Origin of the sequence: Methylobrevis pamukkalensis (assembly GCF_001720135.1) — a bacterium.
Lineage (GTDB): Bacteria > Pseudomonadota > Alphaproteobacteria > Rhizobiales > Pleomorphomonadaceae > Methylobrevis > Methylobrevis pamukkalensis.
In genome coordinates this window covers 1-53,182 of sequence record NZ_MCRJ01000009.1, presented here as the reverse complement: position 1 = coordinate 53,182, position 53,182 = coordinate 1, and the positions used below count along the sequence as shown (strand labels likewise).

At 68.1% G+C, this 53,182-nt stretch carries 46 protein-coding genes and 9 pseudogenes; 40 read left to right on the top strand and 15 right to left on the bottom strand.

Translation table 11 applies throughout. The features are described 5' to 3' along the window. The 3 genes from A6302_RS23410 to A6302_RS02935 form a co-directional block, all read right to left on the bottom strand. Positions 1-1,370: CAP domain-containing protein (locus A6302_RS23410; protein ID WP_069305794.1), on the bottom strand; the 1,370-nt coding region annotated here is incomplete at its 3' end. 258 nt (positions 1,371-1,628) lie between these two features. Beyond that, complete coding sequence (locus A6302_RS02940) at positions 1,629-2,447, bottom strand: lytic murein transglycosylase (protein ID WP_069305793.1); 819 nt, start codon at positions 2,445-2,447, stop codon at positions 1,629-1,631. Between the two features lie 121 nt (positions 2,448-2,568). Then, the gene (locus tag A6302_RS02935; RefSeq protein WP_069305792.1) at positions 2,569-3,219 is read right to left on the bottom strand and encodes a TetR family transcriptional regulator C-terminal domain-containing protein; all 651 of its coding nucleotides are present in this window, start codon (positions 3,217-3,219) and stop codon (positions 2,569-2,571) included. A 387-nt stretch (positions 3,220-3,606) separates the two neighbouring features. Here A6302_RS02935 and aptA point away from each other — a divergent pair, with 387 nt between their 5' ends. The 7 genes and pseudogenes from aptA to A6302_RS02905 all read left to right on the top strand — a co-directional run bounded on the left by aptA (position 3,607) and on the right by A6302_RS02905 (position 11,868). Further along, a complete protein-coding gene (gene aptA / locus A6302_RS02930) occupies positions 3,607-4,962 on the top strand; it encodes an omega-aminotransferase AptA (RefSeq protein WP_069305791.1) in 1,356 nt (451 codons plus the stop codon). Positions 4,963-5,384: 422 nt separating this feature from the next. Continuing rightward, a pseudogene (locus A6302_RS20955) lies at positions 5,385-6,877 on the top strand (CoA-acylating methylmalonate-semialdehyde dehydrogenase). A gap of 274 nt (positions 6,878-7,151) precedes the next feature. Beyond that, positions 7,152-8,402 carry a Zn-dependent hydrolase gene (locus tag A6302_RS02925; RefSeq protein WP_069305798.1) on the top strand — a complete coding sequence of 417 codons (1,251 nt, stop codon included), beginning with the start codon at positions 7,152-7,154 and terminating at the stop codon, positions 8,400-8,402. Beyond that, the gene (locus tag A6302_RS02920; RefSeq protein ID WP_141703373.1) at positions 8,399-8,716 is read left to right on the top strand and encodes a hypothetical protein; all 318 of its coding nucleotides are present in this window, start codon (positions 8,399-8,401) and stop codon (positions 8,714-8,716) included. The genes A6302_RS02925 and A6302_RS02920 overlap by 4 nt, the downstream gene beginning before the upstream one ends. A 124-nt stretch (positions 8,717-8,840) precedes the next feature. Continuing rightward, positions 8,841-9,416: an endonuclease domain-containing protein gene (locus A6302_RS02915; RefSeq protein WP_245293883.1), complete on the top strand. Its 576-nt coding sequence runs from the start codon at positions 8,841-8,843 to the stop codon at positions 9,414-9,416. Beyond that, positions 9,413-10,866, top strand: a pseudogene (hydA, locus tag A6302_RS02910) (dihydropyrimidinase). The gene A6302_RS02915 and the pseudogene hydA overlap by 4 nt, the downstream one beginning before the upstream one ends. Before the next feature lie 213 nt (positions 10,867-11,079). Then, positions 11,080-11,868: an ABC transporter ATP-binding protein gene (locus A6302_RS02905; RefSeq protein ID WP_069305788.1), complete on the top strand. Its 789-nt coding sequence runs from the start codon at positions 11,080-11,082 to the stop codon at positions 11,866-11,868. A 283-nt stretch (positions 11,869-12,151) separates the two neighbouring features. Here the strand turns inward: A6302_RS02905 and A6302_RS02900 are convergent, their stop codons facing one another. Further along, a complete protein-coding gene (locus A6302_RS02900; RefSeq protein ID WP_069305787.1) occupies positions 12,152-12,553 on the bottom strand; it encodes a cupin domain-containing protein in 402 nt (133 codons plus the stop codon). A 59-nt stretch (positions 12,554-12,612) separates the two neighbouring features. Here A6302_RS02900 and A6302_RS02895 point away from each other — a divergent pair. The 4 genes and pseudogenes from A6302_RS02895 to thrS all read left to right on the top strand — a co-directional run bounded on the left by A6302_RS02895 (position 12,613) and on the right by thrS (position 17,540). Then, positions 12,613-13,532: pseudogene (locus A6302_RS02895) on the top strand (ABC transporter permease). Continuing rightward, positions 13,529-14,386, top strand: a complete 858-nt coding sequence (locus A6302_RS02890) for an ABC transporter permease (RefSeq protein ID WP_069305786.1) — start codon at positions 13,529-13,531, stop codon at positions 14,384-14,386. Before A6302_RS02895 ends, A6302_RS02890 begins: the two are co-directional and overlap by 4 nt. A 40-nt stretch (positions 14,387-14,426) precedes the next feature. Next, positions 14,427-15,408 (top strand): annotated as a pseudogene (locus A6302_RS20950) (ABC transporter substrate-binding protein). Positions 15,409-15,581: 173 nt separating this feature from the next. Then, a complete protein-coding gene (gene thrS / locus A6302_RS02885) occupies positions 15,582-17,540 on the top strand; it encodes a threonine--tRNA ligase (RefSeq protein ID WP_069305797.1) in 1,959 nt (652 codons plus the stop codon). 279 nt (positions 17,541-17,819) lie between these two features. On the opposite strand, the gene A6302_RS02880 is transcribed toward thrS, so the two are convergent. Next, positions 17,820-18,989: a hypothetical protein gene (locus tag A6302_RS02880; RefSeq protein ID WP_069305785.1), complete on the bottom strand. Its 1,170-nt coding sequence runs from the start codon at positions 18,987-18,989 to the stop codon at positions 17,820-17,822. Between the two features lie 247 nt (positions 18,990-19,236). On the opposite strand from A6302_RS02880, the gene A6302_RS02875 reads away from it, so the two are divergent. The 4 genes from A6302_RS02875 (at position 19,237) to A6302_RS02860 (ending at position 23,158) form a co-directional block, all read left to right on the top strand. Beyond that, on the top strand, positions 19,237-19,809 hold the full coding sequence (locus A6302_RS02875) for a nitroreductase family protein (protein WP_069305784.1): 573 nt from the start codon (positions 19,237-19,239) through the stop codon (positions 19,807-19,809). Then, the gene (locus A6302_RS02870; protein ID WP_069305783.1) at positions 19,809-20,411 is read left to right on the top strand and encodes a flavin reductase family protein; all 603 of its coding nucleotides are present in this window, start codon (positions 19,809-19,811) and stop codon (positions 20,409-20,411) included. The genes A6302_RS02875 and A6302_RS02870 overlap by 1 nt, the downstream gene beginning before the upstream one ends. Before the next feature lie 177 nt (positions 20,412-20,588). Beyond that, entirely contained in the window at positions 20,589-21,698 is a 1,110-nt protein-coding gene (locus tag A6302_RS25115) for a transglycosylase SLT domain-containing protein (RefSeq protein ID WP_069305782.1), read from the top strand. 137 nt (positions 21,699-21,835) lie between these two features. After that, on the top strand, positions 21,836-23,158 hold the full coding sequence (locus tag A6302_RS02860; protein ID WP_169833481.1) for a DUF2336 domain-containing protein: 1,323 nt from the start codon (positions 21,836-21,838) through the stop codon (positions 23,156-23,158). A gap of 55 nt (positions 23,159-23,213) precedes the next feature. Here A6302_RS02860 and A6302_RS02855 read toward each other — a convergent pair whose 3' ends face one another. Together A6302_RS02855 and A6302_RS02850 are read right to left on the bottom strand one after the other, a co-directional pair. Beyond that, positions 23,214-23,738 (bottom strand): Hpt domain-containing protein, encoded by a 525-nt coding sequence (locus tag A6302_RS02855; protein ID WP_069305780.1) that lies wholly within the window; start codon positions 23,736-23,738, stop codon positions 23,214-23,216. 109 nt (positions 23,739-23,847) lie between these two features. Continuing rightward, positions 23,848-24,633, bottom strand: coding sequence for an NAD kinase (locus A6302_RS02850; protein ID WP_069305779.1), 786 nt, complete (start codon positions 24,631-24,633; stop codon positions 23,848-23,850). A gap of 406 nt (positions 24,634-25,039) precedes the next feature. Between A6302_RS02850 and A6302_RS02845 the strand changes: the two genes are divergently transcribed. Continuing rightward, the gene (locus A6302_RS02845; RefSeq protein WP_069305796.1) at positions 25,040-26,455 is read left to right on the top strand and encodes a DegQ family serine endoprotease; all 1,416 of its coding nucleotides are present in this window, start codon (positions 25,040-25,042) and stop codon (positions 26,453-26,455) included. Next, positions 26,452-27,812 (top strand): annotated as a pseudogene (locus tag A6302_RS02840) (replication-associated recombination protein A). The gene A6302_RS02845 and the pseudogene A6302_RS02840 overlap by 4 nt, the downstream one beginning before the upstream one ends. Positions 27,813-27,821: 9 nt before the next feature. Here A6302_RS02840 and A6302_RS02835 read toward each other — a convergent pair. Continuing rightward, on the bottom strand, positions 27,822-28,046 hold the full coding sequence (locus tag A6302_RS02835) for a DUF4287 domain-containing protein (RefSeq protein ID WP_069305778.1): 225 nt from the start codon (positions 28,044-28,046) through the stop codon (positions 27,822-27,824). Continuing rightward, positions 28,043-28,600 carry a MarR family winged helix-turn-helix transcriptional regulator gene (locus tag A6302_RS02830; protein WP_069305777.1) on the bottom strand — a complete coding sequence of 186 codons (558 nt, stop codon included), beginning with the start codon at positions 28,598-28,600 and terminating at the stop codon, positions 28,043-28,045. The genes A6302_RS02835 and A6302_RS02830 overlap by 4 nt, the downstream gene beginning before the upstream one ends. Positions 28,601-28,722: 122 nt before the next feature. Here A6302_RS02830 and A6302_RS02825 point away from each other — a divergent pair, with 122 nt between their 5' ends. Continuing rightward, complete coding sequence (locus A6302_RS02825) at positions 28,723-29,529, top strand: SDR family NAD(P)-dependent oxidoreductase (protein ID WP_069305776.1); 807 nt, start codon at positions 28,723-28,725, stop codon at positions 29,527-29,529. An 83-nt stretch (positions 29,530-29,612) separates the two neighbouring features. On the opposite strand, the gene A6302_RS02820 is transcribed toward A6302_RS02825, so the two are convergent. Further along, entirely contained in the window at positions 29,613-29,966 is a 354-nt protein-coding gene (locus A6302_RS02820) for a DUF1428 domain-containing protein (protein WP_069305775.1), read from the bottom strand. Positions 29,967-30,064: 98 nt separating this feature from the next. Here A6302_RS02820 and A6302_RS02815 point away from each other — a divergent pair, with 98 nt between their 5' ends. Both A6302_RS02815 and A6302_RS20940 read left to right on the top strand, forming a co-directional pair. Further along, positions 30,065-30,511 carry a MarR family winged helix-turn-helix transcriptional regulator gene (locus A6302_RS02815; protein ID WP_069305774.1) on the top strand — a complete coding sequence of 149 codons (447 nt, stop codon included), beginning with the start codon at positions 30,065-30,067 and terminating at the stop codon, positions 30,509-30,511. Positions 30,512-30,662: 151 nt separating this feature from the next. Then, on the top strand, positions 30,663-30,992 hold the full coding sequence (locus A6302_RS20940) for a VOC family protein (RefSeq protein WP_342586201.1): 330 nt from the start codon (positions 30,663-30,665) through the stop codon (positions 30,990-30,992). Positions 30,993-31,008: 16 nt separating this feature from the next. On the opposite strand, the pseudogene A6302_RS02805 reads toward A6302_RS20940, so the two are convergent. Then, positions 31,009-32,456 (bottom strand): annotated as a pseudogene (locus A6302_RS02805) (NAD-dependent succinate-semialdehyde dehydrogenase). A 163-nt stretch (positions 32,457-32,619) separates the two neighbouring features. Here A6302_RS02805 and A6302_RS02800 point away from each other — a divergent pair. From A6302_RS02800 to A6302_RS02755, 10 genes are all read left to right on the top strand, one after another. After that, positions 32,620-32,904, top strand: a complete 285-nt coding sequence (locus A6302_RS02800; RefSeq protein WP_069305772.1) for a type II toxin-antitoxin system TacA family antitoxin — start codon at positions 32,620-32,622, stop codon at positions 32,902-32,904. A gap of 2 nt (positions 32,905-32,906) precedes the next feature. Then, complete coding sequence (locus A6302_RS02795; RefSeq protein WP_245293882.1) at positions 32,907-33,401, top strand: GNAT family N-acetyltransferase; 495 nt, start codon at positions 32,907-32,909, stop codon at positions 33,399-33,401. A gap of 147 nt (positions 33,402-33,548) precedes the next feature. After that, on the top strand, positions 33,549-33,932 hold the full coding sequence (crcB, locus tag A6302_RS02790; protein ID WP_245293881.1) for a fluoride efflux transporter CrcB: 384 nt from the start codon (positions 33,549-33,551) through the stop codon (positions 33,930-33,932). Next, on the top strand, positions 33,929-34,969 hold the full coding sequence (locus A6302_RS02785; RefSeq protein ID WP_069305769.1) for an RluA family pseudouridine synthase: 1,041 nt from the start codon (positions 33,929-33,931) through the stop codon (positions 34,967-34,969). Before crcB ends, A6302_RS02785 begins: the two co-directional genes overlap by 4 nt. A 204-nt stretch (positions 34,970-35,173) precedes the next feature. Then, entirely contained in the window at positions 35,174-35,707 is a 534-nt protein-coding gene (locus tag A6302_RS02780; protein WP_069305768.1) for an SRPBCC family protein, read from the top strand. Positions 35,708-35,748: 41 nt separating this feature from the next. Then, the gene (locus tag A6302_RS02775; RefSeq protein ID WP_245293880.1) at positions 35,749-36,672 is read left to right on the top strand and encodes a YVTN family beta-propeller repeat protein; all 924 of its coding nucleotides are present in this window, start codon (positions 35,749-35,751) and stop codon (positions 36,670-36,672) included. Positions 36,673-36,789: 117 nt separating this feature from the next. After that, entirely contained in the window at positions 36,790-37,416 is a 627-nt protein-coding gene (locus A6302_RS02770; RefSeq protein ID WP_069305766.1) for a LysE/ArgO family amino acid transporter, read from the top strand. 82 nt (positions 37,417-37,498) lie between these two features. Continuing rightward, complete coding sequence (locus tag A6302_RS02765; RefSeq protein ID WP_069305765.1) at positions 37,499-38,170, top strand: HAD-IA family hydrolase; 672 nt, start codon at positions 37,499-37,501, stop codon at positions 38,168-38,170. Then, on the top strand, positions 38,167-38,952 hold the full coding sequence (locus A6302_RS02760) for an ATP12 family chaperone protein (protein ID WP_069305764.1): 786 nt from the start codon (positions 38,167-38,169) through the stop codon (positions 38,950-38,952). Before A6302_RS02765 ends, A6302_RS02760 begins: the two co-directional genes overlap by 4 nt. 94 nt (positions 38,953-39,046) lie before the next feature. Next, positions 39,047-40,579, top strand: a complete 1,533-nt coding sequence (locus tag A6302_RS02755) for an acyl-CoA carboxylase subunit beta (RefSeq protein WP_069305763.1) — start codon at positions 39,047-39,049, stop codon at positions 40,577-40,579. A gap of 146 nt (positions 40,580-40,725) precedes the next feature. Here the strand turns inward: A6302_RS02755 and A6302_RS02750 are convergent, their stop codons facing one another. Then, the gene (locus A6302_RS02750) at positions 40,726-41,655 is read right to left on the bottom strand and encodes a LysR substrate-binding domain-containing protein (protein WP_069305762.1); all 930 of its coding nucleotides are present in this window, start codon (positions 41,653-41,655) and stop codon (positions 40,726-40,728) included. A 98-nt stretch (positions 41,656-41,753) separates the two neighbouring features. Here A6302_RS02750 and A6302_RS02745 point away from each other — a divergent pair, with 98 nt between their 5' ends. From A6302_RS02745 to A6302_RS25110, 7 genes are all read left to right on the top strand, one after another. Next, positions 41,754-42,770: a YeiH family protein gene (locus A6302_RS02745; protein WP_069305795.1), complete on the top strand. Its 1,017-nt coding sequence runs from the start codon at positions 41,754-41,756 to the stop codon at positions 42,768-42,770. 227 nt (positions 42,771-42,997) lie between these two features. After that, entirely contained in the window at positions 42,998-44,290 is a 1,293-nt protein-coding gene (locus A6302_RS02740; RefSeq protein WP_245293879.1) for a phospholipase D-like domain-containing protein, read from the top strand. Further along, positions 44,239-44,478 carry a hypothetical protein gene (locus A6302_RS23985; protein ID WP_245293878.1) on the top strand — a complete coding sequence of 80 codons (240 nt, stop codon included), beginning with the start codon at positions 44,239-44,241 and terminating at the stop codon, positions 44,476-44,478. Before A6302_RS02740 ends, A6302_RS23985 begins: the two co-directional genes overlap by 52 nt. A 142-nt stretch (positions 44,479-44,620) precedes the next feature. Further along, positions 44,621-44,797: a CsbD family protein gene (locus A6302_RS20935; protein ID WP_083255446.1), complete on the top strand. Its 177-nt coding sequence runs from the start codon at positions 44,621-44,623 to the stop codon at positions 44,795-44,797. Between the two features lie 9 nt (positions 44,798-44,806). After that, positions 44,807-44,893: a small membrane protein YohP gene (locus A6302_RS26420; RefSeq protein WP_141703374.1), complete on the top strand. Its 87-nt coding sequence runs from the start codon at positions 44,807-44,809 to the stop codon at positions 44,891-44,893. 238 nt (positions 44,894-45,131) lie between these two features. Continuing rightward, positions 45,132-46,076 carry an AI-2E family transporter gene (locus tag A6302_RS02735; RefSeq protein WP_210183249.1) on the top strand — a complete coding sequence of 315 codons (945 nt, stop codon included), beginning with the start codon at positions 45,132-45,134 and terminating at the stop codon, positions 46,074-46,076. Next, a complete protein-coding gene (locus A6302_RS25110; protein WP_280938807.1) occupies positions 46,040-46,285 on the top strand; it encodes an AI-2E family transporter in 246 nt (81 codons plus the stop codon). Before A6302_RS02735 ends, A6302_RS25110 begins: the two co-directional genes overlap by 37 nt. Positions 46,286-46,358: 73 nt before the next feature. Here A6302_RS25110 and A6302_RS02730 read toward each other — a convergent pair. Next, positions 46,359-47,296 (bottom strand): annotated as a pseudogene (locus A6302_RS02730) (LysR family transcriptional regulator). A 91-nt stretch (positions 47,297-47,387) separates the two neighbouring features. On the opposite strand from A6302_RS02730, the pseudogene A6302_RS02725 reads away from it, so the two are divergent. Both A6302_RS02725 and rsgA read left to right on the top strand, forming a co-directional pair. Beyond that, a pseudogene (locus A6302_RS02725) lies at positions 47,388-48,403 on the top strand (NADP-dependent oxidoreductase). A gap of 216 nt (positions 48,404-48,619) precedes the next feature. Then, positions 48,620-49,654, top strand: a complete 1,035-nt coding sequence (gene rsgA / locus A6302_RS02720) for a ribosome small subunit-dependent GTPase A (protein WP_069305761.1) — start codon at positions 48,620-48,622, stop codon at positions 49,652-49,654. Positions 49,655-49,705: 51 nt separating this feature from the next. On the opposite strand, the gene A6302_RS02715 is transcribed toward rsgA, so the two are convergent. Next, positions 49,706-50,104 carry a RidA family protein gene (locus tag A6302_RS02715; RefSeq protein WP_069305760.1) on the bottom strand — a complete coding sequence of 133 codons (399 nt, stop codon included), beginning with the start codon at positions 50,102-50,104 and terminating at the stop codon, positions 49,706-49,708. Positions 50,105-50,296: 192 nt separating this feature from the next. On the opposite strand from A6302_RS02715, the gene A6302_RS02710 reads away from it, so the two are divergent. Further along, positions 50,297-50,881: a TetR/AcrR family transcriptional regulator gene (locus A6302_RS02710; protein WP_069305759.1), complete on the top strand. Its 585-nt coding sequence runs from the start codon at positions 50,297-50,299 to the stop codon at positions 50,879-50,881. Positions 50,882-50,952: 71 nt separating this feature from the next. Here the strand turns inward: A6302_RS02710 and glf are convergent. Further along, positions 50,953-53,182 (bottom strand): annotated as a pseudogene (glf, locus tag A6302_RS25540) (UDP-galactopyranose mutase); the annotation flags it as partial.

Sequence of the window (53,182 nt, the reverse complement as noted above, 5' to 3'; positions counted from 1 at the left end):
AGCTTGAGCGCGGTCGTTGCTGACTTGTAGGAGGCGATGTCTAGGCCGGCGCCGCCGACGAGCGTGTCTGCCCCGCTGCCGCCTTCGAGGATATCGTCGCCGTTCCCGCCATCGAGAACGTCCGCGCCGTCCAGTCCACGCAGGATGTTGGCGGTCTCGTCTCCATAGACCGCGTCATCGAACGACGTGGCGACGATCGTCTCGACATTCACGAACGTGTCGCCGCGGGCCTCGCCTGTGCTTTTCGAGGGGGTGCGCATGGAAATGACGAGACCGGTCTGGACGTGGCCGAACATCGCGGTGTCCGAACCGCCCCCGCCGTTGAAGACATCTGCGCCCGCGCCGCCCATGAGCGTGTCGTTGCCGGTTCCGCCCTCGAGCAGATCGTTCCCGGCGCCTCCGTCGAGCGCATCGTCACCGGTGTCGCCGATCAGCCTGTCGCTGCCGCCTTCGCCGATCAGCACATCGTTCCCGTCGAGACCGGCGATGACATTGTTCCCCGAATTGCCGCGCAGATGATTGTCGTCTGCGTTGCCGGTCAGCCTCAGATCGCCGCTGCCGAGAAGGCCAGCTGCGCTGATGCCGGACAAAAGCCGCATGTGGGCGGAACTGAACAACTCGCCGTTGACGAGGTCGAGCTTGACGTTGCCGTGACTGGCGTCGACCTTCACTACCCGCGTCGCATAGATGTCCGTCACGGTGACGGTCAGGATGTCGGGACGGTTGAAGGCGAGGGCGTAGCTTCCGTTCCACTCATCGGACGTCGCGGACTGATTGCCCACGCTGAACTGTACGTCCCAGGATTCTTCATACGGAGAATAGAAGCCGTCTCCGTCGTGGTCATCATAGGCTACGCCCGTGAGGAAGGTGGCATCCCCGGACCTTGCAAAGTCCGCCGACATCATCACGACGCTGTCGTAACTCTGCCCGTCGTGCTCGTAGGGGCCACCGTAGGCGCCCGCTCCGCACTGCCGAAACTTGTCCCCCATCAGGACGTCGCGTGTCGTGGCGTCGGAGATCATGTCAGCGACGATACGCCTGATCGCTTCCACCGGATCGCCCGACACATCGAAGCCCACCGCAGCGCCCGACACGGCCTTTGCCGCGAAGGTATAGCCCGCCGCCGCCATGCGGTCCCTCGGGCTCGACCCGTTCTCGCCGACAAGTCCGAGGTTGCCGGTCTGCATCAGCCAGATGGCATGGGCCTGCGAGGCGGCCTCCAGTGAGGCGTCGGTGGCGAGCGCCTGCCTCGGAGACGTGTCGACGCCGTCCTCCAGCGTGACACCGAGCCGCGCAGCGGTCCCGGCAAGGTCGAGACGTGCGGCGTTGACCAGTTCCACAAAGAACTGCTCGTAACTGGAGATCGTCATGTGCGGGCAATCCGGATCGGCGCGCGAGGACGCGGCCACAGTGGCAAATGGGATCCGGTGTCATGCGACCATGGGTTCGCGTTCACGACCGAACGCAACCACAATTTCCGCGATTTCGGGTTGTGTCAATCGGCGGAAAACCTGTGCACGAAGAATTCCGTCCATGTCGCCAAGCCGGCTCAGCGTGTCTGCCGCGCCGGATCAGGACGATGTGTCCGCCAGCGCGCCATGCGCCGGCAGACACCGCCGCGGTGCGCCTCAGCCGCCGATCTTCCCCGCATAATACGCGATGGTCTTCTGGTAGACGGTCGAGCGGTTCCATTCGTTGAGAATGGCAAAATTCGGCTCGCCTTCCTGGTAGCCGGCGCCGGGGATCCAGCCGTGGCCGCGCATGTAGTTGGCGGTCGAGTAGAGCACGTCGGGCACCGAGCGCAGCAGGTCGCGGCGGCCGTCGCCGTCGCCGTCCACGGCGAAGGCGAGATACTTGGAGGGCAGGAACTGGGTCTGGCCGAGTTCGCCGTGGCCCGCGCCCTTCATTTCGCCGAGCGACAGGTCGCCCCGGTCGACGATCTTCAGCGCGGCCACCAGCTCCTTGGTGAAGAAGGCCGAGCGGCGGCAGTCGTAGGCGAGGGTGGCGAGCGGCGGGAAGATGCTCTTGTTGCCGGAGAAGTTGCCGAAGCCGGTTTCCAGCCCCCAGATGGCGACGACCAGCTCCGCCGGCACACCGTAGCGCGCCTCGACATTGGCGAGCACCGCCGCGTTGCGCTTCATCGCGCGTTTGCCCAGCGCGATCGCGCCGGCGTTGGCGCGGGTGGCGGCGAATTTCTCGAAGCTCTGCGAAAAGGTCTTCTTCTGGCCGCGGTCCATGCCGATCGTCTTGCGGTCATAGGAGAGTCCGTCGAGCGCCGACGAGACGGTGCGCTGCGAGATGCCGCTGCTGACGGCCTGGACCTTGAAGTCGGCAAGCCAGGCGGGGAAGCCGTCGGAGGTGTTGCCGCAGGGCGCGGCGAGGGCGGGCGCGCCCGCAAGGGCGCCGGCGGAAACGGCTAGGGCGGCAAGACGGGTCAGGAACCACATCGGGCAGAACCTCTCGATGGCGGGTATCGCTGTTGGAGCATCACTGTCCGGCGCACGCGCCTCGCGCAAGCAAGGCGGGTGCGCCGGGGCATCACCGGGGCAGAATGCCCCTGAAAGGAAGTCACCGGGGCAGAATGCCCCGGAACAGGATCTGGGTCACGGCCTGTTCGGCGTCGGCAAAGGTGTCCGGCGAGCCGGAGATGCCCGAGCCGATCACGCTCTGGATCTGGGTGTCGAAGTCGGCGTAGTGCTGGGTCATCGCCCAGATCATGAAGATGAGATGGGCCGGCTCCACCTTGGCGAGCTTTCCGGCGGCGATCCATGCGGCGAGCGCGCCGGCCTTGTCCTCCACGATGGCGCGAAGATCGGTGCGCAACAGGTCCATCATCATCGGCGCGCCCTGGATCACCTCGATCGCGAACAGCCGCGATTCCATGGGCTTGTCGCGCGACATCGCCAGCTTCTGGCCGACATAACGCCCGATCTCGGCCTCCGGTTCGCCGTCGGGGTCGAGGTCGCCGAGCGGGGTCAGCCAGTTCTCCAGCGTCCGGCTGAGAACGGCGATGTAGATGTCCTGCTTGCGGCGGAAATAATAGAGGAGGTTCGGCTTCGACATGCCGGCCGCCTCGGCGATCTGGTCCACCGTGGCGCCGCGAAAGCCGTAGCTGGAGAAGACGTCCAGCGCCGCGTCGAGAATGCGTTCCTCGTTCTCGATCTGGATGCGGGTGCGCTTCTTGCTCTGACTGGCACGCGCGGTGTTCTCGGCTTGCATGGACCGCCGTTACTCCCCTGGCCCCTTGCCGCGGCCCCGCCTCCGGCCCGGACCAGAGGCCGACCCAGGATCGCTCCGGCGCCGGAAAAAAGGACTTGAGGCCGATTTGGGCATCACATAGCCTGATGTTGACCGTTCAGTCAGAAAATTATCAAGAACTTGCGGCCCGCACGGCCGGAAAACGCCCCTGAAGGCGCTCCCGGACCGACCGGGACGGCGGGCAGGGCGCCGATGACGTGGACAGGCGCCTGAAATCCGTGCTGCGACGGGGACGGGCCGGCCGTCAGGGCGGCGGAGACGGCGCCGGTCGGGAGGGTGATTCGGGTCCGTCCGGGATCGGGCGGGCCTTTCTGCTTTTACGGCGCACATGCCTTTACGGAGCACACGATGGCGGACACGCGCATCTCCACCAACAATCTCGATTCCTTCTGGATGCCCTTCACCGCCAACCGGCAGTTCAAGCAGGAGCCGCGGCTGCTCGTCAGCGCGAAGGACATGTATTACACGACGTCCGACGGCCGGAAGGTGCTGGACGGCACCGCGGGCCTCTGGTGCGTCAACGCCGGCCACGGCCGGCCCAAGATCGTCGAGGCGATCGCCAGGCAGGCCGGCGAACTCGACTATGCGCCCGCCTTCCAGATGGGCCATCCGAAGGCCTTCGAGCTGGCCTCCCGCCTCGTCAGCCTGCTGCCCTCGCCGATGGACCACGTGTTCTTCACCAACTCCGGCTCGGAGGCCGTGGAGACGGCGCTGAAGATCGCGCTCGCCTATCACCGGGTGAAGGGCAACGGCTCCAAGTTCCGGCTGATCGGCCGCGAGCGCGGCTATCACGGCGTCAACTTCGGCGGCATCTCGGTCGGCGGCATCGTCACCAACCGCAAGATGTTCGGCACGCTTCTGACCGGCGTCGACCACATCCGCCACACCCACGACCTTGCCCGCAACGCCTTCACCCGCGGCGAGCCGGAGTACGGCGAGGAGCTTGCCGACGATCTGGAGCGCGTGGTGCTGCTGCACGATCCGTCCACGGTGGCGGCGGTGATCGTCGAGCCGGTCGCCGGCTCCACCGGCGTGCTGATCCCGCCGAAGGGCTACCTGCAGAAGCTGCGCGCGATCTGCGACAAGCATGACATCCTGCTGATCTTCGACGAGGTCATCACCGGCTTCGGCCGCCTCGGCACGCCGTTTGCCACCGACTATTTCGGCGTGATGCCGGACATGATCACCACGGCCAAGGGCATTTCCAACGGCACGGTGCCGATGGGGGCGGTCTTCGTCCAGTCGAAGATCCACGACGCCTTCATGACCGGGCCGGAGCACCTGATCGAGTTCTTCCACGGCTACACCTACTCGGCCCACCCGCTCGCCTGCGCCGCCGCGCTCGCCACCCTCGACACCTATGCCGAGGAGGGCCTGCTGACCGCGGGCGCGATGGACAAGGACGAGCCGGGCGACGGCAAGGGCCTCGGCACCTACTGGCAGACGGCGCTGCACACCCTGCGCGGCATGCCGCACGTGATCGACGTGCGCAACATCGGTCTCGTCGGCGCGATCGAGCTGGCACCGATGCCGGGCGAGCCGACCAAACGCGCCTTCACCGCCTTCCTCAAGGCCTACGAGAAGGGCGTGCTGATCCGCACCACCGGCGACATCATCGCCCTGTCGCCGCCGCTGATGTTGCAGGAGCACCACATCGACGAGATCGTGGCGACCCTGGCGATGGTGCTGAAGGATCTGCCCTGAGTCTTTTGTGGTCTTGGTGTCTCGGGAGGCGTCGCGGCGAGGGCTGCGGCGCCTTTGTTTGTTCGAGGGCGGCGAGCCCGAGTTCGCGGCGCCCCCTCATCCGGCCCTTCGGGCCACCTTCTCCCCGTGGGGGAGAAGGGTAACCCGCGGATGGTCACGAACCTCGACCGGTTCATCGGGCACCGAGACAGCTCCGAATTACCCTTCTCCCCATCGGGGCTTCGAAGAAGGCGAGGAGGCAAGTGACTCCGAAGCAGGAAGGTGGCGCGCAGCGCCGGATGAGGGGGCCTCGGCCTCTCCTCCCCGAAAGACCCCCCGTTGTGCATCCCTGCACACCCCCTGTGAGCTCCGCCCCCTACGGCCGCACCCCCCGCCATGCTAGAACCGTCACCGACGAGACGCTTCCAGCCGAGGACACCCCCATGTACCAGATCGAAAACTGCATCAACGGCCGCAAGGTGCTGTCGGCGAGCGACCGCAAGCAGCCGATCTTCAATCCCGCCACCGGCGAGGCGCAGGGCGAGCTGATCCTCTCCACGCTGGACGAGATCAACGCGGCGATCGCGGCCGCCAAGGCCGCAGCGCCTGCCTGGGGCACCACGCCGCCGCTGCGCCGCGCACGGCTGATGTTCAAGTTCAAGGATCTCGTCGAGCAGAATCTCGGCGAGATCGCCGCCGCGATTTCCCGCGAGCATGGCAAGACCCACGCCGACGCCATGGGCGAGGTGCAGCGCGGCCTTGAGGTGATCGAGTTCGCCTGCGGCATTCCGCATCTGCTGAAAGGCGAGTTCTCGCGCAACGTCGGCCCGAACATCGACTCGTGGTCGGATCGCCAGCCGCTCGGCGTCGTCGCCGGCATCACGCCGTTCAATTTCCCGGCGATGGTGCCGATGTGGATGTATCCGGTGGCGATCGCCTGCGGCAACACCTTCGTGCTGAAGCCGTCCGAGCGCGATCCCTCCGCCGTCAATCTCGTCTGGGACCTGTTCCAGGAGGCGGGCTTCCCGGCCGGCGTGCTCAACGTCGTCCACGGCGACAAGCTCGCCGTCGACACGCTCTTGAAGCATCCGGACGTGAAGGCGATCTCCTTCGTCGGCTCCACCGCCATCGCCGAATATGTCTACGCGACCGGCACGGCCCACGGAAAGCGCGTGCAGGCGCTGGGCGGGGCCAAGAACCACGCCATCGTCATGCCCGACGCCGACATGGACAAGACCGTGGACGCGCTGATGGGGGCCGCCTACGGCTCGGCCGGCGAGCGCTGCATGGCGATCTCGGTCGCGGTGCCGGTGGGCGAGGGCACGGCGGACCGCCTCGTCGAGGCGCTGAAGCCCAAGGTGCAGAGCCTCAAGATCGGTCCGTGGACCGACAGCGATGCCGAGATGGGCCCGGTGGTGACCGCCGAGGCCAAGGCGCGCATCTCCGGCTTCATCGACCAGGGCGTGAAGGAAGGCGCCGATCTGGTGGTCGACGGCCGCGGCTTCTCGCTGCAGGGCTACGAGAACGGCTATTTCCTCGGCGGCAGCCTGTTCGACCGCGTGACCCCGGACATGGAGATCTACAAACAGGAGATCTTCGGCCCGGTGCTGGGCGTGGTGCGGGCGCAGAGCTTTGCGGAGGCCGCCAAGCTGATCAACGACCACGAATACGGCAACGGCACCGCGATCTTCACCCGCGACGGCGACGCGGCGCGCTCCTTTGCCGACCAGATCGAGATCGGCATGGTCGGCATCAACGTGCCGCTGCCGGTGCCGGTCGCCTACCATCCTTCGGCGGCTGGAAGCGGTCGATCTTCGGCGATCACGCCATCTACGGGCCGGAAGGCGTGCGCTTCTACACCCGCATCAAGACCGTCACCAGCCGCTGGCCGGAAGGCATCAAGTCGGGCGCCCAGTTCAGCTTCCCGACCATGTGAGGCCTTGATTCCCGGTCTTTCCACTGACGGCCCGGCGGCCCCCGCCGGGCCGTTCTGCGTTGGCCAACTGGCGCTACGCCCAAAAATTGCCCTTGACCGGTTCGGTGGCAGACCGGACTATGCCTTTATCAACTGGTCAATTTTCCGCGGCGTTCAGGAAGGTCTCGGGCGGGGCTGGCAATCGGGTCGCCGTCCGGTCCACACTGTCGCCGCCGACCGTTCGCGTCGGCGCCGGACACGCTCCGGCGACCTCTCCCGCCATGAGGATCCTGCGATGACCGCGTCCGCCTCCAATCTCCGCATCAACGGCGACCGGCTGTGGGACAGCCTGATGGAGATGGCGAAGATCGGGCCCGGGGTTGCCGGCGGCAACAACCGCCAGACGCTGACCGATGCGGATGCGGAGGGCAGGGCGCTGTTCAAGGACTGGTGCGACGCGGCCGGCCTGACCATGGGCGTCGATCGCATGGGCACCATGTTCGCGATGCGCCCCGGCGAGGATCCGGACGCGCTGCCGGTCTATGTCGGCTCGCATCTCGACACCCAGCCGACGGGGGGCAAGTATGACGGCGTGCTCGGCGTGCTCGGCGCGCTGGAAATCGTGCGCACCATGAACGACCTCGGCCTGCGCACGAAGCATCCGATCGTCGTCACCAACTGGACCAACGAGGAGGGCGCCCGCTTTGCCCCCGCGATGATGGCCTCCGGCGTGTTCGCCGGCGCCTTCTCGCTCGATTATGCTTACAGTCGCAAGGATCGGGACGGAAAGTCCTTCGGCGACGAGTTGCAGCGGATCGGCTGGGTGGGCGAGGAGGAGGTCGGCGCGCGCAAGATGCACGCCTATTTCGAGCTCCACATCGAGCAGGGGCCGATCCTCGAGGCCGAGGGCAAGGAGATCGGCGTCGTCACCCACTGCCAGGGTCTCTGGTGGCTGGAGTTCACCCTGACGGGCAAGGAGGCCCACACCGGCTCCACGCCGATGAACCTGCGGGTCAACGCCGGCCTTGCCATGGCGCGCATCCTCGAGATGGTGCAGGCGGTGGCGATGGATCACCAGCCGAACGCCGTCGGCGGCGTCGGCCAGATGGTGTTCTCGCCGAACTCGCGCAATGTGCTGCCCGGCAAGGTCACCTTCACCGTCGACATCCGCAGCCCCTCGCAGGACAAGCTCGACAGCATGCGCGCGCGGATCGAGGCCGAGGCCGCGAAGATCTGCGAGGCGCTCGGCGTCGGCTGCGCCATCGAGCCGGTCGGCCATTTCGACCCGATCACCTTCGATCCCGGCCTCGTCGCCGCCCTGCGCAGCGCCGCCGACGCGCTCGGCTACGGCCATCGCGACATGATCTCCGGCGCCGGCCACGACGCCTGCTGGGCCGCCCAGGTCGCCCCCTCGGTCATGATCTTCTGCCCCTGCGTCGGCGGCCTCAGCCACAACGAGGCGGAGGAGATCTCCAAGGACTGGGCGGTGGCCGGCACGGACGTGCTGCTGCGGGCGGTGGTGGAGACGGCGGGGATCGTGGAGTGAGCGACGATCTTTTCGGACCGATTTCCTTTGGCCATGGCGCGCGCTGGAACCCGCTCACGCGAGCCACGGATGATCCGGATATCCTGCCGATCCATGCAGTGCTTGATGTGATGCTCGTCATTCGCGGAACTCGCCCGAACGTAGCTCTCGGCCTTGCGGACGAGTTTGTCTGGGCCGGCGAATGGGGGCTCGCGATCGAGTCGATCGAGGGGGAACTGGCGGGGCTCGGCCTGCCGCTGACGGAACTGGAACGGGAAGTCCTGCGGCGGGCAAGAGCTCTCATCTTTGGCGGAGTTCCGGACAGTTCAGGATAGCGTTCGCAGGGAAGGCCACGCAGTGTCGCGGGAACGGGATTCCAATCTGGATTGTCAGGGTTATCAGATGCCATCTCGACGCCGCGCCACCCCCTCATCCGGCCCTGCGGGCCACCTTCTCCCCGTGGGGGAGAAGGGTCATTCGTGGCTGCGTTTGGGGGCGGGACGCAATTTTGCTGCACGCGGCGCCTGCCGCTTGTTACCCTTCTCCCCGTCGGGGAGAAGGTGGCGCGAAGCGCCGGATGAGGGGGCTGGGGCGATGGCGACAACCGGTCAGTCCGCGTCGAAACGCCGAGCCGGCGCGACCCTGCGGGCACGCGACCTCCGGCGCAAGCAGACCGAACCCGAACGTATTCTCTGGAACCACCTGCGCGACCGCCGCCTCGAAGGCTTCAAGTTCGCGCGACAGGTTCCGATCGGCCCCTATGTCGCCGATTTCGCCTGCCGCGACCGCCGGCTGATCGTCGAACTCGACGGGTCCGGGCACGCGGACAGCGCACACGACGCGATCCGGACCGCCCGGCTCAATGCCCACGGCTACTCGGTCCTCCGCTTCTGGAATCAGGAGCTTCTGGACAGTCCGCTTGCCGTCCTCGACATGATCCTCGCCGCCCTCCTCGGGACCGTCGCCGACCGCGCGCCCGACATCCGCTTTCATCCATCCAGCCTCCACGATCAGATCCGGGAAACAGCGCCATGACCACCACAGTCATCAAGGGCGGCACGGTCGTCACCGCCGACCTCACGTACAAGGCCGACGTGAAGATCGAGGGCGGGAGGATCACGGAGATCGGGCCGGATCTGGCCGGCGACACGGTGCTGGACGCGGCCGGATGCTACGTGATGCCGGGCGGCATCGATCCGCATGTTCACCTCGAGATGCCCTTCATGGGCACCTATTCGGCCGACAATTTCGAGAGCGGCACCCGCGCGGCCCTGTCCGGCGGCACCACCACCGTGGTGGATTTCTGCCTGCCCGAGCCCGGTCAGTCGCTGATGGATGCGCTGAAGCGCTGGGACAACAAGACCGCCCAGGCCTCCTGCGACTATTCCTTCCACATGGCGGTGACCTGGTGGGGCGAGCAGGTGTTCGACGACATGGCCGCGGTGGTCGGCCGCGGCATCAACAGCTTCAAGCATTTCATGGCCTACAAGGGCGCACTGATGGTGAACGACGACGAGCTGTTCGCCTCGTTCACGCGCTGCGCCGCGCTCGGCGCGCTGCCGCTGGTCCACGCCGAGAACGGCGACGTGGTTGCGGCCCTGCAGGAAAAGCTGATGGCCGAGGGCAACACCGGCCCCGAGGCCCACGCCTATTCGCGCCCGCCGGAGGTGGAGGGCGAGGCGACCAACCGCGCGATCATGATTGCCGACATGGCCGGCGTGCCGCTCTACGTGGTCCATGCCTCGTCCGAGGAGGCGCATGAGGCGATCCGCCGGGCGCGGCAGAAGGGCATGCGCGTCTACGGCGAGCCGCTGATCCAGCATCTCACCCTCGACGAGGGCGAATACGCCAACCCCGACTGGGATCACGCCGCCCGCCGGGTGATGAGCCCGCCGTTCCGCGACCGCAAGCATCAGGACAGCCTGTGGGCGGGCCTTGCGAGCGGCTCGCTGCAGGTGGTGGCGACCGACCACTGCGCCTTCACCACGGCGCAAAAACGCTTCGGCGTCGGCGACTTCCGCAAGATCCCCAACGGCACCGGCGGCCTTGAAGACCGGCTGTCGATGCTCTGGACCTACGGCGTTGCGACCGGCCGGCTGACCATGAACGAATTCGTGGCCGTCACCTCGACCAATATCGCCAAGATCCTCAACATGTACCCGAAGAAGGGCGCGATCCTCGTCGGCAGCGACGCCGACATCGTCGTGCTCGACCCGAAACGCGGCAAGACCATCACGCGGCCGCCCAGCAGTCGGCGATCGACTACAACGTCTTCGAGGGCAAGCAGGTGACTGCGCTGCCGCGCTTCACCCTGACCCGCGGCAAGGTCGCCGTGGAGGAGGGCACCGTGAAGGCCGAACCCGGCCACGGCAAATTCATTGCCCGTCCGCCCAACGCACCGGTGAACACGGCCTTCTCGACTTGGAAGGAACTGGTTGCGCCGCGGGCCGTGGCGCGGTCGGGCATTCCGGCGAGCGGGGTGTGAGGCCTTGATGCCGGGCTTACCCCTCTCCCTGTCCCTCCCCCACAAGGGGGGAGGGGACGCAGGACGCACCCACCGATATGCTTCGAACGCCGCGCCCCGACGCAGCGTTGCGGGAACGATCGCCCGCGCGCCGATCGTTCCCGCCCCCCTTGTGGGGGAGGGACAGGGAGAGGGGTCTGCAGCGTCCGCGTCACGAGAGACACCCGCCGCATCATGACCATCCCCCCCACCGCCATCGCCGTCCGCGATCTCTCCCTCACCTTCCAGACCGGCGACGGCCCGGTCCACGCGCTGTCCCACATCGACCTTACCGTCGAGAAGGGCGACTTCGTGTCCTTCATCGGGCCGTCCGGCTGCGGCAAGACCACGTTGCTGCGGGTGATCGCCGATCTGGAGCGGGCGACGTCCGGGACGATCACCGTCAACGGCACGACGCCGGAACAGGCGCGACTGGCGCGGGCCTATGGCTACGTGTTCCAGGCGGCCGGGCTCTATCCCTGGCGCACGATCGCCGCCAACGTCGCCCTGCCGCTGGAGATCATGGGCCTGCCGAAGGCCGAGCGTGCCGCGCGGGTGGCAAAGAACCTCGCGCTGGTCAATCTCGCGGGCTTCGAGAACAAGTACCCCTGGCAGCTCTCCGGCGGCATGCAGCAGCGCGCCTCGATCGCCCGCGCGCTGGCGCTGGAGCCCGACCTCCTGCTGATGGACGAGCCCTTCGGCGCCCTCGACGAGATCGTCCGCGACCATCTCAACGAACAGCTCCTGAAGCTCTGGGCCGGCACGGCCAAGACGGTGGTGTTCGTCACCCACTCGATCCCGGAGGCGGTCTATCTCTCCACCAAGATCGTGGTGATGAGCCCGCGGCCGGGCCGGATCGAGGACGTCATCGTCTCCGACCTGCCGCGCGAGCGGCCGCTGGAAATCCGCGAGACCCCGGAGTTTCTGGCCCTCGCCCACCGCGTCCGCGAGGGCTTGCGCGCGGGGCACAGCTATGAGGATTGATCGTCTTCTGCGGGATGCAGGCTTGATCAGGTCTGTGCCCGTGGCCCCCTCATCCGGCCCTTCGGGCCACCTTCTCCCCGGGGGGGAGAAGATGGAGTTTGCGGCGACGAAAGCGCATCCGACACGCTCCCGGGGCGAAGGAACGTGGCAAGGCGCCAGCCAGAGGTTGATCTTCTCCCCATCGGGGAGAAGGTGGCGCGAAGCGCCGGATGAGGGGGCCTTCCCACTCGGCAAAGCCGCGCCGGATGAGGTAGCCTCGCCCCACGGCAAGACCCCACCCACCTCAACCCGCCACCACCCCCTCCAGATCCGGCCGCAGCACGACGCTCTCCTGCTCGTTGGGGTCCGTGCGGGCAATCACCGCGATCGCCGGCCTGTCGGAGAGGTTGGCCGGCAGGTGCGGGACGCCGGGGGGGATGTAGAACATGTCGCCGGCGCGCACGATGACGTGCTCGCGGAGGCCCTCGCCGTACCAGGTGTGCGCCTCGCCGGCGATCATGTAGATCGCGGTCTCGTGGTTCTCGTGGAGATGGGGCTTGGCCCGGCCGCCGGGGGGAATTTCGAGGAGATGCATGCAGATGCCGGTGGCGCCGACGGATTCGGCGGTGATCCCCTCCAGATAGTCGAAGCCCTGCTTGCCGGCATAGGTGCCGGCGGGCCGGATCAGTCGGCACTCCCTCGTCATCGCGCGCTCTCCCCCTTGCTTGCCCCGGACGTTCCGGCGGCGCTGACCGGGAGTGTGCCGTGACGACCGCCCTGTCCGTCAAGCCCGCGCCGGTGGCAACGCCGGGCTGGGTTTCGAACCATCTCCTGCCGGTTGCCGTCGTCGTCGCCGCGATCATCGCGCTCTGGTACGCCGGCGCCGTGGTGTTGAACGCGCCGCAGCAGCGCGACGCCTTCGCGCGGGCCAAGGTGAGCGACTACACCACCGTCGATCTCGTCCGCGAGACGCTGAACCAGAAGCGCCCGGTGATGCCCTCGCCGCATCAGGTGGCGGCCGAATTCTGGAAGGCGACGGTGCTGACCAAGCCGACCTCCAAGCAGAGCCTGATCTACCACGGCTGGATCACGCTCTCCTCGACGCTGCTCGGCTTTGCGGCCGGCACCCTGTTCGGCATCGGCCTTGCGGTCGCCATCGTCCATTCGCGGGTGATGGACAAGTCGCTGATGCCGTGGATCATCGCCTCGCAGACGATCCCGATCCTCGCCATCGCGCCGATGATCATCGTTGTGCTCAACGCGGTCGGCATCACCGGCCTGCTGCCGAAAGCGCTGATCTCGATGTATCTGTCGTTCTTCCCGGTGGCGGTCGGCATGGTGAAGGGGCTGAGATCGCCCGACGTGATCAACCTCGACCTGATGCGCACCTGGTCGGCCACCAAGGGGCAGATGCTGCTGAAGCTTCGGCTGCCGTCGTCGGTGCCGTTCCTGTTCACCTCCATGAAGGTCGGCATCGCCGCCTCGCTGGTCGGCGCCATCGTCGGCGAACTGCGACGGGCGTCGTCGCCGGCCTCGGCGCGCGGCTGCTTTCCGGCTCCTACTATGGCCAGACGGTGCAGATCTGGTCGGCACTGGTCGCCGCCTCGCTGCTGGCGGCCCTCCTCGTCGCGGTCGTCTCGGTGGCCGAGCGGATCGTGCTGACCCGGATGGGGGTGCGGCGATGACCACGCTGCTGATCATCCTCGCGCTGGTCGTCGCCGGCACCGCGCTGAACCTCTTCCTCGTGCGCCGCCCGTCGTCCGTGCCCACGCTGCGGCGTCTGGCCGATCTCGCGGTGCCGGTCGTGTTCGGGGTCACGCTGCTCGCCGTCTGGCAGGTGGCGGTCGACGGCTTTGCCATTCCGCCCGTGCTGCTGCCGAGCCCGTCGGCGATCTTCGCGAGAATCGTCACCGAATATCCGACGCTCTGGGCCGACTTCGAGCAGACGTTCCTCAAGGGCGCGCTCACCGGCTACGTGATCGGCTGCGGTTCCGGCTTTCTCGTCGCCCTGCTGGTCGACCGGATCGACTTCCTGAAGCGCGGCCTGCTGCCGGTCGGCAATCTCGTCTCGGCGCTGCCGATCGTCGGCGTCGCGCCGATCATGGTCATGTGGTTCGGCTTCGGCGTCGCCTCAAAGGCGGCGGTGGTCGTGATCATGACCTTTTTCCCGATGCTGGTGAACACGCTCGCCGGGCTGCAGGCCGCCAGTCGCATGGAGCGCGACCTGATGCACACCTATGCCGCCGGCCACGGCCAGGCGCTCGCCAAGCTGCGGCTGCCGGCGGCGATGCCCTTCGTGTTCAACGCGCTCAAGATCAACTCGACGCTGGCGCTGATCGGCGCCATCGTGGCCGAGTTCTTCGGCTCGCCGGTGGTCGGCATGGGCTTTCGCATCTCCACCGAGGTGGGGCGGCTCGCCATCGACATGGTCTGGGCCGAGATCGCGGTTGCCGCGGTCGCGGGATCCACGTTCTACGCCGTCGTCGGTCTCGCCGAGCGGTGGGTGACATTCTGGCATCCGTCCTTCCGGGCCCGCTGAGGCGGCCACGGGCGGGGACGGCAACAAAGGGGAGCAGTCAATGAAGAGGACACTCGCGCTTTCGCTCGGCCTCGCCGCCGCGCTGATGTCGGGCACCGCCTACGCCGCCGACACGGTGACGCTGCAGCTGAAATGGGTCACCCAGGCCCAGTTCGACGGCTACTATGTCGCCAAGGACAAGGGCTATTACGAGGAGGAAGGCCTCGACGTCACCATCAAGCCGGGCGGCCCGGACATCGCCCCCGAGCAGGTGATCGCCGGCGGCGGCGCCGACGTGATCGTCGACTGGGTGGCCGCGGCGCTTGCCGCCCGCGACAAGGGGCTGCCGCTCGTCAACATCGCCCAGCCGTTCAAGCATTCCGGCCTGATGCTGACCTGCCTCAAGTCGAGCGGCATCGCCACCCCGGCCGACTTCAAGGGCAAGACCCTCGGCGTCTGGTTCTTCGGCAACGAGTTGCCCTTCTATGCCTGGATGAAGCAGCTCGGCCTGCCGACCGAAGGGGGCGCCGACGGCGTCACCGTGATCAAGCAGGCCTTCAACGTCGACCCGCTGATCCAGAAGCAGGCCGACTGCATCTCGACCATGAACTACAACGAGTACAATCAGGTGCTGGAAGCCGGCATTCCGGCCGAGGAACTCGTGGTCTTCAAGTATGACGACGTCGGCGTGTCGCTGCTGGAAGACGGCCTCTACGTGATGGAGGAGAGCCTCAAGGATCCGGCCTTCGTCGACAAGATGGCGAAGTTCGTGCGCGCCTCGATGAAGGGCTTCACCTACGCCGCGGAGAACCCCGAGGAAGCCGGCCAGATCATCCTCGACAACGACGACACCGGCGCCCCAGACCCTCGAGCATCAGGTCTCCATGGCCAGGGAAATCGCCAAGCTGACCGATGGCACCGACGGCACGCTCGACATGGCCAAATACGAGCAGAGCGTGAAGATCCTGATCGACGCCGGCGTGATCACCAAGGCGCCGGAAGGCGCCACCACCACGGTGGTGACCGACAAGGCGAAGATGTGATCCCTCCGGTCGCGGCCCCGGCGTCTGTCTGGGTCGCGACCGGGTTCGCCCCGCATGCGCCGCACCCGCCGCCCGGGTGCGGCGTAGACATCGGCAATCTCCTGTCCTATAGCCTGCGCGCCCCGCAAACCGCTTACCTGCGCTCGTCAGCAGGAGTGAGCAGGAGAGAGATGATGATCGTTCTCAGTTTCCCCGACGGCTCGAAGCGCGAATACGAGCCCGGCGTGACCGGTGCGGAGATCGCCGCGGGCATCTCCAAGTCGCTGCTGAAGAAGGCCGTCGCCATGGCGCTGGACGGCGAGCTCGCCGACCTTGCCGATCCGATCCGCCACAATGCCGCGATCGAGATCGTCACCCGCGACGACCCGCGCGCGCTGGAACTGATCCGCCACGACGCCGCCCATGTGATGGCCGAAGCGGTGCAGGAACTGTTTCCCGGCACCCAGGTGACCATCGGCCCGGTGATCGAGAACGGCTTCTACTACGACTTCCTGCGCCCCGAGGGGCCGTTCACCCCGGACGAGCTGCCGAAGATCGAAGCGAAGATGCGCGAGATCATCGCCCGCGATGCCCCCTTCACCAAGGAAGTGTGGAGCCGCGACGAGGCGAAGGCGCATTTTTCGGCGCGCGGCGAGGCCTTCAAGGTCGAGCTGATCGACGCCATTCCCGCCGGGCAGGACCTCAAGATCTACCGCCAGGGCCAGTGGCTCGACCTCTGCCGCGGCCCGCACATGACCTCGACCGGCAAGATCGGCAATTCGTTCAAGCTGATGAAGGTGGCCGGCGCCTACTGGCGCGGCGACAGCAACAACCCGATGCTGACCCGCATCTACGCCACCGCCTTTGCCAACGACAACGATCTGGCCGCCTATCTCCACATGCTGGAGGAGGCCGAGAAGCGCGACCACCGCCGCCTCGGCCGTGAGATGGACCTGTTCCACTTCCAGGAGGAAGGCCCGGGCGTCGTCTTCTGGCACCCGAAGGGCTGGCAGCTGTTCCAGGACCTCGTCGCCTACATGCGCCGGCGGCTCCGGGATGACTATGCCGAGGTCAACGCGCCGCAGATCCTCGACAAGTCGCTGTGGGAAATCTCCGGTCACTGGGGCTGGTACAAGGAAAACATGTTCGCCGTGCAGTCTGCCGGCGACGAGGCCGAGGACAAGCGCATCTTCGCGCTGAAGCCGATGAACTGCCCCGGCCACGTGCAGATCTTCAAGCACGGCCTGAAGTCCTACCGCGACCTGCCGATCCGGCTCGCCGAATTCGGCGCGGTCCACCGCTACGAACCGTCGGGCGCCATGCACGGCCTGATGCGCGTGCGCGGCTTCACCCAGGACGACGCGCACATCTTCTGCACCGAGGAGCAGATGGCCGCCGAGTGCCTGAAGATCAACGACCTGATCCTGTCGGTCTATTCGCACTTCGGCTTCGACGAGATCATGGTCAAGCTCTCCACCCGTCCGGAAAAGCGGGTCGGCTCGGATGCGCTGTGGGACCACGCCGAGGAGGTGATGACCCGGGTGCTGGGGCAGATCGCCGAAAGCTCCGGCGGCCGGATCAAGACCGGGATCAACCCGGGCGAGGGCGCCTTCTACGGCCCGAAGTTCGAATACACCCTGAAGGACGCCATCGGCCGCGAGTGGCAGTGCGGCACCACCCAGGTCGACTTCAACCTGCCGGACCGCTTCGGCGCCTTCTACGTCGACAAGGACAGCGACAAGAAGACCCCGGTGATGATCCACCGCGCGATCTGCGGCTCGATGGAGCGGTTCCTCGGCATCCTGATCGAGAACTTCGCCGGCCATTTCCCGCTGTGGCTCTCGCCGGTACAGGTGGTGGTGGCGACCATCACCTCCGAAGCCGACGATTACGCGCAGAGGGTGCACGAGCGCCTGCGCAAGGCGGGCGTCCGCTCGGAAATCGACCTGCGCAACGAGAAGATCAACTACAAGGTCCGCGAGCACAGCCTCGCCAAGGTCCCGCTGATCTTCGTCTGCGGCAAGCGCGAGGCCGAGGAGTCCGGCATCAACGTCCGCCGCCTCGGCTCTCAGCATCCGAAAGCGATGACGCTGGACGAGGCGGTGGCAATGGTGGTGGCCGAGACCGTGCCGCCGGATCTGGTCGAGGCGTGACGAGGGCGCGCCACAGACGGCCTGAGGAAAGTGCGGCAGACGAGGCGACGTGTGATCACACTCAGCCTCTCCGCCGTCATTGCCGGGCTTGACCCGGCGACCCGCTGGCCTTTCCGCAGGGAACGACGGATCAGGCTCCGAAAGCCTGTCTCTCCATCGGGCGGTTTGCGATGTCGCATGGCCATGGGGTCGCCGGGGCAAGCCAGGCGATGACGGTGGAGGGGAAGAGCCACGACAGCGCCGCAGTCCTTGTCGGACACGGGGAGAAACGAGCGACCCTCAGTCCATCTCGCTGGACGTGTCGAGGTCGCTGGTCAGCACCTCGACGTCGCCGTTCGAGCCGGCCTTCACCTCGAAATCGCGCGAATAGACCGACTGGTCGTGCTTGGCGACGACGGTGTAGCCGCCCGAGGCGAGCACGAAGGTGGGGAAGGCGCCGATGCCTTCGGTGACGATGTCGCCGCCCGGCGTCAGCACCGACCAGCGGGTGTCGGCGATCGCCTCGCCGCCCGGCGCGTTGACGAGCTTCAGCGTCACCTCGGCGGCGTTCTGTTCCAGCTCCAGTTCCGTGAGCTTGCCGGCCTGCACGTCGATGTCGGCCCGCACCGTCGCGTTGACCTCGCCGTAGCGGCTGACGATGTGGTAGCGACGGGCCGGCAGGCGCACGATCTCGCCGGCCGGGATGTCCTCGGCCACGACCCGGCGCTCGCCCACCTCGTTGTAATCCATCATGTAGACGTCGAAGCGCAGCTTTTCGGAAGAGATCTGCTCCTCGTCGGCGTTGCGCGCCGCCAGCCGCAGGCCGCCGGCGTTCAGCACGGCGGATTCGCGTTCGATGCCGCCATCGACCACCGCGTGGATCGTGGTCGAGGCATAGCCGAAGTCGCAGTGGACGAGATAACTGCCGGGATCGAGCTCGAAGCTGTGCTCGCCGCCTTCGGCCGAGCCGACCAGCGGCAGCTTGCCGTCTGCGCCGGGGTCGGCCCCGTAGACCCGCCAGACGACGCCGCTGGCGATCGGCGCGCCGTCCTCGGTGAGGCGGGCGGAGACGAGCAGTTCGGGCTTCTTCAGCGGCGATTCGAGCTGAAGCCCCTGCAGCGGGTCGTCCGTGGACGGCGCGTAGGGCAGGGCGGCCGGATTGGTCCGGCTCGGAAACTCGAAGGCGCCGCCTTCGCCGGGCGAGGGTGGCCGGGCCGGCTCGATCGGGTCGGGGCCGAGGATCAGCGGGCCAACGCCCTGCGGCGCAAAGCCGGGCATCCGCGTCTCCGGGATGCCACCATCGTTGCCGAAACCGCCGAAACCGCCGGGGCCGCCGCCCAGACTTCCACCCGGTCCACCGAGGCCGCCACCCGGACCACCGCCGGGCCCGCCGAACTGCTGGGCGTTCGCCGGCAGCGGGGCGAGCGCAAGCATGACAACAAGCAGCGCAGGCGCGAGGGGCGCACGCAAGGGCGAGGCCGCCGTTCGGGCTGCCGCAGTGCCGTGGGAGATGTGACCGGAGACGTGCCTGAAACACATGTTGTCTTCAATCGTCAAAATTGATGGCAAATTCAAGCCCGTCTGCATCGCCTGATGCGACCTGTCCGAAATGCTCCACTGGCGGAGGACCGGGCCTTCCCCCTATATCGGCAAACGACAGCCTGCCTGCGCGTCGCCCGGCCGCAGACCGACCCTTCCTGACGGAGCCTTCCGACCCATGACAGATGCCCTCGACCTGCTTTCGACCCGGCGCTCCATCTCTGCCCCCTTCCTCGCCGAACCCGGACCGGACGCGGACCAGCTCGACACGCTGCTGACCATCGCCTCGCGCGTTCCCGACCACGGCAAGCTCGCGCCCTGGCGCTTCATCCTCTATCGCGGCGATGCCCGCCGGGCTGCCGGCGAGGCGCTCGCGGCCCTGCTGGTTGCCCGCGATCCGGCCACCGAGACACGGCGTCTCGACGAGGAGCGCGGCCGTTTCGCGCGCGCCCCGCTCGTGGTCGGCGTCGTCAGCCGCGCGGCCGAGCATGTGAAGATCCCGGTCTGGGAGCAGCAGCTGTCCGCGGGCGCCGCGGCGATGAACCTCGTCACGGCCGCCCACGCCATGGGCTTTGCCGCCCAGTGGGTCAGCGAATGGTGCGCCTACGACGCCGAGGCCGCCGCGATCCTCGGCCTGCGCGCCGGCGAACGCTTCGCCGGCTTCGTCCACATCGGCACGCCGACCGTGCCGCCGCAGGACCGGCCGCGCCCGGCGCTGGACGAGATCGTCACCGACTGGGTGCCCGCCTGATGTTCTACGATCCGCGCCACGAGCCGCACGGGCTGCCGCATGATCCGTTCCACGCCATCGTCGTGCCGCGTCCGATCGGCTGGATCTCCACGCGCGCGGCGACGGGCGTCGCCAACCTTGCGCCCTACAGCTTCTTCAACGCCTTCTCCACGAACCCCTATATCGTCGGCTTTTCCAGCACGGGCCGGAAGGACACGATCGCCAACGTCGAGGCGACCGGCGCCTTCGTCTGCAATCTGGCGACCTTCGACCTGCGCGCGGCGATGAACGCCTCGTCGGCGCCGGTCGGGCCGGAGGTCGACGAGTTCGTGCTCGCCGGCCTGACGGCGGTGCCCTCGCGTCTCGTCGCGGCGCCGCGGGTGGCGGAGGCGCGGGTCGCCCTCGAGTGCCTCCACACCGGGACCATCCCCCTGCGCGATGCCGCCGGGGGCCGCGAGCGGGCATGGCTGGTGCTCGGCGAGGTGGTCGGCATCCACATCGACGATTCGATTCTGAAGGACGGCATGATCGACACGGCGGCGCTGATGCCGATCGCGCGTCTCGGTTACCGCGACTATGCGGTCGTCGACCGGGTGTTCGCGATGGACCGGCCGAAAGCCTGAGACCGGCGCATTTTCAAGGTCATGTCCCGGCGCTGCACGGGCAGCGTCTTGGTGGAGCTGTCCGCAACACTACGCACACCCGGCAGATTTTGCCGGGTGAAATCGCGGAATTAAGATCTCGTTAACCATGATGGCCGATGCTCCCGGTAACGAAACCCGTCCCGGGGGGCCGGTGCCATGAAGCCGATTTTCAGCGAGCTCTACACGTCGACTCCGTCGACCGCCGGTCGAAAGTCGGCGGCGACCGTCGCCTCGCGCATCGACCAGGCCTTCGAGACCGCCGGCGACACCGATGTCGGCAGTCGCATCGCCCAGGCCTTCGACGCCGCGAGCGACAGCACCGGCACCTCCTTCGAATATCTGGTCAAGACCGCCCAGCGCGAATCCGCGATGAACCCGGAGGCGAAGGCCAGGACCTCCTCGGCCACGGGCCTGTTCCAGTTCATCGAGAGCACCTGGCTGGAGACGCTGAAGAAATCCGGCGAGGAACTCGGTCTCGGCCGCTTCGCCGACCAGGTCACCGTCACCGAGAGCGGCAAGTACACGGTCGCCGATCCCAAGCTGCGCCAGGAAATCCTCGCCCTGCGCAAGGATCCGGAAATCTCCTCGATGATGGCCGGGGCACTCACCCGCCAGAACGCCCAGTTCCTCAACGGCCGGATCGGCCGCGAGCCGAGCGACGGCGAACTCTACATCGCCCATTTCCTCGGGGCCGGCGGCGCCGCCAAACTGATCCGTCTGGCGGAAAGCGCGCCGGAGATGGACGCCGCGCAGGTCTTTTCCAAGCAGGCCGCCGCGAACCGCAGCATCTTCTATGAAAAGGACGGCTCCGGCCGCTCGGTCGCCGAGGTCTACGACCGGCTGGTGACGAGCCACGATTCGCCGACGCGGACCATGCTCGCGGCCATGCCGAAGGCCGGCGAGACCACCGCGGCGACGGCCTACGCCGACTCCAACACCGGCACGGACGGCACCGCCGCCTCGCGGGTGGCCTCCGGCTGGCGCGCGGCCGATCCGGACGCTGCCTTCGACGCCCTGTTCCGCAACGACGGCGGCGCGGCGGTGCCGCTCGCCTCCGCCTTCTGGAAGGGCTTCGCCGCGACCCCGGGCCTGTTCGCGCTGGCCGTTGCCGAGGACGATGCCGCGGCCACCGCCGCCGCCGTGCCCGGCCCGCTCTCCACCTCGCCCTCGCTGGTCAGCCATTCGGCCGTCGCTGCCGGCATCCCGGCCGACGCGCCGCTCGATCTCGGCCAGTTCCTGAAGCCCGAAGCGCGCCGCCGCATCTGAGTTCGGCGGGCCACGGGCCGGCGCCGACATGGTCAACAAGTCCTTCTCGGGCATGGTGAACCACTCGTTAAGACCCCTCATGACATTCTCGCAGCATGACGAGGCGCCCGGGTGACGGGCAGGTTCGGGGTGTGCGCGTGAAGCTCGTGCGACAGTACCTCAAGTGGATGGAAACGGCCCCGGCCGTGCGACGCGCCGAGGCGGTGTGGCCGCTGGTGCGCGCCTATTTCACCGTCGAGATGCCGGAGGAGGAGCGCGAGGCGATCGAGGCGGCGATGACCGTCCTGCTCGACGACCGCAGCCCCGACGTACGCCGTGCCCTTGCCGAGGCGCTGGCCATCCAGCCTGACGCCCCGCGCCACCTGATCATCGCCCTCGTGCAGGACCAGCCCGACGTCGCCATCGCGGTGCTCGGCCGCTCGCCGCTGCTGATGGATGCCGAACTGATCGATGCGGTCGCAACCGGAACGCCGGACGTGCAGACCGCCATCGCCCGCCGGCCGCGGGTGTCCAGCCCGGTGTCGGCCGCCATCTGCGAGGTCGGCGGTCTGGACTCCGTCAAGGCGCTGGTCGGAAATCCCGGCGCGGCCATCGCCCAGATCAGCTTCCGCCGTGCCGTGGAACGCTGGGGCCGCGCGGAGGACCTGCGCCGGCTGCTGTTTGCCCGCCGCGACCTGCCGATCGCCGCCCGTCAGGCCCTCATCCGCATCCTCACCGAACAGATCGGCGAACGCGCCCGCGACGACGGCAGCATGCCCGAACGCCGCGTCGACACCCTCATCCGCGATGCCTGCGACAAGGCGACGATCGCGCTTCTCGACGGGGCGGCCGAGTCCGATCTCGTCGCGCTGGTGGAGCATCTGCGCGTCAGCGGCCAGCTGTCCACGTCGCTGCTGGTGCGCGGCATGTGCGCCGGCCACATCCGCTTCTTCGAGGCAGCATTGGCCAGCCTTGCCGACATGCCGGCACCCAAGGTCTATGCCATCCTGCTCGACGGTCGCGAGGCGAGCCTGCTGGCCCTGTTCGAGCGGGCCTCGCTGCCCGAGCGGGCCTTCCCCGCCTTCGTGGCGGCGCTGGAGGTCTGGCGCGATCTCGACTACGACGCGCGGCCCGGCGACCGCTTCCGCTTCTCGCGGCGGATGCTGGAACGGATCCTGACGCGCTACCAGGACTTCTCCCACTCCGATCTCGACGACCTGCTGGCGATGCTGCGCCGCCTTGCCGCCGATGCGGCCCGCGAAGCGGCGCGCGGCTATGTCTCGGAAGTCGTGCGCGAGGATGCCGTCGTGCGCCTGATGCCGGCCGCCGCCGAGGAGCGGATGGCCGACAACGACGACGACATGGACCTCGAAGCCGGATCGAACGAGAACGTCTACGACGACGACGCCGACGACATGGATGCCGACGATTTCGTCCCGTCTCCGGGCGATCATCGGCGCGCCGCCAGCGCGGCCGCCTGAGAGGGCAGTCCGAGGCTGTTCCTGACGGGGGAGGTTTCCCGCGTGGTCGCCGCCGTCAGGCGCGGGACTGGGCGGCGGTGATGAATTCGCGGGTCACGTCGGTGAGGCGGGAGGCGAGGGCGGCACCGATCCGGTTGCTCTCGTCGCGGGCGTCCTCGCGCACGATCGCCCGCATCGCATCCACATGCTGGTTGATCAGCATTTCCGGGATCGCCTGCCCTGCGGGGAGTTCCTCGAACAGCGCGCAGAGGCTCGCCGCGACGGTCGCGGCCAGCGGAAAGCCGAGCGTCGCGCCCTGGCCCTTGATGTCGTGGACCCGGCGGTAGAAGGCTTCGCGCGCCTCGTCGTCCTGCATGCCCGTCTCGCCGACCTTGGTCCAGGCCGCCTCGAGCATCTCGATCTCGTCCTCGATCCAGATCCGGAAGCTGCCGGACAGCTTCTGCATCGCGGCCTCGGCGCGGGCCACCGGATCGTCGCCGGGCGCGCGCGTGGGCATCTCGCGGCATTTCTTGCGCAGGTCGACCACCGCCGGAATGCGCTCGCCGGTGTCCGCCGCAGCGGTGCTCGCAGCCTTCGCCATATTCGTTGCCGGCGGCGACCGCCGTCCCCTCTTGATCACTGTCCGAAGACTAGCCGAGCCCCTTTAACAGGGCTCTAATGGGGACGGCCGATCCGAAGGCGGGATCGCGTCAGTGATCGAACTGCTCGTTGAGGATCCGCTCGTCCCAGCTGTGGTCGTGATCGAACAGGATCAGGCTCTTCTGCTCGGCGTCCTCGCGGATGCTGACGTTCTTGACGCGGCGGATCTCGGTATGGTCGGCCACCGCGCTCACCGGCCGCTTTTCCGGCTCGAGGATCTCGATGTCCACCTTCGCCCGATTCGGCAGGATCGCGCCGCGCCAGCGCCGCGGCCGGAACGGGCTGATCGGCGTCAGCGCGAGCAGGGGGGCGTTGATCGGCAGGATCGGCCCGTGGGCGGAGAGGTTGTAGGCGGTGGAGCCGGCCGGAGTCGCGACGATGATGCCATCGCAGATCAGCTCTTCCAGCCGCACCCGGTCGTCGACCGTCACCCGCAGCTTGGCGGCCTGGTAGATCTGCCGCAGCAAGGCCACCTCGTTGATCGCCTTGGCCTGATGCACGACGCCGTTCATGTCGGTCGCCGTCAGGATGAGGGGATGAACCTCCGTGACGACCGAGGCGCGCAGGCGCTCGCGCAGGTCGGAACTTGCATAGTCGTTCATCAGGAAGCCGACCGAGCCCCGGTTCATGCCGTAGAGCGGCTTGCCGGTGTTCATGAAGGTGTGCAGCGACTGCAGCATCATGCCGTCGCCGCCGAGCACGACGATATAGTCCGCCTGATCGCGCGGGACGACGCCATAGAGCTCTTCCAGCTGGCGCTTGGCCGTCCGGGCCTCCTCGGTGCGGGCCGCAAGGAAGGCGATCCGCTCCGTTCCACCGTTGCTTGCGACGCCCATGATCCCTCTTATCGCCGCCTCCGGCTGCACTGGCGCTGTGCCAGACGGCCCTGCGGGCGCTACCATGGCCCAGACCCCCCGCGAAGGCAAAGGCGAAAACCGTGCAGCGGCACGGCGCCGCTCCCGCCACGCGGCGGAATGGCGCCTGCGGCATCATCCAGCGCAAGTGATTGATCGGCGCGGCGAAAATCTGCTGGAAGCGCCCTGCCACCGGTCGCCCGCCCGCGACGTTCCCTCAGATCCGGGATCAAGGCGGCGCACGCCGGCCGGGGCGCTTTGCATTCTCCGCCGCGATTGCCTAAATCAGGCCGGCCCCGCATTCGCCCCGTGCGCCGCGGACAGGACCGCCCGCCCGGCCGCCGCCCAGCCGGGCGCTTTGGCCGCGCAGCAGATGGAGACCGATCCGATGAACCGTTCCCTGGTCCGCGCGAGCGCGATCGCCCTTGCCGCCGCGCTCGGGTTCGCCATGCCGGCGCATGCCGCCGAACGCACCCTGCCGTCCTCGCAGGCGGAGATCCAGCTCTCCTTTGCGCCCGTGGTGAAGCAGGTGGCACCCGCCGTGGTCAACGTCTACGCGACACGCGAGGTCGCCGCGCGCGCCTCGCCGCTGTTCGACGATCCCTTCTTCCGCCAGTTCTTCGGCCGCGATCCGCGCCAACAGCTGCAGCCGCAGCGGCGCCAGCAGAATTCGCTCGGGTCGGGCGTGATCGTCGATCCGTCCGGCATCATCATCACCAACAACCACGTGATCGCCGACGGCACCGAGGTGAAGATCGCGCTCGCCGACCGCCGCGAGTTCGAGTGCGACGTCATCCTGAAGGACAAGGAACTCGATCTCGCCGTGCTGAAGATCCGCGATCCGCGCGGCGATCTGCCCTCGGTGCCGATCGGCGAATCCGATGCGCTGGAGGTCGGCGACATCGTGCTGGCCATCGGCAATCCCTTCGGCGTCGGCCAGACCGTGACCCAGGGCATCGTGTCGGCGCTGGCCCGCACCCGCGTCGGCATCGCCGACTACCAGTTCTTCATCCAGACCGACGCGGCCATCAACCCCGGCAACTCCGGCGGCGCGCTGATCGACATGAGCGGCACCCTCGTCGGCATCAACACCGCGATCTTCTCGCGTGGCGGCGGCTCCAACGGCATCGGCTTTGCCATTCCGTCGGACATGGTCAAGGTCGTGCTCGAATCGGCCAAGCGCGGCAGCACGGTGCAACTGCCCTCGATCGGCGTGGACATGCAGCCGGTCACCGCCGAGATCGCCGAAAGCCTCGGTCTTGACCGCCCGACCGGCGTGCTGATTGCGACTCTCGATCCCGGCGGCCCGGCCGAGAAGGCCGGTCTCCAGCCCGGCGACCGCATCGTCAGCGTTGGCGGCGTCGAGGTGTCGGACCCGCGCGAATTCAACTATCGCCTCGCCACCATCGGCGTCGGCAACGTCGCCGACATCGAGATCGACCGCGACGGCCGCATCGACCACCTGAAGATCACGCTGCAGGCGCCCAAGAAGGTGGAGCGGCCGCAGGAGGTACGTGTCCAGGTGCGCGGTCCCTTCGCGGGAACGACGATCGCCGACGTCACCCCGGGGATTGCCCGCGAACTCGGCGTTCCCGGCGAGCCCTCCGGCGTGCTGGTGACGCGGATCGATCCGCGCTCGCCGGCGGCACGGGTCGGCATCGCGCCGGGCGACGTGGTGCTGGCGATCAACGGCGAGGAGGTGGTCACGACCGCCGACTTCATGCGCCTTGCCCAGACCTCGCCGCTGCTGTGGCGCGTCACCGTCAACCGTCAGGGCCGGGTCATCCGCATGGCCTTCCGATGAGCGACCTGTTCTCGGGCGGCCTGCCGCCGGCGCGCAAACCGGGCGAGGGGACCGGCACGGGGCCGGCCCCGGCCGCGTCCGCCGACGCGCCCCGGCCGCTCGCCGACCGGCTGCGCCCGGGAAAGCTTGCCGAGATCGTCGGTCAGGATCACCTCGTCGGGCCGCAGGGCACCATCACCCGGATGCTGCGCTCCAGCAGCCTCGGCTCGCTCATCCTCTGGGGCCCGCCGGGCACCGGCAAGACCACGGCCGCCCGGCTGCTTGCCCGCGAGACCGATCTCGCCTTCGACCAGATCTCGGCGATCTTTTCCGGCGTCGCCGACCTCAAGAAGGTGTTCGAGACGGCGCGCATGCGCCGGGCGAACGGACGCGGCACGCTTCTGTTCGTCGACGAGATCCACCGCTTCAACCGCGCCCAGCAGGACAGCTTCCTGCCGGTGATGGAGGACGGCACCGTCACCCTCGTCGGCGCGACAACGGAAAACCCGTCCTTCGAGCTCAACGCCGCGCTTCTGTCGCGGGCCCATGTGATGGTGTTCCATGCGCTGGGGCCCGAGGCGATCGAGGCCCTGTTTGCCCGCGCCGAAGAGGCGATCGGCCGGCCGCTGCCGCTCGACGCGGGCGCCGCGCGGCGCTGGCGCGGATGGCCGACGGCGACGGGCGCGCGGCGCTGACGCTTGCCGAAGACGTGTGGCGCGCGGCGGGCGAGGGCGAGACCTTCGACGCGGCCATGCTGCAGGAGATCGTGCAGCGGCGCGCGCCGGTCTACGACAAGGCGGCGGACGGCCACTACAATCTCATTTCGGCCCTGCACAAGTCGGTGCGCGGCTCCGATCCGGACGCGGCGCTCTACTATCTCTGCCGCATGCTCGATGCCGGCGAGGACCCGCTCTACCTGGCGCGGCGCATCATCCGCATGGCGGTGGAGGACATCGGCCTTGCCGATCCGCAGGCGCTGGTGCAGGCGAATGCCGCCCGCGATGCCTACCAGATGCTCGGCAGCCCGGAAGGCGAACTCGCCATCGCCCAGGCGGTGGTCTATGTGGCGAGCGCGCCGAAATCCAATGCGCTCTACACCGCCTACAAGGCCGCCACGAGGGCCGCCAAGGAAAGCGGCTCCCTGCTCCCGCCCAAGCACATCCTCAACGCCCCGACCAAATTGATGAAGTCGGAAGGCTACGGCGACGGTTACCGCTACGACCACGACGAGCCGGACGCTTTTTCCGGCCAGAACTATTTCCCCGAGAAGCTCGGCCGCCAGAGTTTTTACCGTCCGGTCGAGCGCGGCTTCGAGCGCGATCTCGCCAAGCGCATGGACTTCTGGGCCCGGCTGCGCCGCGAGCGCGGCGAGGACTGATCGCGCCGGTCAGTTGCCCGCCCGGTCACGGTCTTCGGCAAGGGTATGCGCGACAATGGCGTTGGCGTGACCATGTCCCATCCCGTGCTGCTCCTTCAGCATGGCGACGAGCTCCATGTGTCTGGCAGGCAGGGCCGAACGGACCAGCGCCTTCCAGTCGGCAATCGGCCGGCCGTAGGTCTTCTCGATCGAGGGAAAGTAGGACGCCGGGCCCTTGATCTTCTCGTCGCTCATGAAGGCAGATCCTCGCTGTGTTCGTTCTTCCGGCCAGTTGGAACGCTCTCTGCGTGTTCGAAGGCATCCCGGAACCCGGCCGACGACACCTTGCCGAGGATCCGCATCAGCGCCGCCGCGTCCTCCTCGCCGACCAGCGTCTCGAAGCGCCGCTGTGCCTTCCGCCACATCGCCTCGGCCTCGGACAGCCGGGCGACGCCCGTCTCCGTGAGCGAGACCCGCCGCACGCGCCGATCCTTCGGATCCGGCGCCAGCGTCACCAGCCCGTCGCGCAGGAGCGGCTTCAGCGTGTGGCCGAGCGCGGAAAGGTCCATCACCAGCGCCGCCGCCAGCGGCTGGAGGGCCGGGCTGCCCGTGCGGCTGATCTGCGCCAGCAGCGAGAACTGCGTGCCGCGCAGGCCGCTCGGCCCGATCGCGTCGTCGTAGAGCTGGCCGAGCTGGCGCGCGGCGCGGCGCACGGCGCTGTTGGCGCACAGCGCCCAGACACCGCAGGTCAACGCCGTCTCGTCGCCGGCGCTGCTCCCCGAAACGTCCTTCGTTGCGTCGGTCGTCACATCATCCTCGAGATTTTGTCATTCCGTGAAGCTTGCCACGGCAGCACGCACTCTTGCCATCCACCGTGATCCGGATTATTGGTGGCATATACCAATAAATGAGCCCCGCAAAGGACCATCCCATGAGCACTTCGGCAAACTCCCTCGGTACCGCTCTCGTCACCGGCGCCTCGTCCGGCATCGGTGCCGTCTATGCCGATCGCCTCGCGCACCGCGGCTACGATCTCCTCCTCGTCGCCCGCAACGGCGAGCGCCTTGCCGCGCTGGCCGATCGCCTGTCCGCCGAGACCGGGGTGAAGGCCGAGGTTCTGACGGCCGACCTTTCCTCGCGTGCCGATCTTGGCCGGGTGGAGCAGCGCCTGCGGGACGATGCGGCCATCACCATGATCGTCAACAACGCCGGCTTCGGCGAAATGGACGGCCTGCTGCAGAGCGACACCGGGGCGCTTGACTCCATGATCGACGTCAACGTGGTGGCGGTGAACCGGCTGGCGGTCGCGGCGGCGCAGACCTTTGCGCCGCGCGGCAGCGGGGCGATCATCAACATTGCTTCGGTGGTCGCGCTGATTCCGGAGCGGGTCCACGGCACCTACAGCGCCACCAAGGCCTTCGTGCTGACCCTGACCCAGGCGATCCACGCCAACGTTGCCGAACGCGGCGTGAAGGTGCAGGCCGTGATGCCGGGAGTCACCCGCACCGCATTCTTCGAGCGGGCAGGCGGCTCGGTCGATGCGCTGCCGCCGGAGATGGTGATGGACGTCAACGATCTGGTTGACGCGGCGCTGGCCGGCTTCGATCAGGGCGAACTCGTCACCATCCCGTCGCTGCCCGATGCCGGCGAATGGGAGACCCTGACGCAGGCCCGGGCCGCGATGGCGCCGAACCTGTCGCTGCGCACGCCGGCGGCGCGGTATCTCCACCGCGGTTGATGCGGCCTGACACCCTTCGGACGGCGGCCGAACTCCGGCCGCCGATCCGCTGTCCACCGGAGGAACCGGCAGCGGGGCAGACCTTACAGGTCGATGATCGGCGCAAATCCTCCGAAGATCATCCGCTTGCCGTCGAACGGCATGCCCTTGCCGTATTCTTCCATCGCGGGATCGGTCATCAGCGCCTGCATGGCTGCGTCGCGCACCTCCTTGGACGGATACTCGACCCAGCTGAACACCACCGTCTCGCCGTCCTCGGCCTGCACCGACCGGCGGAAATCGGTCAGCTTGCCGTCCGGAACGTCATCGCCCCAGCACTCCACCACCCGCGTCGCGCCGCGTTCCTTGAGCCAGACCGCGAACTGGCTGGCGAAGGTCCTGTAGACCTCCTTGTTTTCGGTCGGGACGGCGACGACGAAGCCATCGACATAGGACATTGCTTCTCTCCCTTCTGGTCGGCAATCCGGCTGGAAAGTCCGCATGGGGCCTCGCCCCGCATGCTTGACTGAAAAGTTGATATCAACATAATTGATCCATGTCAAAACCGATTCCCTTCGAGACCACGATCGAGGTGCGTGACGCCTGCCTCTGCCTGCATCTGCAGCGGGCGGCGCGGGTGGTGGCGCGCGTGTTCGACGATGCCTTCCGCCCTCACGGGCTGACCAGCGGTCAGTTCTCGCTGCTGATGTCGCTGAACCGGCCCGAGCCGCCGCCGATCGGCGCGGTGGCGCAGCTTCTGGCGATGGACCGCACCACGCTCACCGCCGCCCTGAAGCCGCTGGAGCGTGACGGCCTGCTGCGGGTGATTGCCAACCCCGCCGACCGGCGCTCGCGTCTGCTGGTCCTCACGGATGAGGGGAGGGAGCGTCTCGCCGCGGCCGTGCCGGTGTGGCGGGAGACGCACCGCCGGATCGAGGCCGACCTGCCAGGTGATGCGGACGGACTGCGCCTCGCGCTCGTGGCGCTGTCGAAGGTCACCTAGCCGTTCCGGCTGATGTATGCTGAGGTCCGAAGGTGACACCGGGACGCCCTGAGACTCCAGCCCGTGAAGGAGATGCCGAGATGACCGGCACGACGCAGGTGACGCCCTTCCTGATGTTCGAGGCCGCGCCGAGGAGGCGCTCGACTTCTATGTGACCGTGGTGCCGGGCAGCCGGATCGAGTGGGTCCGGCGCTACGGTCCGCAAGGACCGGGGCCGCATGGGTCGGTGATGCTGGCGCGGGCGGTGATTGGGGGCCTGCCGGTGCTGGCGAGCGACAGCTTCGTGTCGCACGCCTTCAGCTTCACGCCCTCGCTGTCGCTGTTCACCGACTGCACCGACGCCGAGCAACTGGACCGGATCGTCGCGGCGCTCGGGGAGGGCGGTACGGAACTGATGCCCGCTGGCGACTACGGCTTCAGTCGCCGCTTTGCCTGGGTCAACGACCGCTTCGGCGTCTCGTGGCAGGTGAACCTTCCATGAGAGACCGTCGCGGAGGTCACAATCCCATGCAGAGATACTTGATCTCCAGATAGTCCTCGATGCCGTATTTCGAGCCCTCGCGCCGAGGCCCGACTGCTTGACGCCGCCGAAGGGGGCCTCGGCGGTGGAGATCAGCCCGGTGTTGATGCCGACGATGCCGTATTCCAGCTTCTCGCCGACCCGCCAGACCCGGCCGATGTCGCGCGAGTAGAAATAGGAGGCAAGGCCGAATTCGGTGTCGTTGGCGAGCCGGATCGCCTCGTCCTCGGTCGAGAAGCGGATCAGCGGGGCGAGGGGCCCGAAGGTCTCCTCCCGCGAGACGATCATCTCCGGCGTGACATCAGCCACCACCGCCGGGGCGATGAAGTTGCCGCCGAGCGAGTTGCCGCCGGTCAGCACGGTGGCGCCCTTGGCCACCGCGTCGTCGAGATGCTCGCGCACCTTGGCGACGGCCTTCTCGTCGATCAGCGGGCCGAGGGTGACGCCCGCGTCGAAGCCGTTGCCGACCTTGAGCTTCTTCACCGCCGCCACTAGCTTTTCGGCAAAGGCGTCATAGACGCCGGCCTGCACGTAGATGCGGTTGGCGCAGACGCAGGTCTGGCCGTTGTTGCGGAATTTCGCCACCATCGCCCCCTCGACCGCCTTGTCGAGATCGGGGTCGTCGAAGACGATGAAGGGCGCGTTGCCGCCAAGCTCGAGGCTGAGCTTCTTGATCGTGTCGGCGCTCTGGCGCATCAGCACGCGGCCGACCTCGGTGGAGCCGGTGAAGCTGATCTTCTGCACGATCGGGCTTGCGGTCATCACCCCGCCGATCGCCCTGGCGTCGCCGGTGACGATGTTGAGAACGCCCGGCGGCAGGCCGGCTTCCTCCGCCAGCACTGCCATGGCCAGCATGGAATAGGGCGTCTGGCCGGCGGGTTTCGCCACCATGGTGCAGCCGGCGGCCAGGGCCGGGCCGGCCTTGCGGGCCAGCATGGCGTTGGGGAAATTCCACGGCGTGATCGCGGCGGTGACGCCGATCGGCTGCTTGATCGCGACGATCCGCCGGTCGCCCCACGGCGAGGGGATCGTGTCGCCATAGACCCGGCGGCCTTCCTCGGCGAACCACTCGATGAAGCTGGCGCCATAGAGGACCTCGCCGCGCGCCTCGGGCACCGGCTTGCCCTGTTCGGCGGTCATGATTCTCGCCAGATCGTCGGCGTGGGCCACCATCAGGTCGGCCCAGCGCTTGAGGATCACCGCGCGCTCCTTCGCGCTGGTCGCCGCCCAGCCCGGAAAGGCCGCCGCGGCCGCGTCGATCGCCTGCGTCGTCTCGTCCGCGCCCATCTTCGGCACGCTGCCGATCGCCGCGCCCGTCGCCGGATCGACCACCGTCTCGGTCGCGCCGCTCGCCGCGTCGCGCCAGCTTCCGCCGATCACGGCCTGCTCGCGGAAAAGGTCGGTGCGGGAAAGGGAAAGCGTCATCGTCGTCTCCGTCGCGGATCACGGCGCCGCGCCAGGGCGGCTTCGGAGGGGGAACGGATCACGGAAGCCGTGGTTCCGCAAGAGGCGTGGGCGACGGAGCGGACGCGTGTCTCTTGAAAATGTACGGTAAATTGACGTACATTGAGGCGCAAGGAGAGTGATCATGTCGCAAGAATCCCGCACCGCGCGCATCGAAGCCCGCATCGCGCCGGAGACGCTGGCCATCGTCAAGCGCGCCGCCGAGATGGAAGGGCGCAGCGTCAGCGATTTCATCGTGTCTGCCGCGCAGGATGCGGCGCGGCGCACCATCGAGGATCATGCCGTCATTCGCCTGTCTGTCGAAGATCAGGCGCGCTTCGTCGACCTGCTTCTCGATCCGCCGGAACCTTCCGATGCGTTGCGTCGCGCGAAGGAAGCCCATGAGGCGCTGATCGTGGAGACGCGATAGCCGTGCCGTTCATCATCGAGGCGCTGGCGTCCCGGCATGACCGGAAGGGCTTTTCCTGCGGCGTCCCGCCGCTCGACCGCTATCTGAAGGAACAGGCCGGTCAGGACATCAAGCGGCGCGCAGCGCTTTGCTACATTGCGCACGAGCCGGAATCGGACCGCATCGCCGGCTATTACACGCTTTCGGCGGGCGACGTCGCCTTGCAGGATATTCCCGACGACGTCGCCCGCCGTCTGCCGCGCTATCCGGTCGTTCCTGTTGCCCGGGTCGGACGGCTTGCCATTGATACGGAGTTTCAGGGCAAGCGTCTTGGCGCGGCGATGCTGTGGGATGCCGCGCAGAAGGCCATGCGCGCGGAATTGGGTGTCTTCGCACTGGCTGTGGATGCCAAGGACGAGCAGGCGGCAGCGTTCTATCGACATTCGGGCTTCATCGCCTTGCAGCCGAATTCGCTTCGGCTGTTTCTGCCACTTCAGACGATCGCAAGCTTGCGATGAACGGATGATGATCGCGGCCGGCCGCGGATGCCAGAAGAAAGCCAGCCGCGCCGTTTCCGGCCGATTCCGCCTTCCGCCATAGCCAATCGCCCACCGCGCATGCTATTTGCGGGCGAAATCGCTGCTAAGCCGCGAACGGAAATCGTCTTGTCTCCACTCCACATCGCCCTCGTCGCCGCCGGCGGCGCTCTTGGCTCCGTCCTGCGCTATGCCTTCGGCATTGCCGCGACGCGCCTTCTCGGTCCGAACCTTCCCTTTGGAACCTTCGGCGTCAACGTGATCGGTTCCTTCGTCATGGGTGTGTTCATCGGCCTGTGGGCGCTGAAGTTCTCCGGCACGGAGGCCGTGCGCCTGTTCGTGGCGGTCGGCCTCCTCGGCGGCTTCACCACCTTCTCGTCCTTCTCGCTCGATGCCGTGACGCTCTACGAGCGCGGCGCCATGGCCACCGCCGCCGGCTATGTGGTCGGATCGGTGATCCTGTCGCTGGCCGCGCTGTTCGCCGGCCTCAGTCTTGCGAGGGCCCTCGCATGAGCGCGCCCTCGATGAAGGTGGAAATGGTGACCGTGGGCAAGGACGAGGCCGGCATGCGCCTCGACCGCTGGTTCAAGGAACACTATCCCGGCCTCGGCTTCGGCCATCTGCAGAAGCTGCTGCGCTCCGGCCAGGTGCGCGTCGACGGCGGCCGGGTCAAGGCCGACAGCCGCGTGCAGCCGGGGCAGGTGGTGCGCGTGCCGCCGCTTCACGCCGGCGACGGCGCCCCCGTGGCCTTCGACGCCTCCGGCGCGCCGATGGCCCGGCCCAAGCAGACGCCGTCCGCCGACGAGGAGCAGTATCTGCGCCAGCTGCTGCTCTACGAGGACGAGCATGTCTTCGTGTTCAACAAGCCCGCCGGCCTTGCCGTGCAGGGCGGCTCGGGCATGACGCGCCACATCGACGGCATGCTGGAAGCCTTCCGCGACCGCAAGGGCGTGAAGCCGCGCCTCGTCCACCGGCTCGACCGCGAAACCTCGGGCTGCCTGCTGGTCGCCCGCTCGCGGCTGGCCGCGGCCACGCTGGCGCGCACCTTCCAGACCCGCTCGGCCCGCAAGATCTACTGGGCGCTGGTCTACGGCGCCCTGAAGCCCAAGCAGGGCAAGATTTCCTCCTATCTCAAGAAGGAGGCGACGCCGGACGGCGAGACGATGCGCATCGCCAGGCATGGCGAGAAGGATGCCCAGCACGCCGTCACCTACTATTCGACCGTGGAGGCGGTGGCGCAGAAATTCACCTGGGTGACCATGAAGCCGGTGACGGGCCGCACCCACCAGCTGCGCGTCCACATGCAGTCGATCGGCCATCCGATCATCGGCGATCCGCGCTATTTCAACATCGAGAACTGGGAATTCCCGGGCGGCATCCAGAACCGGCTGCACCTGCTGGCGCGCCGCCTGACGATCCCGCATCCGGCCGGCGACGGCGTGATCGACGTCACCGCCCCGCTGCCGCCGCACATGATCCAGAGCTGGAACAGCTTCGGCCTCGACGTCGAGCAGCCGGGCAAGGGCGATCCGTCCTTCCCGGAGGATTGAGGGGACCGGAGGATTGAACGGGCCCGCCGATCCGGGTCTTCAGGGTGCGACGTCGTGTCCTGTCGCGCGGGCTGAGCATTGCACCGCGGCGGGTGCGGCGTTACTGATCCGATGGGGAGGAAGCGGCGGCGCGCTGGTCGTGCCCCGCGTCCCGCTTGGGGAAGCAGTGTCCCGCTTGGGCAAACAGTCAAGAGGACGTCAGGGATGAAGAAGATGTTCGCGGCTCTCGTCGCCGGTCTCGTGGCGCTCGCGCCGCTCGCCGCCGCGGCTCACGGGCCGACCCGCCAGAAGGTGACCGAGACCATCGAGATCAACGCGCCGGCCGACAAGGTCTGGGCCGTGGTCGGCAACTTCCAGGACATGAGCTGGCATCCGGCCGTGACGAGCACCGAAGGCACCGGCGGCAACGATGTCGGCGCCAGCCGCAAGCTGACGCTCCAGGGTGGCGGCGTGCTGGAGGAAGGGCTCGAGAAATACGACGCGGCCAAGATGATGCTGTTCTACCGCATCACCAAGGACGACGTGAAGGTGCTGCCCGTCACCAACTATTCCTCGCGCATCACCGTGAAGGACCTCGGCGGCAAGTCCGAGGTGACCTGGTGGGGCGCCTTCTACCGCGGCTATCCCAACAATGACCCGCCGGCCGAGCTCAGCGACGAAGCCGCGCTCAACGCCGTGACCGGCGTCTACAAGAGCGGCCTCGAAGGCCTCAAGAAGAAGCTCGAGAGCGGCACCTGATGGTGGCTCGCGTGCCTTTCCGGCGGTTGGGGGCGGGCCTTGTGCTCGCCCTTTTCGTTTGGGCAGCCGCCGCCCGCGCCGACGAGGCCTTCGTCACCAACCAGCTGTCGGACAGCGTGTCGGTGGTGGACCTCGGCAGCTTCGACGTCGTCGGCACGATCCCCGTGGTCGGCAAGCCGGCCGGGGTGGTCGTGTCCAACGACGGCCGCCGCGCCTATGTGACCAGCCCCGAAGGCCTGTTCGTGTCGGTGATCGACACCGCCGCCCGCAGGGTGATCCACGAGATCCCGGTGGAACACGGCTATCTCGGCATCGCGATCGCCGCCGACGACCGCCGCCTGTTCGTCGCCGACTGGTATCGCCACCGCGTGACGGTGTTCGACACCCAGAGCTTTGCCCGGCTCGCCGACATCGCGGTCGGCAAGTCGCCCTCGGGCATGTGGGTGACCGCCGACGGCAGGCGCCTCGTCACCTGCGACCGCGATTCCGACAGCCTCTCGGTCATCGATCTCGCCACGCTCACGGTCGAGGCCAGCGTGACGGTCGGCGGCCGGCCCTTCGCGGTGACGGTGACCGGCGACGGCCGCACCGCCTTCGTCGCCAATGTCGCGACCGACGACGTCTCGGTGGTGGATCTGACAAGCATGACCGAGGTGACCCGCATTCCGGTCGGCGACACGCCCTATGGCGTCACCATCGCCGGTGGCCACGGCTTCGTCACCGACCAGCACGCCGGCACCATGACCGTGTTCGACGTTGCCGCACGGGCGCCGGTGGAGACCCTCGACATCGGCGGCTTCCCCGAAGGCATCACCGCCAGCCTCGACGGCACGAAGGTCTATGTCGCCAACTGGGACCTCAACACCCTCTCGGAAATCGACGCTTCCACGCGCGAAGTCCTGCGCGAGGTCGAGGTCGGGGAGGGCCCCCGCGCCTTCGGACAGTTCGTGCGCCGGACGCCCTAGGGCGTCCGGTCGCGTGACAAAACGCGTGATCGGATGCGTGTCCATTTTTTCGGGTGTCGCCGCCGATTGCCCCGTGCTATCGGGCGCGCTCCCGCCACGTGCCGCCGTGTTCGCCCCATGTCCCTTTCCGCCGCCGTCGAGGGCTTCGGCCTTGGCGCAAGTCTGATCATCGCCATCGGCGCGCAGAATGCCTTCGTGCTGCGGCAGGGGCTGGTGAAATCCCATGTCGGGCCGCTGGTCGCCTTCTGCGCCCTCAGCGACGCGGCGCTGATCGCGCTGGGGGCTGCCGGCATGGGCACGCTCGTCAATGCGTCGGGCCGGCTGTTCGCCGTGCTCGCCTTCGCCGGCATGGCGATGCTCGGCTGGTACGGCATCGCCGCAGCACGGCGGGTGTTCGCGCCGGGCGGGCTGGAGGCGGCGCGCGGCGGGCCGATGACGCTGGCCAAGGCGCTGACCACCGCCGCGATCCTCACCTGGGCCAATCCCCACGTCTACATCGACACGGTGGTGCTGCTCGGCGGCATCTCGGGGCGCTATCCCGTGGACGCTCGGCTGTATTTTGCCGGCGGCGCGATGCTGGCCTCGGTCGTCTGGTTCTCCGCGCTTGGCTATGGCGCCCGCCTGCTGGCGCCGGTGTTCGAACGGCCGCTCGCCTGGCGCATCCTCGACGCCGGCATCGCGCTGGTGATGCTCTCGATCGCAGCTGGCCTCGGGCTGGAGGGGATCGCCGCTCTTCGGGGATAACGGAGGCGCCAGGGCGGGCGAGCCGGGGGAACGGGGCATTTTCCGCTTTGCCGGAACCCGCGGATCGGCTAGCGATGGCCCCATGAAACTCGTCCTTTTCGACTGCGACGGCACGCTGGTGGACAGCCAGCACATGATCGTCGGTTCCATGACGGCAGCCTTCATGACGCTCGGCCGCGAGCCGCCGCCGCGCGACGACATCCTGTCGATCGTCGGCCTGTCGCTCCCCGTCGCGGTCGGCCAGCTCGATCCGGCTGCGGACGAGGCGCGGGTCGCCGCCCTCGTCGACGCCTACAAGGCCGCCTTCTTCGAGGCACGCACCGGCGGGCTGGCCGAGCCGCTCTATCCGGGCACCGTCGCGGCGATCACCACGCTGGCGGCGCGCGAGGACGTGATCCTCGGCATCGCCACCGGCAAGTCGCGGCGCGGGCTGGAGGCGATCCTCGCCCACCATGACCTGCGCGACTATTTCGCCGTGCTGAAGACCGCCGACGACGCGCCCTCCAAGCCGCATCCGGCGATGGTGGTTGACGCCATGGCCGAGCTGGGCGCCGAGCCCGAGCGAACCGTGGTGGTCGGCGACACGGTGTTCGACATCCAGATGGCCCGCGCCGCCGGTGCCCGCGGCATCGGCGTCTCCTGGGGCTATCATCCGCCGCAGGCGCTGGTGCAAGCCGGCGCGCATCCGGTGATCGACCATTTCGACGACCTCGTCCCGGCCTTCGACCGGTTGTTCTCCGGAGAGGCCACATGAGCGACGACGACACCCCCGGCGATCTCTTCGCCGATCTCGCCGGGCCGACCGAGACCGACCCGGTGCGCCGCGCGGCGGAAGCCTCCAAGCGCGTCCTGCCCAAGCGCTTCTACAAGGCCGTCACCGCGGCGCCGACGGACGGGCTCTTTGCCGTGCATCTCGACGGCCGGCCGGTACGCACCCCCGGCCGCAAGATGCTGGCGGTGCCCGGCGCGTCCGTGGCCGAGGCGCTGGTCGCCGAATGGGCGGCGCAGGGCAGCCATATCGATCCGGCGACGATGCCGCTGACGCGCCTTGCCAATTCGGCGATCGACGGCGTTGCCGAGGATGTCGATGCGGTGCTGGCCGATGCCGCGAAATATGCCGGCTCCGACCTGCTCTGCTACCGCGCCGAAGACCCCGAACGGCTGGTCGCCCGCCAGACCGAGACCTGGGACCCGATCCTGAAATGGGCCGAAGACCGGCTCGGTGTGCGCTTTCGCCTCGCCGGCGGCGTGATGTTCGTGGCGCAGGACGAGGCGGTCGTGCCGGCCGTGCGCGCCGCCCTGCCGCGCGATCCCTTCGTGGCCGCCGCGGTCCATCAGATGACCACGGTCTGCGGCTCGGTGCTGCTCGCCCTTGCCGTGTTGGAAGGCCGGCTGGACGCCGAGGCCGCCTTTGCCGCCGCCCATGTGGACGAGGACTGGAACATCGAGCTCTGGGGCCTCGACGGCGAGAGCGCCTCGCGCCGCGTCTGGCGCTGGCAGGACATGCAGGCTGCCGCCCGTCTCGCCGGAAAGTAGGAGCTGGCGGGACCCGGGTGCGGCAGGAAGGTGCCTTGCGGCGCCGGTTGCGGAGGGCTAAGGCCAGAGCAACGACCGAACTCCGGGGGAAGCCATGAAAGACGTGCTCGACGAGTTGGACCGCCGCCGCGAAGTCGCCCGCCTCGGGGGCGGCACCCGCCGGATCGACGCCCAGCACGGGCGCGGCAAGCTCACCGCCCGCGAGCGTATCGAGATCCTGCTCGACGACGGCAGCTTCGAGGAGTTCGACATGTTCGTCGAACACCGCTGCACCGATTTCGGCATGGAGAATTCCAAGGTCCCCGGCGACGGCGTCGTCACCGGCTGGGGCACGGTCAACGGCCGCACCGTCTTCGTCTTCTCCAAGGATTTCACGGTCTTCGGGGGCTCGCTCAGCGAGACCCACGCCCAGAAGATGGTCAAGATCCAGGACATGGCGCTGAAGAACCGCGCCCCGATCATCGGGCTGTTCGATGCCGGCGGCGCGCGCATCCAGGAGGGCGTCGCGGCGCTTGCCGGCTACGGCGAGGTGTTCCTGCGCAACGTCCGCGCCTCCGGCGTCATCCCGCAGATCTCGCTGATCATGGGCCCGTGTGCCGGCGGCGACGTCTACTCCCCGGCGATGACCGACTTCATCTTCATGGTCCGCGACACGTCCTACATGTATGTGACCGGCCCGGACGTGGTGAAGACCGTCACCAACGAGACCGTGACCCACGAACAGCTCGGCGGCGCCTCGGTCCACACGGTCAAATCCTCGATCGCCGACGGCGCCTTCGAGAATGACGTCGAGGCGCTGCTGGAAATGCGCCGGCTGATCGACTTCCTGCCCGCCAATAACGAGGCCGACGCGCCGGCCTTCGAGGTCTACGACGATCCCGACCGCATCGACCTGTCGCTCGACCGGCTGATCCCGGACAATCCGAACAAGCCCTACGACATGAAGGAGCTGATCCTGAAGACGGTCGACGAGAGCGACTTCTTCGAGATCCAGGCGACCCATGCCAGGAACATCCTCACCGGCTTCGGCCGGATCGAGGGCAAGACGGTCGGCATCGTCGCCAACCAGCCGATGGTGCTTGCCGGCGTGCTCGACAGCGACGCCAGCCGCAAGGCCGCCCGCTTCGTGCGCTTCTGCGACTGTTTCGGCATCCCGATCGTCACCTTCGTCGACGTGCCCGGCTTCCTGCCCGGCACGGCGCAGGAATACGGCGGCCTGATCAAGCACGGCGCCAAGCTGCTGTTCGCCTATTCCGAGGCGACCGTGCCGAAGGTGACCGTGATCACCCGCAAGGCCTATGGCGGCGCCTATGACGTGATGGCCTCCAAGCACATCGGCGGCGACCTCAACTACGCCTGGCCGACCGCCGAGATCGCGGTGATGGGCGCCAAGGGCGCCGCCGAGATCCTCTACCGCTCCGACCTTGCGGACCCGGAGCGGATCGCCGCGCGGATCAAGGAATACGAGACCCGCTTTGCCAATCCCTTCGTCGCCGCCGAGCGCGGTTACATCGACGAGGTGATCTTCCCCCACTCCACCCGCCGCCGCGTGTCCCGCGCCCTGCAGATGCTGCGCAACAAGCATGTCGAGACGCCCTGGAAGAAGCACGACAACATTCCGCTGTGAGGGGGGGGGCGGGGGCGTTGTCCCCCACGGGGCTGGCTGGCAACACGGATACGGGACGTGAACGGCCTCATCCTGAGGAAGCCCGAAGGGCTGTCTCGAAGGACGAGGCCGCCACCGCCCTTCGAAACCGTCGCGATGCGACGTCCTCAGGGTGAGGGCGGAGAGACACCGCCCCTCTCGGCCCCCTCACCATCCATCTCTTCCCCGCATACCTCCGCCAGCCGCATGGCGGCGGCGGACAGGCCGCGCTCCCTGTGGCGCAGCAGCAGGAAGCTGCGCGGGGGCAGGGGGACGTCGAGGGTCTCCAGGTCGCCGGTAGCCACGAAGGGCGCCGCGACGAGGCGCGACAGGGCCGTGGCGCCGCCGCCGGCCCGCACCGCCGTCAGCACCGCCTCGTTGGAGGGCAGCGTCAGCGCCACGTCGAGGCCGGAGGGATCGAGCCCCAGCGCCCGCATGCCGACCTCGAAGGCCGAGCGCGTGCCGGAGCCCGGCTCGCGCAGCACCCAGGGAAGGGCGGCCAGCGCAGCAGCGTCCGGCACCGGTCCGGCCCGCTTGGCAACCTCGCGCGCCGCGACCACCACCAGTTCGTCGCGCGCGATCTCCCGCGCGGACAGGACCGGCACGTCGATCGCCCCCTCGACGAGGCCGATCTCCGCGGTCCCCTCCACCACCGCCTCGGCCACCGTGCGCGTGTTGCCGGTGGCCAGCCGGATCTCGATACCGGGAAACAGGGCGCGAAACCGCAGCAGCCGGGGCGGCAGCCAGTAGTTGGCGATGGTCTGGCTGGCGTGGATGTCGATCACCCCGCGCACCAGTCCGCCAAGCTCGCTCAGCACCATTTCCGCCGCCCGGACCCGGGCGAGCGTCGCTCGCGCCTCGGCAAGGAAGGTCCGCCCGGCTCGGGTCAGTTCGATCCGGCGGCCGACCCGCTCGAACAGCCGCACGCCATACCAGGCCTCCAGCGCCTTCACCGACGCGCTCACCGCCGAAGGCGTCAGACCGATCGCGGCGGCGGCCTGCGTGACATGCTCGCGCTCGGCGACGGCGACGAAGATGGTGAGCTGTTCGAAGGTCATCGGATTATCCACTTTGATCGGATGAAACATATCAGATTATGCGATGGAAATGCATGGTCATGGATGCGATCTCTGGGGCCACATCGGAAGATCGCCTCATGTCCCTCACGACCTGCCTTGCCTCCCTCGGACCCGGCCTCGCGCTCGCCGCCCTCGTCTCCGTCGTTGCCCTCGGGCTCGAGCGGGCCGAGATCGCGGCGACCGGCGGCGCGTGGATCGACGGGCTGGTCTTCGCGATCCTGCTCGGCGCGCTGCTGCGCAGCCTGGCCGGCCCGCGTCCGGCCTTCGAGCCGGGCATACGTCTCGCCGCCAAGGGGCTTCTGGAAGTGGTGATCGTGCTGCTCGGCGCCTCCATCGGCTTCGGTGCGCTGGCCGGGGCAGGGGTGAGGATGATCACGGTGGTGGCCGGCGTGGTCGTGGCGGCCATCGCCATCAGCTACGGAATCGGCCGCCTGCTCGGCCTCTCCGACCGGCTGGCGACCCTCGTGGCCTGCGGCAACTCCATCTGCGGCAACTCGGCGATCGTCGCCGCCGCGCCGGCGATCGAGGCGGAGGCCGACGAGGTGGCGAGCGCGATCGCCTTCACCGCCGCGCTCGGCATCCTCGTCGTGCTGCTGCTGCCGCTCGCCGTGCCGCTGCTGGGCCTCGGCGAGTGGCAATATGGCGTCATGGCCGGGCTCACGGTCTATGCGGTGCCGCAGGTGCTGGCGGCCACCCTGCCGGTCGGGGCACTGGCCACCCAGGTCGGCACGCTGGTGAAGCTGATGCGGGTGCTGATGCTGGGGCCGGTGGTGATCCTGCTCGGCCTGCGCGCCGGCGGCCGCAGCAAGGCGCGGCCGACGCTCGCCGAACTCGTGCCCTGGTTCATCCTCGGCTTTCTGGCGATGATGGCCGCTCGCTCGCTGGGGCTGCTGCCCGAGGCGCTGCTGGAGCCGATCGCCCGGCTCGCGGGCCTCCTCACCGTCGTGTCGATGGCCGGCCTCGGCCTTTCGGTGGACCTGCGCGCCGTTGTCGCCTCCGGCGGCCGGGTCCTGATCGCCGGTGTGCTCTCGCTTGCCGTCCTCACGGCCCTCGCGCTGCTGGCGCTGCAGGTCCTGCCGGCTGGCGCGGTCTGACCGGTGAAGATGCAGCCCGTTGCATCGCGAGGCACCGTCGGTCGCGGCCATGGAACCCGGAGGATCGCCGACGATTGTAACTGCGGGTCGGCTGGACATGCGGGCACTGCGGGCGCCGGGTCACGAAATTCAGCGTCACACTACCGTCTCGGGTCATCTGCAAGCGTACCGTCGCATGACGTCGCCAGACGTGTTAGTCCGCGAGCAACTGTGCGATGCGAGGGTGCATGAACGAGGGAACCGGAACTCCGCTGCTGCGTCCGGGCGAAACCTGCTGGCAGATCGCGCGGGCGGACCGCGTGGCGGTGATCGTCGACGCGGCGGACTATTTCGCGACGGTGCGCACGGCAATGCAGAACGCCCGCCACAGCGTTCTGCTGATCGGCTGGGATTTCGACACGCGCATCAAGCTCGATCGTCCGGACAGGGCGTCGAAGGCCCCCAACAAGCTGGGCAAGCTCCTGTCCTGGGTGGTCAGGCAGCGACCCGATCTGCGTGTCTACGTGCTGAGGTGGGATCTGGCGACGATCCAGACCCTTGGCCGCGGCACGACCCCGCTGTTCATTCTCGACTGGATGACCGACAAGCGCATCCGCTTCCGGCTCGACGGCGCCCATCCGGCCGGCTCTGCGCATCACCAGAAGATCGTGGTGATCGACGACACGCTCGCCTTCTGCGGCGGCATCGACATGACCGGCGATCGCTGGGACACGCGCGAGCATCTCGATGACAATCCGGACCGGGTCCGGCCCACCACCCGGCGCCGCTACGACCCCTGGCACGACGTCTCCACCGCCGTCGATGGCGAGGTCGCGCGGGCCCTCGGCGACCTCGCACGGGAGCGGTGGAAGCGCGCGACCGGCGAGGATATCGCGCCGCCGCCGCCGATGGACAGCGCCTGGCCCGACGGGCTGGAGCCGTCGTTCCGCAATGTCGATGTGGCGGTCTCCCGCACGGCGCCCGAGCACGAGGAGCGCAAGGGCATCCACGAGATCGAGGCCCTCTATCTTGCGGCGATCGCCGCGGCGAAGCGCACGATCTACATCGAGAGCCAGTATTTCGCCTCGCGCAAGATCGCCGAGGCGATCGCCGCGCGTCTTGGCGAAGCCGACGGGCCCGAGATCGTCGTGATCAACCCGGAAACGGCCAACGGCTGGCTCGAGGAGGGCGTGATGGGTTCCTCGCGCGCCCGGTTGCTGGATCTCGTCGAGAAGGCCGACCGTCACGGCCGGTTCCGGATCTACACTCCGGTCACGGCGGGCCGCAAGCCGATCTATGTCCATGCCAAGGTCATGGTCGTCGACGACCGCCTGCTGAAGGTCGGCTCCTCGAACCTCAACAACCGCTCCCTCGGCTTCGACACCGAATGCGACCTCACGATCGAGGCCCGTCCGGGCGCATCGGACGAGGCCGACCTCCGCCGCTCCATCACGGCCCTGCGCAACGATCTGCTCGCCGAACACCTCGCGTGGCGATCGATGTCCTGGACCAGGCGATCGCGCGCAGGGACGGCTCGCTGATCCGGGCCATCGAGGATCTGCGGTCGGACGGACGGTCGCTGGTGCCCTTCGAGCCGCCGGAGTTCAACGCCGTCGAGGAAACCCTGCTGGAGGAAAACCAGCTTCTGGACCCCGAGCGCCCCTCCAGCCGCTGGCGCAGCCTTCGTCGCGGCCTGCATGCCATCGTTCCGGCCGTGCGCGCAAAATGATCCTCCGGGAGAGGGCCGCTGGCCGGTCGCCGCGCCGCGAATTGTCCCTCTGACCGTCCCGGCCAAGGCCCGAAATCCCGATTCCCGGGAACAGGGCCGCGGGGTCGGCGTTCCTCCTAGGTACAACCGAAGGAGAAACATCATGGATGAAGATCGCATCAAGGGTAAGGCCAAGGAAATGGGCGGTTCGGTCAAGGAGTCGGTCGGCAAGATGACCGGCGACAAGGACACCGAGCGCAGCGGCAAGGCCGATCAGGTCGAAGGCAAGGTTCAGTCGGGCGTCGGCAAGGCGAAAGACGCCGTTCGCGACAACACCTGAGGTCCTCGGATGCTGAAATTCATCGGCGGCACCGTGGGTGTCATCTTTATCATCGGCCTGCTCGTCGTGGTCGGCTTGCTGTCGCTGATCTTCTGAATGCGCGGCCCGTGGGCCGCCTGCCCCTGCGGTCGCTCCTGCGGAGCGGCCGCACGCCTTTCGGATTTGCCGAGCGGACCGCCGATCGACGAAACGTCATGATCGGCGGTCTCAACAATTTCTGACCGGTCCCGGGCATGCCTGCGGCCGGTTTTTGCTGGACGGCGGGGCTCCTTCCTGCGGCCTCTTTCATTCCAACGCTCCTTGTCCCGGTGCCGAGTTCACGGGAGACCACATCATGACGGGAGACCACATCATGACGATGGATGGCGCGGCTGAGCCAGGGCTCGCCCCCTACACCCCGAGCGACCAGATGACGGCGAATGATCCCTCCGCGCGCCGCGTCCGGATCCGTCCGCCGGAACGCCGCGAGATGTCCCTCATCGTCCTTGCTGCGGTGATGACACTGGTCCTTGTCTTCGTGCCGGATGTCCTTCTGGTGATCTTTGCCGGGCTGCTCTTCGGCGTGTTTTTCGGTGGGGGCGGGGACTGGCTGGCACGGCACATCGGCATCGGTCGCGGCTGGGGCATCGGCCTGTTCGCCCTTCTCGTCACCCTTGCACTTGTCGGCGCCTTCCTCGCCTTTGCGCCGGCCGCGGCCGAGCAGTTCGATCAGCTGGTCGAGGAAGTCCCGGCCGCCCTCGAGACCCTGCGGTCGCGGATCGAAGGCTATGCCTGGGGCGAGCAGCTGCTCGAACACGCCACACCCGACGCGTTGCTGTCGGACGGTGGCGGTGGAACCGCGGCAACGGCCGTCATGACCACCTTCGGGGCGCTCGGCAATTTCGCGATCATGCTCATCGTCGGGCTCTACGTCGCGATCGAGCCGGGGATCTATCGACGCGGCCTCATCGGCATTCTCGCCCCGTCCGTCCGCGACGAGGGCGTCGACGTCCTGCACAAGGCGACCAGCACCCTGAAAGGCTGGCTTGTTGCCCAGCTCATGTCGATGACCGTGGTCGGAGTGCTGACCGGGCTCGGCCTGTGGCTCATCGGCGTGCCGCTTGCGCCCATCCTCGGCCTGATCGCCGCCCTGCTCGCCTTCATCCCCAACATCGGCCCGCTCCTCGCCGCCGCCCCGGCGGTGCTTCTGGCTTCTCCGACAGCCCGACAACGGCGCTGCTGGTCGTCGCCGTCTACCTCGGGGTGCAAACGCTCGAAAGCTATGCGATCACGCCCCTGATCCAGCAGGAGCGCGTGTCGCTCCCGCCGGCCCTGATCATCTCGATCCAGCTCCTGATGGGCGTCCTGTTCGGCATCCTCGGCCTTGCCCTTGCCACACCGATGGCCGCACTCGGACTGACGCTGGTGCGCGAGACCTATGTCCGGCGCTATCTGGAACGGGAAGACGGAGAGGCGGACGCGCGGACGGATCTCCAGCCGTCCGCGTGAGGCCTGCATGTCGGCGCCAGCGCGATGCCAGGCCGCATCGGTGGCTGCGGCCGGGCTTCCGGGGCGAGCCTGGTCAGGACAGATCCCGCGCCGCCGCCTCCATCTGCGCCTCGAACACCTGCTGAAGGTGGGTCAGGAAGGCGCGCACCGCAGGATTGGTGCGCCGGCTTTCGGGCCAGAGCGCGGTGATGTTCTGCCGCTCGACAGCATGGTCCGACAGCACCGGCACCAGGTCGCCGCGCGCCACGTGGGGCGCGGCGAGGAAGGTCGCGCAGAGGCCGATGCCACCCCCGGCGACAAGGATGGCGATCAGCGCGTCGCTTGCGTCGACGGTGAGTCCGGAGGCCGGCAGACGCTCGACCACGCGATCGCCGATCCGGAAGGGCCAGCGCATGGCCTGTCCCGTGCTCTGGTAGCGCAGGGTGACGGTGTCATGCCCCTCCAGTTCGTCGGGATGCTTCGGCGTGCCCCGCACGGCCAGATAGGCGGGGGAGGCGAAGCAGCAGACCCGGTGCGGCGCAAGCGTCGCGACAGCAGTCGCGAGTCGGCGAGGTCGCCAATACGGACCGCGACGTCGATCCCCTCCTCGATGAGGTCCGTGACCTGGTCGTTCAGCCGCAGGTCGACCTTCACCTTCGGATGCAGTCCGAGAAACGCCGGCAGCGCGGGCGCGATCACGTGAATGCCGATCGGAAGCGACGCCGCGATCCGCAGGCTTCCCGACGGCTCGGCGCGCGCCGCGAGGGCCACCTGCTCGATCTCTTCGGCGTCGCGCAGCAACCGCAGCGCGCGCTCATGCAGTTCGCGCCCCTCGGGCGTGAGCGTCAGGGACCGCGTCGTGCGGGCAAACAGCGAGATCCCCAGATGCTGTTCCAGCCGCTGCACGCTCTTGCTCACGGCAGACGGCGAGATCGAGAGAGACCGGGCCGCCGCGGTGTAGCTGCCCAGCGATCCGGCGCGCGCGAATGCGATCAGACCGGTCAGCCGCTCCAGACCAACTTGTTCCTTCATGGAATGACCATAGCGATCCCGGCATCGATTATCAATCCGCGCTCATGGTCCTACATCGGCTTCGGACACGATTGCGACGATGGAGGTTCGGATGAGCAGGACAATGAAAGCGGTGAGATTGCATGCCTTCGGCGGCCCCGAGGTGCTGCGTTATGAAGACGCCCCGACGCCGGAGCCGAAGGCGCACGAGGTGCTGATCCGCGTCCATGCGGTGGGGCTCAATCCCCCCGACTGGTACCTGCGCGACGGCTACAGGATGCTGCCTCCCGCATGGCAGCCGCAGGTGCCTTTCCGGTCATTCCGGGGACGGACATATCGGGTGTGGTCTCGGCGGTCGGCGACGATGTGGCGGACATTGCCGTCGGCGACGCGGTCCATTCGATGGTCCGGTTTCCGGAAGGTCTTGCCGGAGACAGCAGGGCCTATGCCGAGTATGTCGCCGTGCCGGCGTCGCAGGTTGCGCCGAAGCCCGAGGGCATCGGTCACGTTCAGGCCGCCGGCGCGCCGATGTCGCTGCTGACCGCATGGCAGTTCCTCATCGATCCCGGACACGACCATCCGAACCCGCTGCAACCCGACCCGCATGAGCCGGTGCCGCTTGAAGGCAGGACCGTCCTCGTCAACGGTGCCGCCGGTGGCGTGGGCCATCTCGCCGTGCAGATCGCGAAGATGAAGGGCGCGCGGGTCATTGCCGTGGCATCGGGCCGGCATCAGACGTTTCTGCGCGATCTCGGCGCCGACGCCGTCATCGACTACACCGCGACCCTGCCCGAAGACGTGGTCCACGACGTCGACCTCGTCCTCGATGCCGTCGGCGGACCGCGCACCGGCCGCTTCCTGCGCACGCTCAAGCCTGGCGGCGCCCTGTTCCCGGTCTTCCCGCTTGGTTACTCGGGCGCGGAAGAGGCCGCCCGCCTGGGGGTGACGGTTTCGACCACGCAGGTCCGCTCGAGCGGCGCGCAGTTGCGGCAGCTCGGACACCTGCTCGAGGACGGCACGCTCCGCGTCGTCCTCGACAGCACCTATCCGCTTGCCGACGCCCGCAAGGCCCACGAGCGGGCGGCCCGGGGGCATGTCCAGGGCAAGATCGTGCTGACGGTCGCCTGAAGGTCGCTTCGGCGGATCGCAGGTCCCCGGGAAATGGGGCTGGCATTCCGCCGTCCGGGTCAGCACAGTGAGCGCGAAGGGGAGGGTGCGTCGGAGCCTCCCCGGAGACAAGGCCGCGGACGGGACACCGTCGCACCATGTTTTCCGTATCAACAAGACGGATGCCTCATCGATGACGGCCTTTCGAACTCCTGCAAGGATCCACTCTTGACGTCCATGTCCTTGCTTGCCGATCTCGGCTGGACCGCCGATTTCCAGCGCCAGCTCGTGGCAGGCGAAGTCGGCGCCGCCACACCCTGCCGGATCTCGTCCGTCCACCGCAGCCGCGTCGATGCGATCGGCGCGGGTGGGCCGCTGTCGCTGTTTCCGCCGTCAGGTCTTTCGACCGGCGACATCGCCGTCGGCGACTGGGCGCTGGCGGACGGGGAACGTCTTGTGCGGCTCCTGGACCGCCGCACCAGCCTTGCCCGCCGCGCCGCCGGCAGCGGCACGGGGCGCCAGCTGATCGCGGCCAATGTCGACACGCTGTTCATCGTCACGTCCTGCAACGCCGACTTCAACCCGGCGCGGCTGGAGCGCTATCTGGCGCTGGCGATGGGGGCGGGGGTGGAGCCGGTCATCCTGCTGACCAAGGCCGACCTCTGCGATGATCCCGCGGACTGGCGTGCACGTGCGGAGGCGGTGAATCCACGCATCGCGGTGCTGACGCTGGACGCGCTGGCGCCCGATGCCGGCAAGGCCCTGGAGCGGTGGTGCGGTCCGGGGCGGACGGTGGCGCTGGTCGGCTCCTCCGGCGTGGGCAAGACGACGCTCGCCAACACGCTGGTGGGCACGGCGCGCATCACGGCGCCCATCCGCGAGAACGACGCCAAGGGGCGGCACACCACGCGCGGCCGGCACATGCTGGCGATGACCGGCGGCGGCTGGCTGATCGACACGCCCGGCATGCGCGAACTGCGTCTCAACGACGGCGACGAGGGTGTGGCCGTGCTGTTCGACGATCTCGACGCGCTTGCCCGGACCTGCCGCTTCAGCGACTGTTCGCATCAGGTGGAGCCGGGCTGCGCGATCCGCGACGCGGTGGAACGCGGCGAAGTCGATCCGGAGCGTCTCCTGCGCTGGGAAAAACTGCGCAGCGAGGACGGCACCCCTTCCGCAAATCCGACCGAGCCCCACATCCGCGATCGCGCCTTCGGCCTTGCGGCCCGCATGGCAGCGCGTTCGAGGCCGAAGCCGCGCCGCGACCGGTGATCCGATCGCGAAGGATGGTCAGGTGCCGGAGAGCGTCTGTGCGCGGGAACGTCAGCCGGGCGCCGGGATGCGGGCGATCACCTTGATCTCGAAGTCGAAACCGGCGAGCCACGTCACGCCGACGGCGGTCCAGTTCGGATAGGGGGGTTGGGGGAAGACTTCGTTCTTCACCTGCATGACGGCTGCGAACTGCGTCTCGGGGTCGGTATGAAACGTCGTGACATCGACGAGATCGTCCAAGGTGCATCCGGCCGCCGCCAGAGTCGCCTTCAGATTGGCGAAGGCCTGCCGGACCTGTGCGGTGAAGTCCGGTTCCGGTGAACCGTCCGCGCGGCTGCCCACCTGGCCGGAGACAAACAGCAGATCGCCGGAGCGGATCGCGGCCGAATAGCCATGCGCCTCATAGAGGGCGTGGCGGCTTTCGGGAAAAACGGTGACGGGTCTGGTCATGACAGGATCTTTCAGGATGGCCCGTTGCCGGACCGGACGGAATGCCAAGGCGAGCGACACGGACATCGCGTGCATCACGTATTTGAGATACGCTGTGCATGTGAAATGACCGCATACGCTACGTATGTCAATCCATATACGTCGCGTATGTGAAAGGAGTCTGCGTTGGCCGCCAGATCCCGGATCGAGACCATGGAGGAAAACCGCGCGAAACTGCTCGCGGCCGCGCGCCGGGCCTTCGCTGCCAGGGGCTTTGCCGCCGCCTCGATGGACGACCTGACCGCGGAGGTCGGGCTGACGCGCGGAGCGCTCTATCACAACTTCGGTGACAAGAAGGGGCTGCTTGCTGCCGTGGTCGCGCAGGTCGATGGCGAAATGGCCCGCAAGGCGCAGGCAGCCGGTGCGGGCGCCCGCTCGGAATGGGACGGTCTGCTCGCCGAAGGCGCGGCCTACATTGAAATGGCGCTCGATCCGGAAGTCCGTCGGATCGTTCTGCTGGATGGCCCAGCCTTCCTCGGTGATCCGTCGCAATGGCCGAGCCAGAATGCCTGTCTGGAGGTGACGAAACGGGCGGTGGCTCGGCTCATCGCCGCCGGGATCATGGCGCCCGTGGACGTCGAAGCCGCTGCGCGGCTTCTGTCCGGTGCAGCGCTGAATGCCGCCCTGTGGGTCGCCGCCAGCGATGCGCCCGAGGTCGTCCTGCCGCGCGCGATCGAGGCATTCAGCCGGATGGCCACCGGGTTACTGGTCAGGCAGCCTCCGGAGCCATCAGCGTAAGTCCGATGCCGGGAGCACAGAGCCGTTCGCCGGTGAACCGCTCTCCTCCGACCGTTTGTCCACGACCGCCGCTACGACGCCGTCACGACGGCGAGCGCCGTTTCGGACCCTGTCGCCGCGAGAAGCGCCCGGTCCGGCTTTCGCGTCACCTCCGGCGCCGCCGTCTTCAGCCGCCGCCATGTCGCGAGTGCCTGACCGACCACCTGATCCATGTTGTAGTAGCGATAGCTCGCCAGCCGTCCGACGAAGCTGACGTCGGGCGTCGCTGCCGCCAGCGCCAGATAGCGATCGAGCAGCGCGCGGTTTTCCGGCCGAGGGATCGGATAGTAGGGGTCGCCCTCGGCGAGGGATGCTCGTAGACCACGCTGGTGCGCGGATGGACCTGTCCGGTCAGATGCTTGAACTCGGACACCCGGGTGAAGGGCGTCGCCTCGTCCGGATGGTTGACGGTGCCGGTCGGCAGCGCCTGTTCCTGATCCAGCGTCTCGTGGCGGAACACCAGCGAGCGATAGGGCAGCTTGCCGTATCTGTGGCCGAAATACTCGTCGATCGGGCCGGTGTAGACGAGGTGATCCCACTGGAGACTGTGCTGCACCTCCTTGAAGTCGACGCCGGTCCGCACCTCGATGTTGGGATGATCGAGCATGCGCTCGAACATGCGGGTATAGCCCTCCGCCGGCATCGCCTGGAACGTGTCGGTGAAGTAGCGGTCGTCGACGCTGGTGCGGGTCGGCACCCGCGCGGTGACGGAGCGATCGAGTTCGGACGGGTCGAGGCCCCACTGCTTGCGCGTGTAGCCGCGGAAGAACAGTTCATAGAGCTCGCGGCCGATCGCCGACACCACCACGTCCTCGGAGGTCTCCACCCGCGCGACCGGTTCGGCGCGCGAGGCAAGGAAGGCCGCGGCCTCCTCGTCGGTGGTGAGGTCGAGGCCGTAGAGCAGGTTCAGCGTCGTCCGGTTGATCGGCATCGGCACCAGCTTGCCCTTCACCTCGGCAAGGACACGATGTTCGTAGGGCCGCCAATCGGTGAAGCGCGACAGGTAGGCGAACACGTCTTCGGAGTTGGTGTGGAAGATGTGCGGCCCGTAGTCATGCACCAGGATGCCGGCGGCGTCGGTGCGGTCGTGGGCGTTCCCGGCCACATGCGGACGGCGGTCGAGGACGAGCACGCGCTTGCCGCCGTCGGCCGCCATGCGCTCCGCCATCACCGCCCCGGCAAAGCCGGCGCCGACGACGACCGCATCCCATCGCGGTGACGCGGCCCGCGGCCGCGGCAGGCGAGGACGTGCTGCATCCAGCTTTTCCCGCGCGGCGTCGGCGATCAGCGACCGCATGGCCCTCTGGGTGTTGCGCCACGAGGCGCTGGCGATCAGGGCGTCGGCCGCGTCGCGCCAGCCAGTGACGGGCGGCGCCTGAGCGCCAGCGCCGCGTCACAGGCGTCCACAAACTCGTCGCGAGCGGCAATCCGCACACCCTCGAGGTCGCCGTAGGTTCGCATCACGTCGGTGATCGCCGTCGACACGACCGGGCAGCCGCCACTCAGATACTCCGGCGTCTTCGTCGGGCTGATGAAGCGGGTGGAATCGTTGAGGGCGAAAGGCATGAGCGCCACGTCCCAGCGCGCCAGCCATTTCGGAAGATCAGCATAGGACTGCCGTCCGGGGTAGGTGATGTTGGGCCGGCGCGGCAGGTCGTCGGGCGAGATCTTCGCAAGCGGTCCGACGATCTCGATCTCCCAGTCGGGCCGAGCCCGGGCAAGCTCATCCAGGAGGCCGAGATCGAGCCGTTCGTCGATCACGCCATAGAAGCCGAGCCGGGGCGTTTCCGCCCCCGTGCGTCCGGCAAGCGATCGCGCGGTCTGGAAATGCACATGGTCGACCGCCGAGGGAAACGCGTGGATCGCGTGATGGAGCTTCCGCTTGGCCTCATAGAGGCTGTGGCCACCAGTGAACATCACATCCGCCGCGGCGATCAGCTCGTGCTCGTAGATGCGCAATTCGGGCGGCGCAAAGCGGAAGTTCGCAAGCTCGTCCATGCAGTCGTAGACGATGGCCGCACAGGCCCGCCCGCGCGTCGCCGGACGGAACATCGGGCTGTAGTGCCAGAGAACCGGCCGTTTCAGATCCGACCCCGTCAGAAGGTCATCGATCAGGGCCCGCAAGGCGGCCTCCCGCGCGGCTCCGTGAAGGCCGGCCGGCAGCATCGGCGTCACGATCCGCACACCGCTATGGGGGCATCTGCGCAGCGACAGCGCGCTGTCTCCGGCCGTCTCTGCGATCTCCTCGACGAAAAGACCGGC

What these genes read in the sequence shown, in the direction of transcription:
- A6302_RS02940 (WP_069305793.1), bottom strand. Translation starts at nt 2,447, where the DNA reads ATGTGGTTCCTGACCCGTCTTGCCGCCCTAGCCGTTTCCGCCGGCGCC.
- A6302_RS02935 (WP_069305792.1), bottom strand. Translation starts at nt 3,219, where the DNA reads ATGCAAGCCGAGAACACCGCGCGTGCCAGTCAGAGCAAGAAGCGCACC.
- aptA (WP_069305791.1), top strand. Translation starts at nt 3,607, where the DNA reads ATGGCGGACACGCGCATCTCCACCAACAATCTCGATTCCTTCTGGATG.
- A6302_RS02925 (WP_069305798.1), top strand. Translation starts at nt 7,152, where the DNA reads ATGACCGCGTCCGCCTCCAATCTCCGCATCAACGGCGACCGGCTGTGG.
- A6302_RS02905 (WP_069305788.1), top strand. Translation starts at nt 11,080, where the DNA reads ATGACCATCCCCCCCACCGCCATCGCCGTCCGCGATCTCTCCCTCACC.
- A6302_RS02900 (WP_069305787.1), bottom strand. Translation starts at nt 12,553, where the DNA reads ATGACGAGGGAGTGCCGACTGATCCGGCCCGCCGGCACCTATGCCGGC.
- A6302_RS02890 (WP_069305786.1), top strand. Translation starts at nt 13,529, where the DNA reads ATGACCACGCTGCTGATCATCCTCGCGCTGGTCGTCGCCGGCACCGCG.
- thrS (WP_069305797.1), top strand. Translation starts at nt 15,582, where the DNA reads ATGATCGTTCTCAGTTTCCCCGACGGCTCGAAGCGCGAATACGAGCCC.
- A6302_RS02875 (WP_069305784.1), top strand. Translation starts at nt 19,237, where the DNA reads ATGACAGATGCCCTCGACCTGCTTTCGACCCGGCGCTCCATCTCTGCC.
- A6302_RS02870 (WP_069305783.1), top strand. Translation starts at nt 19,809, where the DNA reads ATGTTCTACGATCCGCGCCACGAGCCGCACGGGCTGCCGCATGATCCG.
- A6302_RS25115 (WP_069305782.1), top strand. Translation starts at nt 20,589, where the DNA reads ATGAAGCCGATTTTCAGCGAGCTCTACACGTCGACTCCGTCGACCGCC.
- A6302_RS02855 (WP_069305780.1), bottom strand. Translation starts at nt 23,738, where the DNA reads ATGGCGAAGGCTGCGAGCACCGCTGCGGCGGACACCGGCGAGCGCATT.
- A6302_RS02850 (WP_069305779.1), bottom strand. Translation starts at nt 24,633, where the DNA reads ATGGGCGTCGCAAGCAACGGTGGAACGGAGCGGATCGCCTTCCTTGCG.
- A6302_RS02845 (WP_069305796.1), top strand. Translation starts at nt 25,040, where the DNA reads ATGAACCGTTCCCTGGTCCGCGCGAGCGCGATCGCCCTTGCCGCCGCG.
- A6302_RS02835 (WP_069305778.1), bottom strand. Translation starts at nt 28,046, where the DNA reads ATGAGCGACGAGAAGATCAAGGGCCCGGCGTCCTACTTTCCCTCGATC.
- A6302_RS02825 (WP_069305776.1), top strand. Translation starts at nt 28,723, where the DNA reads ATGAGCACTTCGGCAAACTCCCTCGGTACCGCTCTCGTCACCGGCGCC.
- A6302_RS02820 (WP_069305775.1), bottom strand. Translation starts at nt 29,966, where the DNA reads ATGTCCTATGTCGATGGCTTCGTCGTCGCCGTCCCGACCGAAAACAAG.
- A6302_RS02815 (WP_069305774.1), top strand. Translation starts at nt 30,065, where the DNA reads ATGTCAAAACCGATTCCCTTCGAGACCACGATCGAGGTGCGTGACGCC.
- A6302_RS02800 (WP_069305772.1), top strand. Translation starts at nt 32,620, where the DNA reads ATGTCGCAAGAATCCCGCACCGCGCGCATCGAAGCCCGCATCGCGCCG.
- A6302_RS02785 (WP_069305769.1), top strand. Translation starts at nt 33,929, where the DNA reads ATGAGCGCGCCCTCGATGAAGGTGGAAATGGTGACCGTGGGCAAGGAC.
- A6302_RS02780 (WP_069305768.1), top strand. Translation starts at nt 35,174, where the DNA reads ATGAAGAAGATGTTCGCGGCTCTCGTCGCCGGTCTCGTGGCGCTCGCG.
- A6302_RS02770 (WP_069305766.1), top strand. Translation starts at nt 36,790, where the DNA reads ATGTCCCTTTCCGCCGCCGTCGAGGGCTTCGGCCTTGGCGCAAGTCTG.
- A6302_RS02765 (WP_069305765.1), top strand. Translation starts at nt 37,499, where the DNA reads ATGAAACTCGTCCTTTTCGACTGCGACGGCACGCTGGTGGACAGCCAG.
- A6302_RS02760 (WP_069305764.1), top strand. Translation starts at nt 38,167, where the DNA reads ATGAGCGACGACGACACCCCCGGCGATCTCTTCGCCGATCTCGCCGGG.
- A6302_RS02755 (WP_069305763.1), top strand. Translation starts at nt 39,047, where the DNA reads ATGAAAGACGTGCTCGACGAGTTGGACCGCCGCCGCGAAGTCGCCCGC.
- A6302_RS02750 (WP_069305762.1), bottom strand. Translation starts at nt 41,655, where the DNA reads ATGACCTTCGAACAGCTCACCATCTTCGTCGCCGTCGCCGAGCGCGAG.
- A6302_RS02745 (WP_069305795.1), top strand. Translation starts at nt 41,754, where the DNA reads ATGTCCCTCACGACCTGCCTTGCCTCCCTCGGACCCGGCCTCGCGCTC.
- A6302_RS02740 (WP_245293879.1), top strand. Translation starts at nt 42,998, where the DNA reads ATGAACGAGGGAACCGGAACTCCGCTGCTGCGTCCGGGCGAAACCTGC.
- A6302_RS20935 (WP_083255446.1), top strand. Translation starts at nt 44,621, where the DNA reads ATGGATGAAGATCGCATCAAGGGTAAGGCCAAGGAAATGGGCGGTTCG.
- A6302_RS26420 (WP_141703374.1), top strand. Translation starts at nt 44,807, where the DNA reads ATGCTGAAATTCATCGGCGGCACCGTGGGTGTCATCTTTATCATCGGC.
- A6302_RS02735 (WP_210183249.1), top strand. Translation starts at nt 45,132, where the DNA reads ATGACGGGAGACCACATCATGACGATGGATGGCGCGGCTGAGCCAGGG.
- rsgA (WP_069305761.1), top strand. Translation starts at nt 48,620, where the DNA reads ATGTCCTTGCTTGCCGATCTCGGCTGGACCGCCGATTTCCAGCGCCAG.
- A6302_RS02715 (WP_069305760.1), bottom strand. Translation starts at nt 50,104, where the DNA reads ATGACCAGACCCGTCACCGTTTTTCCCGAAAGCCGCCACGCCCTCTAT.
- A6302_RS02710 (WP_069305759.1), top strand. Translation starts at nt 50,297, where the DNA reads ATGGAGGAAAACCGCGCGAAACTGCTCGCGGCCGCGCGCCGGGCCTTC.